The organism is Pseudohalocynthiibacter aestuariivivens (assembly GCF_018457175.1).
GTDB classification, from domain to species: domain Bacteria; phylum Pseudomonadota; class Alphaproteobacteria; order Rhodobacterales; family Rhodobacteraceae; genus Pseudohalocynthiibacter; species Pseudohalocynthiibacter aestuariivivens.
In genome coordinates this window covers 115041-169513 of the sequence record NZ_JAGFNU010000005.1, presented here as the reverse complement: position 1 = coordinate 169513, position 54473 = coordinate 115041, and the positions used below count along the sequence as shown (strand labels likewise).

61 protein-coding genes (2 of these 61 cut by a window edge) are annotated in these 54473 nt (G+C 52.9%); 30 read left to right on the top strand and 31 right to left on the bottom strand.

From position 1 onward, the window contains the following. On the bottom strand, window positions 1–739 hold the 5' portion of the coding sequence (locus tag J4E70_RS09650; RefSeq protein ID WP_213888896.1) for a ribose-phosphate pyrophosphokinase. 278 nt of this gene lie to the left of the window's left edge; only the first 739 of its 1017 coding nucleotides appear in the window; it begins with the start codon at window positions 737–739; the stop codon falls past the left edge of the window. Between the two features lie 107 nt (window positions 740–846). Here J4E70_RS09650 and J4E70_RS09645 point away from each other — a divergent pair, with 107 nt between their 5' ends. Further along, window positions 847–1446: a 2-hydroxychromene-2-carboxylate isomerase gene (locus J4E70_RS09645; RefSeq protein WP_213888895.1), complete on the top strand. Its 600-nt coding sequence runs from the start codon at window positions 847–849 to the stop codon at window positions 1444–1446. A 39-nt stretch (window positions 1447–1485) separates the two neighbouring features. Here J4E70_RS09645 and J4E70_RS09640 read toward each other — a convergent pair whose 3' ends face one another. The 6 genes from J4E70_RS09640 to J4E70_RS09615 form a co-directional block, all read right to left on the bottom strand. Then, the gene (locus J4E70_RS09640; RefSeq protein WP_213888894.1) at window positions 1486–2535 is read right to left on the bottom strand and encodes a threonine aldolase family protein; all 1050 of its coding nucleotides are present in this window, start codon (window positions 2533–2535) and stop codon (window positions 1486–1488) included. Next, window positions 2535–3005, bottom strand: a complete 471-nt coding sequence (locus J4E70_RS09635) for a YcgN family cysteine cluster protein (protein WP_213888893.1) — start codon at window positions 3003–3005, stop codon at window positions 2535–2537. Before J4E70_RS09635 ends, J4E70_RS09640 begins: the two co-directional genes overlap by 1 nt. A 4-nt stretch (window positions 3006–3009) precedes the next feature. Then, window positions 3010–3948, bottom strand: coding sequence for a bifunctional riboflavin kinase/FAD synthetase (locus J4E70_RS09630; protein WP_213888892.1), 939 nt, complete (start codon window positions 3946–3948; stop codon window positions 3010–3012). A 38-nt stretch (window positions 3949–3986) separates the two neighbouring features. Then, entirely contained in the window at window positions 3987–4430 is a 444-nt protein-coding gene (locus tag J4E70_RS09625; protein ID WP_213888891.1) for a MaoC family dehydratase, read from the bottom strand. 144 nt (window positions 4431–4574) lie between these two features. Continuing rightward, a complete protein-coding gene (locus J4E70_RS09620; RefSeq protein ID WP_213888890.1) occupies window positions 4575–5447 on the bottom strand; it encodes a TIGR01459 family HAD-type hydrolase in 873 nt (290 codons plus the stop codon). A gap of 116 nt (window positions 5448–5563) precedes the next feature. Beyond that, window positions 5564–6484, bottom strand: coding sequence for a manganese-dependent inorganic pyrophosphatase (locus tag J4E70_RS09615; protein WP_213888889.1), 921 nt, complete (start codon window positions 6482–6484; stop codon window positions 5564–5566). A gap of 156 nt (window positions 6485–6640) precedes the next feature. Between J4E70_RS09615 and J4E70_RS09610 the strand changes: the two genes are divergently transcribed. The 5 genes from J4E70_RS09610 (at window position 6641) to J4E70_RS09590 (ending at window position 10905) form a co-directional block, all read left to right on the top strand. Continuing rightward, window positions 6641–7315 (top strand): DUF2161 domain-containing phosphodiesterase, encoded by a 675-nt coding sequence (locus J4E70_RS09610; RefSeq protein ID WP_213888888.1) that lies wholly within the window; start codon window positions 6641–6643, stop codon window positions 7313–7315. Between the two features lie 164 nt (window positions 7316–7479). Continuing rightward, complete coding sequence (locus tag J4E70_RS09605) at window positions 7480–7767, top strand: co-chaperone GroES (protein WP_213888887.1); 288 nt, start codon at window positions 7480–7482, stop codon at window positions 7765–7767. 50 nt (window positions 7768–7817) lie between these two features. Further along, on the top strand, window positions 7818–9467 hold the full coding sequence (groL, locus tag J4E70_RS09600) for a chaperonin GroEL (protein WP_213888886.1): 1650 nt from the start codon (window positions 7818–7820) through the stop codon (window positions 9465–9467). A gap of 106 nt (window positions 9468–9573) precedes the next feature. Further along, window positions 9574–10011 carry a GNAT family N-acetyltransferase gene (locus tag J4E70_RS09595; protein WP_213888885.1) on the top strand — a complete coding sequence of 146 codons (438 nt, stop codon included), beginning with the start codon at window positions 9574–9576 and terminating at the stop codon, window positions 10009–10011. A 93-nt stretch (window positions 10012–10104) separates the two neighbouring features. After that, window positions 10105–10905, top strand: coding sequence for a DMT family transporter (locus tag J4E70_RS09590; protein ID WP_213889094.1), 801 nt, complete (start codon window positions 10105–10107; stop codon window positions 10903–10905). 33 nt (window positions 10906–10938) lie between these two features. Here the strand turns inward: J4E70_RS09590 and J4E70_RS09585 are convergent, their stop codons facing one another. Continuing rightward, window positions 10939–11403, bottom strand: a complete 465-nt coding sequence (locus J4E70_RS09585) for an NUDIX domain-containing protein (RefSeq protein WP_213888884.1) — start codon at window positions 11401–11403, stop codon at window positions 10939–10941. A 77-nt stretch (window positions 11404–11480) separates the two neighbouring features. Between J4E70_RS09585 and J4E70_RS09580 the strand changes: the two genes are divergently transcribed. Next, window positions 11481–12212, top strand: a complete 732-nt coding sequence (locus J4E70_RS09580) for an alpha/beta fold hydrolase (RefSeq protein WP_213888883.1) — start codon at window positions 11481–11483, stop codon at window positions 12210–12212. 88 nt (window positions 12213–12300) lie between these two features. Here the strand turns inward: J4E70_RS09580 and J4E70_RS09575 are convergent, their stop codons facing one another. Genes J4E70_RS09575 through J4E70_RS09565 form a run of 3 tightly spaced genes read right to left on the bottom strand, consistent with a single transcriptional unit; the run spans window position 12301 to window position 14120 of the window. Beyond that, a complete protein-coding gene (locus J4E70_RS09575) occupies window positions 12301–13374 on the bottom strand; it encodes a 5-(carboxyamino)imidazole ribonucleotide synthase (protein ID WP_213888882.1) in 1074 nt (357 codons plus the stop codon). Further along, window positions 13367–13855: a 5-(carboxyamino)imidazole ribonucleotide mutase gene (gene purE, locus J4E70_RS09570; RefSeq protein WP_213888881.1), complete on the bottom strand. Its 489-nt coding sequence runs from the start codon at window positions 13853–13855 to the stop codon at window positions 13367–13369. Before purE ends, J4E70_RS09575 begins: the two co-directional genes overlap by 8 nt. 46 nt (window positions 13856–13901) lie before the next feature. After that, window positions 13902–14120 (bottom strand): YdcH family protein, encoded by a 219-nt coding sequence (locus J4E70_RS09565; protein ID WP_213888880.1) that lies wholly within the window; start codon window positions 14118–14120, stop codon window positions 13902–13904. Window positions 14121–14311: 191 nt separating this feature from the next. On the opposite strand from J4E70_RS09565, the gene J4E70_RS09560 reads away from it, so the two are divergent. The 3 genes from J4E70_RS09560 to J4E70_RS09550 are packed head-to-tail and all read left to right on the top strand — an operon-like array spanning window position 14312 to window position 15857. Continuing rightward, window positions 14312–14725, top strand: coding sequence for an Hsp20 family protein (locus tag J4E70_RS09560; RefSeq protein ID WP_213888879.1), 414 nt, complete (start codon window positions 14312–14314; stop codon window positions 14723–14725). A 14-nt stretch (window positions 14726–14739) separates the two neighbouring features. Then, window positions 14740–14967: a DUF1150 family protein gene (locus J4E70_RS09555; RefSeq protein ID WP_213888878.1), complete on the top strand. Its 228-nt coding sequence runs from the start codon at window positions 14740–14742 to the stop codon at window positions 14965–14967. Further along, a complete protein-coding gene (locus tag J4E70_RS09550; RefSeq protein WP_213888877.1) occupies window positions 14967–15857 on the top strand; it encodes a PhzF family phenazine biosynthesis protein in 891 nt (296 codons plus the stop codon). The genes J4E70_RS09555 and J4E70_RS09550 overlap by 1 nt, the downstream gene beginning before the upstream one ends. Window positions 15858–15989: 132 nt before the next feature. On the opposite strand, the gene J4E70_RS09545 is transcribed toward J4E70_RS09550, so the two are convergent. Both J4E70_RS09545 and trxB read right to left on the bottom strand, forming a co-directional pair. Then, entirely contained in the window at window positions 15990–17693 is a 1704-nt protein-coding gene (locus J4E70_RS09545) for a bifunctional sulfate adenylyltransferase/adenylylsulfate kinase (protein ID WP_377608490.1), read from the bottom strand. A gap of 158 nt (window positions 17694–17851) precedes the next feature. Continuing rightward, complete coding sequence (gene trxB, locus J4E70_RS09540; RefSeq protein ID WP_213888875.1) at window positions 17852–18796, bottom strand: thioredoxin-disulfide reductase; 945 nt, start codon at window positions 18794–18796, stop codon at window positions 17852–17854. A 188-nt stretch (window positions 18797–18984) separates the two neighbouring features. On the opposite strand from trxB, the gene J4E70_RS09535 reads away from it, so the two are divergent. Continuing rightward, window positions 18985–19485, top strand: coding sequence for an Lrp/AsnC family transcriptional regulator (locus J4E70_RS09535; protein ID WP_213888874.1), 501 nt, complete (start codon window positions 18985–18987; stop codon window positions 19483–19485). Here J4E70_RS09535 and J4E70_RS09530 read toward each other — a convergent pair. The 5 genes from J4E70_RS09530 to lgt form a co-directional block, all read right to left on the bottom strand. Next, complete coding sequence (locus J4E70_RS09530; RefSeq protein WP_213888873.1) at window positions 19482–20276, bottom strand: Hint domain-containing protein; 795 nt, start codon at window positions 20274–20276, stop codon at window positions 19482–19484. The genes J4E70_RS09535 and J4E70_RS09530 overlap by 4 nt on opposite strands. A gap of 281 nt (window positions 20277–20557) precedes the next feature. Further along, a complete protein-coding gene (locus tag J4E70_RS09525) occupies window positions 20558–20707 on the bottom strand; it encodes a hypothetical protein (RefSeq protein WP_213888872.1) in 150 nt (49 codons plus the stop codon). Between the two features lie 305 nt (window positions 20708–21012). Continuing rightward, a complete protein-coding gene (gene pgeF / locus J4E70_RS09520; protein ID WP_213888871.1) occupies window positions 21013–21771 on the bottom strand; it encodes a peptidoglycan editing factor PgeF in 759 nt (252 codons plus the stop codon). Further along, window positions 21768–22832 (bottom strand): class I SAM-dependent methyltransferase, encoded by a 1065-nt coding sequence (locus J4E70_RS09515; RefSeq protein WP_213888870.1) that lies wholly within the window; start codon window positions 22830–22832, stop codon window positions 21768–21770. Before J4E70_RS09515 ends, pgeF begins: the two co-directional genes overlap by 4 nt. Further along, the gene (lgt, locus tag J4E70_RS09510) at window positions 22829–23713 is read right to left on the bottom strand and encodes a prolipoprotein diacylglyceryl transferase (RefSeq protein ID WP_213888869.1); all 885 of its coding nucleotides are present in this window, start codon (window positions 23711–23713) and stop codon (window positions 22829–22831) included. Before lgt ends, J4E70_RS09515 begins: the two co-directional genes overlap by 4 nt. Before the next feature lie 107 nt (window positions 23714–23820). On the opposite strand from lgt, the gene J4E70_RS09505 reads away from it, so the two are divergent. The 5 genes from J4E70_RS09505 (at window position 23821) to J4E70_RS09485 (ending at window position 27001) form a co-directional block, all read left to right on the top strand. Then, a complete protein-coding gene (locus tag J4E70_RS09505) occupies window positions 23821–24078 on the top strand; it encodes an accessory factor UbiK family protein (protein ID WP_213889092.1) in 258 nt (85 codons plus the stop codon). 272 nt (window positions 24079–24350) lie between these two features. Beyond that, window positions 24351–24854 carry a type III secretion system chaperone family protein gene (locus J4E70_RS09500; protein ID WP_213888868.1) on the top strand — a complete coding sequence of 168 codons (504 nt, stop codon included), beginning with the start codon at window positions 24351–24353 and terminating at the stop codon, window positions 24852–24854. 34 nt (window positions 24855–24888) lie between these two features. Beyond that, entirely contained in the window at window positions 24889–25710 is an 822-nt protein-coding gene (gene proC, locus J4E70_RS09495; RefSeq protein WP_213888867.1) for a pyrroline-5-carboxylate reductase, read from the top strand. Then, window positions 25707–26045 carry a tRNA-binding protein gene (locus J4E70_RS09490; RefSeq protein WP_213888866.1) on the top strand — a complete coding sequence of 113 codons (339 nt, stop codon included), beginning with the start codon at window positions 25707–25709 and terminating at the stop codon, window positions 26043–26045. The genes proC and J4E70_RS09490 overlap by 4 nt, the downstream gene beginning before the upstream one ends. After that, window positions 26042–27001: a 2-hydroxyacid dehydrogenase gene (locus J4E70_RS09485; RefSeq protein ID WP_213888865.1), complete on the top strand. Its 960-nt coding sequence runs from the start codon at window positions 26042–26044 to the stop codon at window positions 26999–27001. Before J4E70_RS09490 ends, J4E70_RS09485 begins: the two co-directional genes overlap by 4 nt. Window positions 27002–27136: 135 nt before the next feature. On the opposite strand, the gene J4E70_RS09480 is transcribed toward J4E70_RS09485, so the two are convergent. Next, on the bottom strand, window positions 27137–27469 hold the full coding sequence (locus J4E70_RS09480; RefSeq protein ID WP_213888864.1) for a GYD domain-containing protein: 333 nt from the start codon (window positions 27467–27469) through the stop codon (window positions 27137–27139). Window positions 27470–27597: 128 nt separating this feature from the next. Next, window positions 27598–28185 (bottom strand): thymidine kinase, encoded by a 588-nt coding sequence (locus J4E70_RS09475; RefSeq protein WP_213888863.1) that lies wholly within the window; start codon window positions 28183–28185, stop codon window positions 27598–27600. 367 nt (window positions 28186–28552) lie between these two features. Here J4E70_RS09475 and J4E70_RS09470 point away from each other — a divergent pair, with 367 nt between their 5' ends. Then, window positions 28553–29008: a phage regulatory CII family protein gene (locus J4E70_RS09470; protein WP_213888862.1), complete on the top strand. Its 456-nt coding sequence runs from the start codon at window positions 28553–28555 to the stop codon at window positions 29006–29008. Window positions 29009–29150: 142 nt separating this feature from the next. Here the strand turns inward: J4E70_RS09470 and carB are convergent, their stop codons facing one another. The 3 genes from carB to J4E70_RS09455 all read right to left on the bottom strand — a co-directional run bounded on the left by carB (window position 29151) and on the right by J4E70_RS09455 (window position 35235). After that, entirely contained in the window at window positions 29151–32444 is a 3294-nt protein-coding gene (gene carB, locus J4E70_RS09465) for a carbamoyl-phosphate synthase large subunit (RefSeq protein WP_213888861.1), read from the bottom strand. A gap of 152 nt (window positions 32445–32596) precedes the next feature. Continuing rightward, window positions 32597–34108: an L-piperidine-6-carboxylate dehydrogenase gene (gene amaB, locus J4E70_RS09460; RefSeq protein ID WP_213888860.1), complete on the bottom strand. Its 1512-nt coding sequence runs from the start codon at window positions 34106–34108 to the stop codon at window positions 32597–32599. Window positions 34109–34311: 203 nt separating this feature from the next. Continuing rightward, the gene (locus tag J4E70_RS09455; RefSeq protein ID WP_213888859.1) at window positions 34312–35235 is read right to left on the bottom strand and encodes a LysR substrate-binding domain-containing protein; all 924 of its coding nucleotides are present in this window, start codon (window positions 35233–35235) and stop codon (window positions 34312–34314) included. A gap of 107 nt (window positions 35236–35342) precedes the next feature. Here J4E70_RS09455 and J4E70_RS09450 point away from each other — a divergent pair, with 107 nt between their 5' ends. Beyond that, window positions 35343–36401 (top strand): saccharopine dehydrogenase C-terminal domain-containing protein, encoded by a 1059-nt coding sequence (locus J4E70_RS09450; protein ID WP_213888858.1) that lies wholly within the window; start codon window positions 35343–35345, stop codon window positions 36399–36401. 82 nt (window positions 36402–36483) lie between these two features. On the opposite strand, the gene J4E70_RS09445 is transcribed toward J4E70_RS09450, so the two are convergent. Continuing rightward, window positions 36484–37416: a LysR family transcriptional regulator gene (locus J4E70_RS09445; RefSeq protein ID WP_213888857.1), complete on the bottom strand. Its 933-nt coding sequence runs from the start codon at window positions 37414–37416 to the stop codon at window positions 36484–36486. Window positions 37417–37500: 84 nt separating this feature from the next. Between J4E70_RS09445 and J4E70_RS09440 the strand changes: the two genes are divergently transcribed. The 6 genes from J4E70_RS09440 to J4E70_RS09415 all read left to right on the top strand — a co-directional run bounded on the left by J4E70_RS09440 (window position 37501) and on the right by J4E70_RS09415 (window position 45036). Continuing rightward, on the top strand, window positions 37501–38718 hold the full coding sequence (locus J4E70_RS09440) for a pyridoxal phosphate-dependent aminotransferase (protein ID WP_213888856.1): 1218 nt from the start codon (window positions 37501–37503) through the stop codon (window positions 38716–38718). A gap of 12 nt (window positions 38719–38730) precedes the next feature. Continuing rightward, window positions 38731–39939, top strand: a complete 1209-nt coding sequence (locus J4E70_RS09435; protein WP_213888855.1) for an acyl-CoA dehydrogenase — start codon at window positions 38731–38733, stop codon at window positions 39937–39939. 54 nt (window positions 39940–39993) lie between these two features. Next, window positions 39994–42177, top strand: a complete 2184-nt coding sequence (locus J4E70_RS09430) for a thiamine pyrophosphate-dependent enzyme (protein WP_213888854.1) — start codon at window positions 39994–39996, stop codon at window positions 42175–42177. Further along, window positions 42174–43208, top strand: a complete 1035-nt coding sequence (locus tag J4E70_RS09425) for an ACP S-malonyltransferase (protein ID WP_213888853.1) — start codon at window positions 42174–42176, stop codon at window positions 43206–43208. Before J4E70_RS09430 ends, J4E70_RS09425 begins: the two co-directional genes overlap by 4 nt. A gap of 98 nt (window positions 43209–43306) precedes the next feature. After that, window positions 43307–44443, top strand: coding sequence for an aminodeoxychorismate synthase component I (locus tag J4E70_RS09420; RefSeq protein ID WP_213889090.1), 1137 nt, complete (start codon window positions 43307–43309; stop codon window positions 44441–44443). After that, the gene (locus tag J4E70_RS09415) at window positions 44398–45036 is read left to right on the top strand and encodes an aminotransferase class IV family protein (RefSeq protein WP_213888852.1); all 639 of its coding nucleotides are present in this window, start codon (window positions 44398–44400) and stop codon (window positions 45034–45036) included. Before J4E70_RS09420 ends, J4E70_RS09415 begins: the two co-directional genes overlap by 46 nt. Before the next feature lie 9 nt (window positions 45037–45045). Here the strand turns inward: J4E70_RS09415 and J4E70_RS09410 are convergent, their stop codons facing one another. Then, complete coding sequence (locus J4E70_RS09410; RefSeq protein ID WP_213888851.1) at window positions 45046–46266, bottom strand: SAM-dependent methyltransferase; 1221 nt, start codon at window positions 46264–46266, stop codon at window positions 45046–45048. A 245-nt stretch (window positions 46267–46511) separates the two neighbouring features. Here J4E70_RS09410 and aspS point away from each other — a divergent pair, with 245 nt between their 5' ends. Then, window positions 46512–48287 (top strand): aspartate--tRNA ligase, encoded by a 1776-nt coding sequence (gene aspS / locus J4E70_RS09405; protein WP_213888850.1) that lies wholly within the window; start codon window positions 46512–46514, stop codon window positions 48285–48287. A gap of 78 nt (window positions 48288–48365) precedes the next feature. Here the strand turns inward: aspS and J4E70_RS09400 are convergent, their stop codons facing one another. Further along, the gene (locus tag J4E70_RS09400) at window positions 48366–48557 is read right to left on the bottom strand and encodes a hypothetical protein (protein ID WP_213888849.1); all 192 of its coding nucleotides are present in this window, start codon (window positions 48555–48557) and stop codon (window positions 48366–48368) included. 261 nt (window positions 48558–48818) lie between these two features. Then, a complete protein-coding gene (locus J4E70_RS09395) occupies window positions 48819–49535 on the bottom strand; it encodes a response regulator (RefSeq protein WP_213888848.1) in 717 nt (238 codons plus the stop codon). 156 nt (window positions 49536–49691) lie between these two features. On the opposite strand from J4E70_RS09395, the gene mce reads away from it, so the two are divergent. Both mce and J4E70_RS09385 read left to right on the top strand, forming a co-directional pair. Further along, on the top strand, window positions 49692–50096 hold the full coding sequence (gene mce / locus J4E70_RS09390; RefSeq protein WP_213888847.1) for a methylmalonyl-CoA epimerase: 405 nt from the start codon (window positions 49692–49694) through the stop codon (window positions 50094–50096). After that, complete coding sequence (locus J4E70_RS09385; RefSeq protein ID WP_213888846.1) at window positions 50096–50392, top strand: DUF1467 family protein; 297 nt, start codon at window positions 50096–50098, stop codon at window positions 50390–50392. The genes mce and J4E70_RS09385 overlap by 1 nt, the downstream gene beginning before the upstream one ends. Here J4E70_RS09385 and J4E70_RS09380 read toward each other — a convergent pair. The 3 genes from J4E70_RS09380 to J4E70_RS09370 are packed head-to-tail and all read right to left on the bottom strand — an operon-like array spanning window position 50346 to window position 52782. After that, a complete protein-coding gene (locus J4E70_RS09380; RefSeq protein ID WP_213888845.1) occupies window positions 50346–51047 on the bottom strand; it encodes an EI24 domain-containing protein in 702 nt (233 codons plus the stop codon). The two genes, J4E70_RS09385 and J4E70_RS09380, sit on opposite strands and share 47 nt — an antisense overlap. Next, complete coding sequence (locus J4E70_RS09375; protein ID WP_213888844.1) at window positions 51044–51622, bottom strand: nitroreductase family protein; 579 nt, start codon at window positions 51620–51622, stop codon at window positions 51044–51046. Before J4E70_RS09375 ends, J4E70_RS09380 begins: the two co-directional genes overlap by 4 nt. A 56-nt stretch (window positions 51623–51678) precedes the next feature. After that, a complete protein-coding gene (locus tag J4E70_RS09370) occupies window positions 51679–52782 on the bottom strand; it encodes a class II histone deacetylase (protein WP_213888843.1) in 1104 nt (367 codons plus the stop codon). Window positions 52783–52849: 67 nt separating this feature from the next. Here J4E70_RS09370 and J4E70_RS09365 point away from each other — a divergent pair, with 67 nt between their 5' ends. Continuing rightward, window positions 52850–53107, top strand: coding sequence for a DUF167 domain-containing protein (locus tag J4E70_RS09365; protein WP_213888842.1), 258 nt, complete (start codon window positions 52850–52852; stop codon window positions 53105–53107). Between the two features lie 9 nt (window positions 53108–53116). Here the strand turns inward: J4E70_RS09365 and J4E70_RS09360 are convergent, their stop codons facing one another. Next, window positions 53117–53359, bottom strand: coding sequence for a hypothetical protein (locus tag J4E70_RS09360; protein ID WP_213888841.1), 243 nt, complete (start codon window positions 53357–53359; stop codon window positions 53117–53119). A gap of 92 nt (window positions 53360–53451) precedes the next feature. Between J4E70_RS09360 and J4E70_RS09355 the strand changes: the two genes are divergently transcribed. Together J4E70_RS09355 and J4E70_RS09350 are read left to right on the top strand one after the other, a co-directional pair. Continuing rightward, the gene (locus J4E70_RS09355; protein ID WP_246531684.1) at window positions 53452–54171 is read left to right on the top strand and encodes a M48 family metallopeptidase; all 720 of its coding nucleotides are present in this window, start codon (window positions 53452–53454) and stop codon (window positions 54169–54171) included. A 71-nt stretch (window positions 54172–54242) separates the two neighbouring features. Next, window positions 54243–54473, top strand: the 5' portion of a protein-coding gene (locus J4E70_RS09350; RefSeq protein ID WP_213888840.1) for a DUF6455 family protein. Its footprint extends 30 nt past the window's final position; the window shows 231 of its 261 coding nt (coding positions 1–231); it begins with the start codon at window positions 54243–54245; its stop codon lies off the right edge, out of view.

Genomic DNA, 54473 nt, shown 5'->3' with positions numbered 1-54473 from the left:
TCAACACTTCAGCCGCCTTGCAGAGCGTTCCAGCGGTATCGCAGATGTCATCAACGATTATACATGTCTTTCCAGTCACATCACCAATTACTGTCATTTCCGCGACTTCGCCTGCCTTCTCACGTCGTTTGTCAACGATCGAAAGTGGGCAGCCAATCCGCTGCGCCAGTTCGCGCGCGCGTGCAACCCCGCCTACGTCGGGAGAGACGATCATCACATCGTTGAGTTTGTCTTTAAACTGGTGCTGAATATCGAGTGCGAAGACAGGGGATGCATACAGGTTATCGACCGGGATATCAAAGAAACCCTGAATCTGCGCCGCGTGCAGATCCATCGTTAAAACCCGCTCAATACCTGTTCCGGTAATCATATTTGCGACAAGTTTCGCGGTAATGGGGGTGCGTGCCTTTGTGCGGCGATCTTGCCGGGCGTAACCAAAATAAGGAATCACTGCTGTGACACGTGCCGCTGAAGAGCGTTTCAGCGCATCCGCCATGATAAGCAGTTCCATCAGGTTGTCATTGGCAGGATTAGACGTTGGCTGGATTATGAACATATCCTCGCCGCGCACATTCTCGTAGACTTCAACAAAGATTTCCTGATCATTGAAGCGCTCTACGCGAGCATCTACCAGGTCAATGTTAACACCACGGTGCATCGACATTCTGCGGGCAATAGATTTTGCCAGACTTAGGTTGGCATTACCGGAAATGAGTTTCGGTTCAGTTACGGTCGGCATGTTTTTGGTCCCCAGGTGAAGTCGTCGAGATGACAGAATCGTGACGTTGACACCGCTTATCACCCAGCTAGGGTCTTGCAAAGAATGCAACACGCCAGGAGGGCCAAATGGCTCATATAGATTACTATTTCGCAACAATTTCACCCTTTGCGTATCTCGCGGGGACCCGGTTGGAAGAAATTGCTGCTAAGCACGGGGCAACCATTACCTACAAACCTTTGGATCTTATGGCGCTATTTTCGCGCACGGGTGGCGTTCCACCAAAAGATCGGCATCCTTCGCGAATTGAAATGCGCGCACAGGAAATAGAAAGACAGGCGAAAAAAACCGGGTTGCCGCTTAATCCGAAGCCCGCGTTCTTTCCAACGAATATGGCACCCAGTGCCTACGCTATCATTGCCGCACAAAATGCTGGTGGTGGCGATTTGGGGAAACTCGCACATGGTATTTTGGCAGCGTGTTGGGCCGAAGATAAAAATATAGCCGAAGATGAGGTGATCAAAGGCTGCCTGAAAACCGCCGGGTTCGACCCGTCATTGGCTGACAGTGGCTTGCTTGCCGGGGCGGAAACCTATGCGGCAAACTTGGAAGACGCAGTGAAGCGTGGTGCATTCGGATCACCCTTTTATGTCACGGATTCAGACCAAAGGTTTTGGGGACAGGACAGACTAGATGATCTGGATCTGCACCTCGCTGGAAAGATCTAGGTTTGCAGGGTTTTGGTAGCGGTTGAGAAGGGGGTACTGTTACCCCCGAACCAGATCAAGAAACCGGTCGATGTTTTCATCCGTCATTGACCAGTCGGTCACCAGCCGGGCTGTCAAAATCTCATCCGGGTCACTTCCGTCTAATGCACCTTCCCAGATGTAGTACTGAGCGCCAGCGTCGTGAAGACGTTGATGCCCTGCACGCGACCATCCCGCAAAGATCATATTGACAGCGGGTTCATGCACAAAGGTTGTCCCTTCGATTTGCTTTAGCCCATGCGCCAGCCGCGCTGTCGCGTCGTTTGCGGCTTTAGCCGATCGAAGCCACAGATCATCATCCAGATAGGCGGCCATCTGAGCCGAAAGGTACCGGTGCTTGGAAAAAAGATGCGCTCCGCGTTTGCGACGCAGCTCAAATTCCCATGCATGTTTCGGGTCGAAAAAGATGACTGCTTCGACGCCCATCAGGCCGTTTTTTGTACCTCCGAAACTGACAACGTCAACTCCTGCTTTCCAGGTCATTTCAGCAGCACTGCAACCCAGCGCAACAAGCGCATTTGTGAACCGCGCGCCGTCCATATGGACAGGCAAACCAAAGGCCTTGGCCGATTTGGCAATGGCACGAATTTCATCCAGACTGTATATCGTTCCACGCTCTGTCGCCTGGGTCATTGATACCGGTCCGCGCTGAGGGCCATGCACACCACGGGTTTCTTCTTTTTCGACGGCTTCACGCAACGCGTCTGCTGTAAACTTTGCGTCGTCGCCTTTGACTAGGGTCAGCTTGGCACCGCCCGTGTAAAACTCTGGTGCGTTACATTCGTCTTCGTGGATATGGGCGACCGTAGAACAGAATACTGTCTCCCAGGGATTACAGAGTGTGGCCAGTGCGAGGGAGTTCGCTGCTGTCCCTGTCGCTACCAGATAGACCGCAGCTTCTGGTGCCTCGAATATTTCACGGATGCGGGTGTGAACGTTGTCCATCAGGACATCTGCACCATAAGGCATCGCGTAGCTTTCGTTCGCGTGTGCTAGGGCTTCCATAACACTTGGATGCACCGGGCCAGAATTGTCGGAGGCAAAAAACATCAGCAGGGTTCCTCGATCACATAATCTTCCCAGTCTTCTTCTGAGATTTCGAATTCAGGTACCGTCCATCCACGTACTGATTGGCCCGCTTCATGTACCGACTCGGGTGTTCCGGAAATAAGCGGGTGCCAGTCGTAAAGCGGCTTGCCTTCGTGCAAAAGGCGATAGGCGCATGTGGCGGGCATAAAATACGCAACATCAGGCAATGTCTTAGGTGTCAGAACAACACATTCAGGCACAAACTGCTTGCGGATATCATATTGCCCACAGCGGCAGGTTTGGTCGTCAAGCAACCGGCAGGCCACACGAGTAAACACAACTTCACCGGATTCTTCGTCTTCCAGCTTGTTCAGACAGCATTTTCCGCAGCCGTCGCAAAGCGCTTCCCACTCTTTGGCGGTTAGGTTTTTTAACGCTACTTTTTCCCAGAATTTCGGTCGTAGCCCATCGCGGTTTATCGGATCTTTCATAGGATCACACGTCAGCGAGAAGTGCGCGCGCTTTGGCGCAATCTGCATCCATTTGTGCAATCAGGGCGTCAAGGCTGTCAAACTTCAGCTCTGGTCGCAGATACTCGATAAGCGCGACAGATAGGTTTGCTCCATAAAGATCGCCTTTGAAATCGAATAGATAAGTTTCAAGGTTTGGTTGATTGACGCCAAACATTGGCCTCACACCCATGCTGGCTGCACCGTCGTATTGGCCTGCGTGCGGTCCATCCAGAACTTCAACTTTGACGGCGTAGACCCCAAATTTTGGCGGGTGAAGCCCGTCGATTGACATGTTGGTCGTTGGATAGCCAAGCTCTCGTCCGCGCTGTTCGCCGTGGATCACTTCTCCTTCAATGCGGTGCCAGTGGCCCAGCATTCGCGCGGCATCCCCAGGTCGGCCATCGGTTAGGGCGTTGCGGATTGAGGTGGAAGAAAACTCACCCTTACCATCAGAAACGAGCGGAACAACCGTGACACCAAACCCTAGTTCTTCGCCAAAGGCCTTCAGGTCTTCCGCGTTTCCGGACCGTCCTTTGCCAAAGCAGAAATCCTCGCCAACCACAATATGACGTAATCCAAGACCTTCTACGATCACCTGTTCCGCGAACTCACGAGCGGAATGTGAAGATAAAACACTGTTGAAATTAAGTTCATAAAGCCGTTCCACCCCGAGTTTTTCAAGCCGGTGCGCGCGCGCATCGGCATTCATCAGTCGAAAGGGTGGGGCGTCGGGCGCAAAATACTGGCGCGGGTGTGGTTCAAACGTCATAACGCCAAGCGGGCAGCCCAGTCCTTCGGCCTGCTCACGGGCAATTTCGATGACAACCTGATGGCCGCGATGCACCCCATCAAAGTTGCCAATCGCGGCACTGGCGCCGCGATCTATTTCTTCCACAAACTGGGTGTCTCGAACAATACGCATAAGACCAACTACCGAGGCCTAAGCGCCCTTGCAAGTCGTCAGTCGAATTTCCGGCTTGGGGCAAGTACGATTGCCTCGCCTTTCAGCACAACTTTGCCATCAACAGCACAATGGCAGTCCATTTTTACCCGGCGACGGGAATAGTCGATCTCTATGACTTCGACTTCGGCATAGACAATATCGCCGGGGCGAACGGGGGCCATGAATTTCAATGTCTGACCAAGATAAACTGTGCCGTGCCCGGGAAGCTGCTCGCCAATAACTGCAGAGATCAGCCCGGCCGTCAGCATACCATGTGCAATACGCCCCTCGAATATCGTGTCTTGAGCATAGGCATCATCCAGATGCACCGGATTTCGGTCTGTCGACACTTCTGCAAACATTTCGATATCACGGTCAGTGACTTCTTTGCTCAGATGTCGGCTCATGCCGATTTCGATGTCTTCTATGCAGATTGTTCCACGCGGCATATTGTCGAGCATCCCGTCTCTCCAGAAGGATTATGTTGCACTGCAGCATAAAGGAGTGCTGCAGTGCAGGCAAGTCGTAAAGTAATAAAACGGCAAATTTCGTGTTTCTGGTGAAATATTATTGCGTGGCGGATTTTGTTGCTGTTTTGGCAACGATTAGCGCAAAAACCCAATGGAATAGCGCGGCGTGAGCTGTGCAGCCTCAAGATACGCGTCAAGCGCAGCTGGGTTAGGCTGCCGGACTGTCTTGGTTTCTGTTGCTGCTAAGCCACCAGATATAAACAGCGAATCAAGATCCTCACCTGTGGCACCCTGAATATCGGTTGCGATTCCATCACCGATGCACAGGATGCGATGGTCGGGATAATCGGAGCCGAGCGCCAACAACCTTCGGTGTGCGAGGTCGTAGATCGGAGGGTGCGGTTTGCCAAAATACAGGCTTTCACCGCCCATTTCCGTGTAAAGCGCCGCCAATGCACCTGCACACCATTCGCGCCGCTCCCCTCGGTCGACAACGATATCCGGGTTGGCGCAAAGCAGTTTTAGACCTTTTTGTTTCGCATACAAAAATTGCGGGCGATAAACCTCGGGCAGGGCAAGCGGGTCTTCCGGGCCAGTACAGACGATGCCTTCAGCGTCTTGCAGTGACACCAGCAAAATTTCTGCGGCATCTTCGATGATTTTTAGCTTGGTGAAAAAGCCTTCCTCATCCTTCTTGCCGATGTGAAAGACCTTTTCGCCAACGACACCCTGAAACATAGCTGCGCGCGCACTGTCGCCGGATGTGGTGATTGTATCCCAGCAGTCTTTTGGGACACCTATCTGTTCAAGCTGCACCTCAACGCTGGCACGGGGACGAGGGGAGTTGGTAAGCAGCACAACTTTTCCTCCGCCTGCTCGGAAACGCTGTAACGCGTTTACTGCATCCGGAAATGGTTCCAGACCGTTGTGCAGACATCCCCAGAGATCGACAAACAGCGCATCATAGCGTGCAGATACGTCGTCGAGTGCTTCGATAATTTGCGTCATTTGGGCCTCGGCAGGTAAATATGTTCTTCGCGCATCATATGCGCAAAATGATCTTATTGCAGATGCAGAAAAAAGGGGCGCTAAAAAGCGCCCCGTTGTTCTTACTTTGGTTCGGATCAGACCGCCAGATTAGGAATGATCTGTTTTTTGCGGCTCATCACGCCCGGCAGAACGACAGCGTCGCCTTCGACAGTCGCACCAAAGCTTTTTTCAGCCACGGTTTTTGTCAATTCATTCGGGACTAGCATGGTTGCTTCTTCGTTCAGAATATCGACGACGAACAACAAGACCTGATCAACAGCATCTTCGGCTGCGACGGTGGTCATGCTCTCCATCAGGCTGGCTTTACGGTCGAGGACGATTTTTGGTGCCGTGGTTTCCAGAACCGAGACACGGAATTTAGTGTCACCAACAGTGTATTCTTTTGAATCCATCCGCAGCAGTTCGGCGTCTGAGAAGGCAGAAACGTCAGACTTCGCTTCGAACATTTCAGAAGCATAATCAGTGATATTGATGCCCAGTTCGCCTGCGAGTTTTTCTGCCAGTGCACGATCTGCATCGGTTGTTGTTGGTGAGCGGAACGCGAGCGTATCAGACAAAATACAGGACAGCATTGCGCCTTTGATATTGTCGGGCATTTTCGCCGCGTTGTCACCCATCAGGTCATACATGATGGTTGCGGTGCAGGCGAGCGGGCGGATCGTAATGTCGATTGGGCCCCGTGTTTTCAAGCCTCCGACCAGGAGGTGGTGGTCAATGATCTGCACAACGTTCGCGTCGTTGATTGCTTCGGGCAGTTCAGCAGGATTGTTGGTATCAACAACAACGCAGGTGTCATCGGCGGTGACGCCCGAAATGATCTCGGGTGTTTCAAACCCCCAGCGGTTCACGACAAAGGCAGCTTCAGTGTTCGGCCTTCCAAGCAACACCGGTTTGGCCTGCGTTCCTTTGATTTCGTTCAGGTACCATGCCCAGATAATAGGCGAGCCGGTTGAATCAGTGTCGGGGGCCTTGTGGCCAAAAACTAAGGTTGTCATGTTGCGGTCCATTTCAGGGTAAATTTTGTCGTCCTTATAGGGGGGTGGTCCTAGGTTGTCACGCGGCCTGGCTGTGGCTTTTTGGCCCATAAAAAACATTCAACAAAACCGGGCAGTTTTTCCTGACACGCAGGTTTCTTGAAGTTAAAAGAAACTATGACCCGTTTGCGCGAAACTGAACTCTATCCTCCTATTAAAGCATATCTTCAGTCACAGGGTTATGTTGTCAAAAGTGAGGTTCTGGCTGCAGATGTTGTGGCTTGTCGTGACGAAGAAGAGCCTGTGATTGTAGAACTGAAAACCGGTTTTTCCCTTTCGCTGTTTCATCAGGGTGTCGCGCGTCAGTCGGTTACAGATATTGTGTATCTGGCGGTTCCCATGGGGAAGGGGCGTTTGTTCAGCAAAACACTAAAAGATAATATCAGCCTTTGTCGTCGATTGGGGTTAGGTCTGATTACGGTTCGTTTGCGTGATCAACTGGTCGAGGTGCATCTTGATCCGGGGTCCTTCAAGCCACGCAAATCTAAGACGAAGAAAACCCGTCTGCTTCGCGAATTCGCGCGTCGTGAGGGTGATCCGAACACTGGCGGTGCAACGCGAAAAGGGCTGGTTACAGCCTATCGACAGGATGCGCTGCGTTGCGCTGGGTATCTGGCTGAGAACGGGGCCACCAAAGGTGCAGAGGTTGCCCATACAACAGGCGTCGAGAATGCGACTCGAATTATGTCTGACGATCACTATGGTTGGTTTGAACGCGTTTCCACGGGGGTTTATACCGTTACGCCGACGGGCTTAAGTGGCCTGAAATCCTATGGGTTTGCGCCCAAGTAACGTGAAACGTTGGGTCGGATTTTCGCAAACCCAAATTGCAATAACAAAATTTCGCAGTCTTCTGGTTGACTCACCCGTCTGTCATCCTTATTTCCATGTCGTTAGCACTCGGCAGAGACGAGTGACAACAGTACATAAACTTCGAACCAAGGAGCGTTCTAGAGATGGCATTGAAACCGCTGCACGACCGTGTGCTCGTTCGTCGCGTTGAAGGCGATGAGAAAACAGCAGGCGGCCTGATCATTCCAGACACCGCAAAAGAAAAACCAGCTGAAGGCGAAGTTATCGCTTGTGGCGAAGGTGCGCGGAAAGATTCTGGCGAACTGATCGAAATGGCTGTGAAAAACGGCGACAAGATTCTGTTCGGCAAATGGTCCGGCACCGAAGTTACCGTCGACGGCGAAGAGCTGCTGATGATGAAGGAAAGCGACATCCTGGGCATCATTACCTGATCCGACCCCTGTCCCCTTCAAAATAGAAACAGACTTTAGGAGTTTGCAATATGGCTAAAGAAGTCAAATTCGATACCGATGCCCGCAATCGTATGTTGCGCGGCGTTAATATCCTCGCAGATGCTGTGAAAGTAACACTTGGTCCCAAAGGCCGTAACGTTGTTATCGACAAATCCTTTGGCGCACCACGCATCACCAAAGATGGTGTTACCGTTGCAAAAGAAATCGAGCTTGAAGACAAGTTCGAAAACATGGGCGCCCAGATGGTGAAAGAGGTTGCCTCTCGCACCAATGACGAAGCAGGCGACGGAACAACAACCGCGACTGTTCTGGCCCAAGCTATCGTTAAAGAAGGCCTGAAATCGGTTGCCGCTGGCATGAACCCAATGGACCTGAAGCGCGGTATCGACATCGCTGTTTCAAAAGTTGTTGAGTCGATTAAAGCTGCTTCGCGGGTTGTCAAAGACAGCGACGAAGTTGCTCAGGTTGGCACGATCTCTGCAAACGGCGAAGCTGAAATTGGCCGCCAAATCGCAGACGCTATGCAGCGCGTAGGCAACGAAGGTGTAATCACCGTCGAAGAAAACAAAGGTCTGGAAACAGAAACCGATGTTGTTGAAGGTATGCAGTTTGATCGTGGCTACCTGTCACCTTATTTTGTAACTAACCCTGACAAAATGATCGCAGATCTGGAAGACGTCGTCATCCTGCTGCACGAAAAGAAACTGTCTTCGCTTCAGCCAATGGTGCCGCTGCTCGAGGCTGTTATTCAGTCGCAAAAACCACTGCTTATCATTTCTGAAGATGTTGAAGGCGAAGCGCTTGCAACTCTCGTTGTTAACAAATTGCGTGGCGGATTGAAAATTGCAGCTGTTAAAGCACCTGGTTTCGGCGATCGCCGCAAAGCCATGTTGCAAGACATTGCTATCCTGACCGGTGGCCAGGTAATTTCTGATGATCTGGGCATGAAACTTGAATCTGTCACTATGGACATGCTGGGTTCTGCCAAAAAAGTCACCATCACCAAAGATGAAACAACAATCATCGACGGCGCTGGCGAAAAAGCAGAGATCGAAGCACGTGTTGCGCAGATCCGCGGTCAGATCGAAGAAACTTCTTCTGATTACGATCGTGAAAAACTGCAGGAACGTGTTGCGAAACTCGCAGGCGGTGTTGCAGTCATCCGTGTTGGCGGCATGACCGAAATCGAAGTGAAAGAGCGCAAAGACCGCGTAGACGATGCCCTGAACGCGACCCGTGCAGCCGTTCAAGAAGGTGTTATCGTTGGCGGTGGTGTTGCTCTGGTTCAGGCAGCAAAAACGCTCGAAGGGCTGACTGGCGATAACTCTGATCAAAACGCTGGTATTACGATCGTGCGTAAAGCACTCGAAGCACCGCTGCGTCAGATCGCAGAAAACGCTGGTGTTGACGGTGCTGTCGTAGCGGGCAAAGTCCGTGAAAGCACAGACCCGACCTTTGGCTTTAACGCTCAGACCGAAGAATATGGCGACATGTTCAAATTCGGCGTTATCGACCCTGCCAAAGTGGTTCGTACTGCACTCGAAGATGCGGCCTCTATCGCTGGCTTGCTGATCACAACCGAAGCTATGGTTGCTGACAAGCCTTCTAAAGAAGGTGCTGGCGCTGGTGGCGGTATGCCAGACATGGGTGGCATGGGCGGCATGGGCGGCATGATGTAAGTCACGCCAACCTGTTGGTTAACGGAAAGGGGTCTTTCGAGGCCCCTTTTCTTTTGCGCGTAGCAATCTTTATACATGGTAAGAATTTGAAGCCACTGAGAATACAATGAAGAACTGGCAGATAAGGCGGGCCCAGCCATCAGACGCAACTCAATTCAGAGAGTGTATTGCAGCCGCTTACGCAGCTTATCGCGACCGGATAGCTGATTTGCCTGCTGTGACCGAAGGAATTGAGGACGACATCGCAAACCACAATGTCTGGGTTGCTGAAAGTAACGGTGAAATTTGGGGTGGAATCGTCCTTGTTAACGAGGGTGCTGCCCTACGCCTCGCGAATATTGCGGTAGACCCCAAAGCAAAAGGGCAGGGACTAGGACGAGCCCTGATCTTGCTCGCGGAGCGCGAATGCATCGGGCTGGGATGTGCTGAAATGCGCCTTTCCACGCATGTTGGTATGCCGGAAAATGTTTCACTTTACATCCATCTTGGATGGCAAGAGGTTGAGCGAAGCGGAAACAAAGTCAAAATGTCGAAGACGTTCTAAGTCGCGGGCCTGCCCAAATTGGAAAGAAATGAAGTTAAAGTGAAAGCCTCGCACAACGGTCCTTTACGCCTGATCCTTCTTACAGTTCTGACGATGGTCGCCTTTGCGGCAAATTCTGTATTGAATCGCCTCGCTTTGGCAGATGGGGCAATCGGACCTTCTGGTTTTGCCTCGATCCGGTTGGTATCGGGGGCTTTAGCACTGGCCTTAATGGTCTGGGTGCGAAATGGGGCGAGTTCAAGCAGCCAGTTTGGGGGCATTACTGGGCCTCTTTCGCTTGTTTTATATATCATTGGGTTCTCGTTTGCCTATGTCACGCTAGAAGCTGGTGTTGGCGCGCTGATCCTATTTGGTGGTGTCCAGATCACAATGTTCGCGGGTGCAATACTTTCGTCTGAACGGCTTCCCCCAACGCGCTGGCTTGGGGCTGGGGTCGCGTTTGCCGGTCTGGTCTATCTGCTGTGGCCAGGGGGTGCCGCTGCTCCGGAAATCCTGGGTGCAATCCTTATGACAGCCGCAGCTCTGGGATGGGGTATCTATTCCCTTCATGGTCGAAAAGCAAAAGACCCGCTGGCGGCAACCGCTGTAAATTTTATACTCGCCGTGCCCTTGGGGCTGCTCCCATTGCTGGTTTTCCCAGATGTTTTGCCGATCACCTTTTGGGGCGTAGTCCTTGCTGTTCTTTCGGGTGTTGTAACATCAGGGCTTGGTTATGCTCTGTGGTACACGGTTCTTCCCCGGCTTGATGCGAGCATTGCTGCGGTCGCGCAGCTTACGGTGCCTATTATTGCATTGGCGGGCGGAATGGTTTTTCTGGGAGAGGCTCTTACCCTGAGGTTCCTGATCGCAGCGGTATTGGTTTTGGGTGGAATCGCGATTTCGATCCGGCGTTAGCATGTGCTTCACGCGTTCGACTACTTAAACATTTTATCGCACGATGAGCTCTATCGGGTCATAAGAAATCGCGTCGTCCTTGCTCCATGCAACATCTGCCAGACTGTCTGGCTTGAAACGAATATCCGACATGTCAGCCCGTGTGAAAAACTTACGACACGAAACAATACCTTCCGGGTCCTGCCACTTAATATCCAGAGAGCCAGATGTGATATGGCAACGAAAGTAAATGTCGACCTGATGAAAATCCCGCGATGGGTCGTGAAATTCATTGACGAGCGCAGGTGTGCCGACAGTGATTGAAAAGCCAGTTTCCTCGTAAACTTCCCGGATAAGGCTGTCGTGTAACGAGCTTCCGCGCTCAACTCCGCCACCCGGCGCGCACCATAGATCTGACAGGCCTGCAGGGTAAGCATTAACCAATAGCAACCTTTCTTCGTGCAATATGATCGCGCGCGCTGCCAGCCGTGGCGACTTTGAGCTGAGTAAATGGTCCATGGCCGCAGAATGCCTTTGAACCCCGGCGCGTACAAGTAGGTCTCGAAACCATCATTCAATTCACCTATATCACCTCAATGCGGTATCTCTTTACACTTCTGATCTTTGTTATGTGGCCGCTTCAGGCGGCTGCGGATTGCGTGATCCTTCTACATGGGTTGGCGCGTGGACCCGCATCACTGGCCGTGATGGAAGAGGCGCTGACACGGTCAGGGTATAAAACAGTTGTACCCGCTCATCGATCTACCAACGCGCCGATTGAAGAACTGGTTGCTGAAACGCTGCCCGAAGCAGTCGCAGCATGTGATGCGCAGCGAACACATTTTGTAACGCATTCCATGGGGGGAATACTTGTTCGGGCATGGCTTCAGAACAACCGACCTAAAACCATGGGTCGCGTCGTTATGCTTGCGCCTCCAAATCATGGCTCGGAACTGGTAGACGCTTTTGGCGATCTGGGTCCTTTTCGCTGGATAAATGGCCCAGCGGGGCTGGAACTTGGGACAGATTCAGAAAGCATGCCCAACCGTCTTGGCGCGGCCCGGTTCGAATTGGGTGTAATAGCGGGAAACCGATCGCTAAACCCGATTTACTCAGCCGTCATTACAGGACCTGATGATGGAAAGGTGGCGGTAGGTTCCACGCGGCTAGGCGGTATGGATGCCCATATTGTTCTGCCCGTGACACACACCTTCATGATGAACAACCCGCTGGTCGTGGCACAGACGATGCTGTTCCTGAGTGAGGGCCGGTTTGATAAAAATATGGGCTACAGCGAAGCGCTCTCTCGTCTTGCTGGCCAACCATAAATTTCTTTTTCCCATAAATATCCCCGCCGGAGGCAAAATCCTTAAAAAGGATTTTGCCTCCGGCGGGGATATTTATTGAAACTGGTGTTTAAGGTTTGCTTAACAGTCGGTTGACATGTCCCATCTTCCGGCCCGGTTTTACGTCGGCTTTTCCGTAAAGATGGATTGCGGCGTTTCGTTCCTTTGCGAGGGCTGGGACCATAGTTATATCTTCGCCAATCAAGTTCAGCATCTCGACATCGGAATGTCGTTGCCCATCACCTAAGGGCCAGCCAGAAACTGCGCGGATATGTTGTTCAAACTGGTCGATCACACAGCCGTTTTGCGTCCAGTGCCCCGAATTATGCACGCGAGGTGCAATTTCATTCACGATCAGGCCTGAATCAGTCACAAAAAGTTCGACGCCTAAAACACCAACATAATCGAGGGCGTTAAGGATGCGCCCTGCCAGTAAAACCGCGTCGGTTCTCAGAGCGTTGGAAATCTGCGCCGGAACGGTTGTTGTGTGTAAAATTCCGTCGTTATGGATGTTTTCGCCGGGATCGAAACAAGAGACGGCCCCATCGCTGTTACGCGCGCCAATAACTGAAATTTCGCGGCTGAAATCAACGAACCCTTCGAGTATTGATGGTGCATCAGCCATAGACGCATAGGCCGTTTCGGCTTCGCCCGGGGTCTTGATACGCACCTGGCCTTTCCCGTCATAGCCGAAACGACGGGTCTTTAAGATTGCAGGAGTGCCAATTCTGGCAATTGCGTTGTTGAGATTTGCAAGTGAGTCTACTGCCGCGAATGGCGCGGTGGCGAGGCCGAGACTTTGAAGGAATTCTTTTTCGACAAGCCTGTCTTGCGAGACTCGGAGCGCCTCGCGATTGGGGTGAATGGGGCGGTGGCTTTCCAGTATATCGAGTGCGGTTGTCGGGATGTTTTCAAATTCAAAGGTGATAAGATCTACCGCATCGGCGAAAGCCAACAACGCGGCCTTATCCTCGTAAGGAGCAGTCGTAACAGTGTCGCAGACCTGCCCTGCAGGTGGGTTCGCACCAGGCTCAAATATATGGGTTCTAAAGCCAAGTCGGGCCGCCGCAACCGAGAGCATCCGGCCAAGCTGACCGCCGCCTAAAATGCCAATGGTGGCGCCAGGCGCGAGTGAATCAGTCATCTTGGGGCATTTCCGGAATAGAGTTAGACAGGGCGTCACGCCAGGCGTCGAGACGGGATGCAATTTCCGTGTCATGAATTGCAAGAATACCCGCCGCCATCAGGCCAGCATTTGCAGCACCAGCTTCCCCGATTGCCATGGTGGCAACCGGGTAGCCTTTGGGCATTTGCAAGATGGAATAGAGACTATCCACACCGGACAGAGCTTTTGTCTGTACGGGGACACCAACGACAGGCACTCGGGTTTTGGACGCCATCATACCCGGCAGATGAGCGGCCCCTCCAGCACCTGCAATGATGACACTTAGTCCCCTTGAGACAGCGGTTTTGCCATATTCCCAGAGCCGGTCAGGCGTGCGGTGCGCAGAAACGATCTTTGTCTCATATGTGATGCCCAGTTCATCCAGAATGTCGGCTGCGGCTTTCATGGTCGCCCAGTCCGACTGGCTGCCCATGATAATGCCTACTTTGATCTTTGCCATCTCGTACCCCGTTTAAAGGAAGCGGCACTATAGCGATCCTCAGCGCTTAAGCAATGATGTCTGGTGTTAGCTCATTTTCGATTTTCTGGATTCGATCTTTCAGCGCCAGTTTTTGCTTTTTCAACCGGCGCAGTTGCAACTGGTCTGATGTTCCTCTTTCCACCAGGGCATGGATTGCATCATCCAGATCACGATGCTCCGAGCGCAATACTTCAAGTTTAACCCGCAGGACCTCTTCGTGGTTCATTTCCGATGAAGTATTCATCTGAGGGCACTACCTGTGTGATGACTGATTTTTTTTCTACTCTGCTTTTCATAGTATCCTTTTTGCAGGTGCGCGGAAAGAGTTTCGCTAGACCAAACACCTTGCAGATCATTAAAAGACGACCCATATCTAAAACGAAGGGTCGCCATAATGGGGCCTGCCCACACAGTCGCTGCAAACAGGACGTGTCTATGACAAAACTAACTTTGGGGTCGCACCCTTTTCTCTTGGGCTTTGACGAGCTCGAACGCCTTGTAGAGCGGACTGCCAAGTCCGGTAATGATGGCTATCCACCGTTCAACATCGAGCAGACCAGCGAAAACAGTTTTCGAATTACTTTAGCCGTCGCCGGATTTTCCGAGGATGATTTGTCAATCACGATTGAAGACAACCAATTGGTTGTGCGCGGACGGCAGAAAGACGACAGCGATGGGCGTGTTTACTTGCATCGTGGCATTGCTGCACGCCAGTTCCAGCGGGCTTTTGTTTTGGCCGATGGGGTAGAAGTTGGCGGCGCTAAAACGGAAAACGGTTTGCTGCATGTTGATCTGAACCGGTCCAAACCCGAGACCATTGTTCAGACCATCAAGATTAACAAAAACTAAGAAGGGGAATTGGAATGGATACGAAATTCGATTTTGGCCCCGAAAGGGAAGATCGCATCGTCTACGTACGTTCTGTGGACGTTGCCGATTTACCTGACGAGGTTCAGGCCCAGGCAAATGGGGCAAAAGAGCTGTTTGCCGTTTGTAATTCTGAAGGAGAGCAACTGGCGCTGGTTGCCGACAGAAAACTTGCGTTTGTACTTGCGCGCCAAAATGACTTTGCGCCGGTTTCTGTACATTGATGCGTTACCAGTTTGACTGGGTGGATGCCTTCACCAGCCAGCCTTTTGGCGGCAACGGCTGTGTCGTTGTGCATGGGGCAGATGCGTTAGAAATCGCGGATCGGCTGGCTCTGGTTCGTGAAACCTCTTTGTCGGAATGTGCGTATCTGGTTGCTTCGGACGTTGCTGATTTTGGGGCGCGGTATTACTTGGCGGACAAGGAAATCCTGATGGCGGGGCATCCGACCGTGGCGACCGTGGCTTCATTGTTAGACCGAGGGATGGTGACACTGACCAATGGGCGTGCTGAATTCAGCTTGGAGGTGGGTGCGGGAGTATTGCCCATCGAGGTCGAGGATCGCCCCGAAGGCCCCCTGATTACCATGACACAGATGGCTCCAAAATTTGGTGCAACGCATGATCCTGGCAAGATTGCAAAGTTAATGTCCCTCAGGGAAACAGATGTTTTGGGTAGTCCACAGACTGTTTCAACAGGTACACCGTTTTGCGTCACGCTGTTGAAGGATAAAGATGCGCTGCGAAGGGCTACACTGATGCCGGAAGCGTGGCAGGAAATGAACCCCCCGGGTACTCCACGCGCTGATCTGATAGAGCCATTTTTAGTCACCATGGGTGGTGAAACGGAAGCAGGTGATACATTTTCGCGGCTTTTGCTGCCCAAGCCGATGCCCCCAGAAGATCCTTTTACCGGGTCTGCTACCGGATGCATGGCTGCTTACCTCTGGCACCACGGTATTATTGAAAAGCCAAGGTTTACAGCAGAGCAGGGCCATTGGATGGGGCGCCCCGGCCAGGCTGAGGTTGACGTAATGGGACCACGCGATGCGATTGCCGGGGTCAAAGTATCAGGTCAAGGCAGGGTCGTGATGCGCGGCGAACTTCTGATTTAAATGTTCGTGGTTGTTTTCAGGGTAAGCAAGGTAGGACCGCACGTAAGAGGTGTTTCAAAAAGGAAAAAGCCCCGGAAGGACCGGAGCTTTTAACGTTGTAGATTGCTTAATACCTTAGGCGGATACCGTGATCTAACCCGCAATCAACCCCATGCTTTCGAGTTTCAAAATCACTTGATGCGCACAGTTATCCACATCAATATTTATAGTATCAACAGCAAGTTCCGGGTTTTCCGGTACGTCGTAAGGGTCTGAAATACCTGTGAATTCCTTGATCTTGCCTTCGCGGGCCAATTTGTAAAGTCCCTTGCGATCACGTTTTTCACATTCTTCAATGCTGGTCGCGACATGTACTTCGACAAAGGCACCAAAGGCTTCAACATCTTCGCGAACAGCGCGGCGGGTTGTTGCATAAGGCGCAATTGGCGCACAAATGGCGATACCACCGTTCTTGGTGATTTCGGATGCTACATAACCAATGCGTCGAATGTTCAGATCTCGGTGTTCTTTGGAGAAGCCGAGTTCGGAGCTGAGGTTCTTACGAACGATGTCACCATCAAGCAATGTCACAGGACGTCCACCCATTTCCATCAGCTTGACCATCAGTGCGTTCGCGATCGTTGATTTGCCTGAGCCGGAAAAACCGGTGAAGAAAACAGTAAATCCTTGCTGTGCCCGTGGTGGCCGGGTTTTGCGAAGCTCGGTAACGACTTCGGGAAAGGAAAACCATTCGGGAATTTCAAGGCCTTCGGAAAGACGGCGGCGCAGTTCTGTCCCTGAAATGTTAAGAACGGTTACGCCCTCTTCGATTTCATCAGCCGGCTCATACTGGGCGCGTTCCTGAACATAAACCATATGTTTGAAATCAACCATTTCAACGCCGATTTCGTCCTGACACTTGCGGAACAACTCCTGAGCGTCGTAAGGGCCGTAAAAATCTTCACCGCCAGAGTTTTTGCCTGGGCCAGCATGGTCGCGGCCAACGATGAAATGGGTGCATCCGTGGTTGGCGCGGATCAGGCCGTGCCAGACAGCCTCGCGCGGGCCACCCATACGCATAGCAAGGTTCAGCAGGCTCATGGAAGTCGTTGACGACGGGTATTTGTCAAGCACCGCCTCGTAGCAACGCACACGCGTGAAATGGTCTACATCGCCGGGCTTTGTCATACCGACAACCGGGTGGATCAGCAGGTTGGCCTGTGCTTCTTTTGCGGCACGGAAGGTCAGTTCCTGATGGGCGCGATGCAGTGGGTTGCGGGTTTGAAAGGCAACGACACGGCGCCAGCCAACTTTGCGGAAAAATGTGCGAAGCTCGTTTGGTGTGTCGCGGCGACCGCGGAAATCATAGTGGACAGGTTGCTGGATGCCGGTGATTGGTCCGCCAATGTAAATTTTACCAGCCTGATTGTGCAAATAATTTACAGCCGGATGTGCGATGTCATCTGCGCCATAAACCTTCTCAGCCTCAAGGGACTTGTTCGGCTCCCAGTTGTCTGTGACGGACATGATGGCGAGAATAACACCTTCCTGATCACGCAGCGCAATGTCCTGTCCAACCTCTATCTTGCTGGCAAAGTCTTCGCTTACATCAAGCGTGACTGGCATTGGCCACAGTGCGCCATTGGCAAGCCGCATATTTTCTACAACGCTGGTGTAGTCTTCTTCGCTAAGGAACCCTTTGAGCGGGTTAAATCCGCCATTCATCAGAAGCTCCAGATCGCAAATCTGGCGCGGCGTAAGATCCCATGACGTGAGTTCTGCCGCCTCAAGTTTTAGTTTCTGCGCGGACTCATACGAAACATACAGCTCCGGAACAGGGGCAAGATTGGACATCATCATCGGTTACTCACAGTTTTTAATTTGGACAAATTGACCGCGAAAAGAACGCGTGTTAGGTGCGGACTAGCCCGTGTTTAAGGTGAAATTCAAGCTAAGCTACAGTAGTTTTTAAAAATTGAGGCTAAAAGGTCTCCAAAACCCGGGAAACTGGGACATTATCCCTCATCCTCTGACAAAAAACGCTCAGCTTCCAGCGCGGCCATGCATCCCATTCCTGCAGATGTGACTGCCTGGCGGTATTTATAGTCGGTCAGATCACCCGCTGCGAAGATTCCGGGAATAGAAGTTGCCGTCGAGTCGGGTTTGGTAACCACGTAGCCACCCATATGAGTTTCAAGTGTATCTTTGACCAGTTCATTTGCAGGCGCGTGCCCAATCGCAATGAAGACACCCTTGCAAGGGATTTCCGTGATTTCGCCTGTTTTGACGTTTTTCGTCCGCACACCTGTTACGCCCAAAGGCGTATCATCTCCGACAACTTCAACGAGTTCGTTGAACCAAAGCGGATGGATTTTTTCGTTCTTAAAAAGCCTGTCCTGCAGAATCTTTTCAGAGCGCAGCTCGTCGCGGCGGTGGATCAAGGTAACCTTTGAGGCAAAATTCGTTAGAAAAAGCGCTTCTTCAACAGCTGTATTGCCGCCGCCAACGACGACAATTTCCTCTCCACGATAGAAAAATCCGTCACAGGTGGCGCAGGCCGAAACGCCAAACCCTTTGAACTTTTCTTCAGTCTCCAGCCCCAGCCATTTGGCGCGTGCACCGGTTGCGAGGATTACTGCATCCGCCAAGTACACTGTTCCGCTGTCGCTTTGTGCCGTAAAGGGGCGCTTGGACATATCGAGACTTGTGATGATGTCGCTGATGATCTCTGTTCCCACTGCGCGCGCATGGGCTTCCATGTTCGTCATCAGATCGGGACCCTGAATTTCGGTATTGCCAGGCCAGTTTTCAACTTCGGTCGTGGTGGTAAGCTGCCCACCGGGTTCAATACCCTGCACCAAAATCGGATTAAGCATTGCACGGCTTGCGTATACCGCAGCGGTATACCCAGCAGGGCCGGAGCCGATGATCAAAACTTTGGTGTGACGTGTCTCAGCCATATTGGGCCTCATTGCTATCTGTTTCTTGCTGGATATAGACGCCCTGCGAGGGCGATAAAACCCCTTGCAAACCTGCTATGTCTAATTCGCTTGAAAATTGGCGTTGGAATAATTTAATTGCGCAGTCTTGAAATATAATTGCGTGAGGGATACGTCTCGCATACAATTTGGAAAACCAGAGGGAAATCATGGCTGGCTCAAAACTTGATCCGATTGATCGAAAGATTCTTGCCGAGTTGCAAGCGGATGGACGCATGACAAATGTTGAGCTTGCCAAGCGTGTCGGCATTTCTGCACCCCCGTGCCTGCGCCGGGTCAGAACGCTTGAGGAATCAGGGTTCATTCGTGGATACCACGCAGATGTTGATTCTCGCGAACTGGGCTTTGAAGTTCAGGTTTTTGCGATGGTTGGGCTGGTCAGCCAGGCAGAAGCGGATCTTTCAGCCTTCGAAAAACTTTGCCGGGCATGGCCGCTTGTGCGGGAATGCCATATGTTGAACGGAGAGGTGGATTTCGTGCTCAAATGCGTTGCTCCGGACCTGTCCACCTTCCAGAGTTTTTTGACCGAACAACTTACAGCAGCAGACAACGTTGCAAGCGTTAAAACGTCTCTGGTGATCCGCTGTGCCAAGGACTTGCCGGGCGTGCCTTTCGAAATTCTAGAGGCACGCCTGACCCAAACAGCCTAGGCCGCGTGAAACTGTTCCATATCTTCCCGAGACAGCCTTGGGTAAGAGACAGGTCCAAAATCATCCAAAGAATTCACCTGCGGGAACAAGCTCAGGAACAGGCGCAGCATGTCGCCCGAGAGCCGCATTTCTGCCGTGAGACCCGGATGGTAGCTTTCACATTCAAGACCGTTCACCCGGATGATCTGGTGGTTTTTGAACGCCAGGTGAAAGACCTGAACGGGTGTTGCAGGGCAGACTGAAATCACCGACTCACCGTCTGTGAACCCCGAGGCGGGCAGAACAGCTTTGTCTGATCCACAAGCTTCGGGCAGACGAGAGTTTTTCTGAAAGAGATTCGCCGCGGGCCCAAGCAAAAGATCAGGTGATGGGCGACCAAATCCAAGACTGTCGGCCGAAAAACGCGTCAGCCGGGTCATTCGCTTTGATTGCCCCTTGGCGTTCGGAATCAACGACATTGAGCCCACCCAAAGCAATGTCTGCATGCCGTTATCAACGGTTTGAATGCGATCACCCGGCATCAGATCTTCAACAGCAGTTGATCCGAATTCGGTAGTCACAAGGGTGCCGCGTGCAAAAGCGCAGAACGCATCTTCGAATAATGGAAGCGCAGGCGCAACTTGTTCTAGCGTCTCAATATCACCAGTCTCTGTCAGATATGTTGCGTGGTAGCGGCGCATCATTAAGGTACTTCTACGTTGAGGCGCTTCTTTGCGTTTGCCAATTTGCGATATCGCATGCGGGATGCGTGGCTCCGCCATTCTTCCGGCGGTTGGGTGGGGCATAGGCATGTGGCCTTCCTTTCGGCAGTCTCACATCTGTATCGGCCCCCACCGAAATACACAGAATAGGCGTAAACGATGATGGCAGAACAGAATGAATGTCAATGAAAGGTGAATCTTTGATCCGGAAGTGCAGCTAATGCGGTTTTTTCTTCATGGACTGTTTCCCCATCCCTGAACAATCCGCCACATTCCCGCCACATTTGCCCGGGCAAAAATGGTTAACAATTCACGAATCAGAAAGGCCACCGGAGTGCGGCGGCCTGTTCAAAACTCGATTAGGTGTTTGCTTAAGCGCGGGCGGATTTTGTTTGCTCAGACAGTGCGCGTCTGCGGGCGATCATTTCGCCACGGCGTGCACCACGTGCCCAGGGCATCTTCACCTCGGTGACAGTTGCTTCTTTCAAAACCGACTTTAACCAACGTTTCTCAGTCTGCATCATTTTCTCCCGCTCGTAGCTCGCCATCAAACGCGCCACATATCAATTGCCCCGCAGGGTTTGTTTTCTTGCTGACTCTTATAATAGCGCTCAATGCGGCGCGGGTTTGGCAAAATCAGCAATTCTTTGAAAGAGTTTAAAGAAAATGAAGCGTCACCAAGCACAGGCAGCATCATATTGTTTTTCTTGCGTTTTGTCGCTTCATTCGCAACAATTATAGATGAGAAAGGTGGATTGTTCTCGTTAATGGGGCCAAAATATGGCGCTGATCCACTCTACCACCGCCAATTCGGCCCGGTCGAATATCACAGGCGGATTGAAGAAATCAGGCGACCATAATCTGCTTGGTTCGCGTGAACTGAACGACGATATGAAAAAAATCTCGAGGAATCAGCGTATGTGCAATGGCCGGTCCATTCGGCTGTTCCGACGCCTGCATCTCGCAACCGATGCAAACCGAAAGACGGTAAATCAAACTGCATCCGGTCACCGTTTCCTCCTGCAAAGAACCGGCTATGCTCGGGATCTTCTGACATAAACATTTCAAAAAATTCAGGGCCAACTTCGTAGGAACGCTGACTTATTGTCGGGCCGATGACCGCGTTTATATTGTTTCTCGATGCGCCAAGTTCTTCCATTGCGTCAATCGTGGCCTCGAGCACGCCATTTAACGCACCTTTCCACCCCGCATGCGCCGCTCCAATAACTTGCGCGTCATGATCGGCAAACAAGACGGGCTGGCAGTCAGCGGTCAACACAGAAAGTGCTATACCCGGAGTCGCCGTGACAGCGGCATCTGCTTTTGGTGGCGTGCCACTCCGCGGGCCGTTGACCTTGATCACGTCCGAAGAATGTACCTGATGAAAGTTGATCAACAGGTCAGGCTCGACATCCATCGCGCTTGCGACGCGATGCCGGTTGATCGTAACGCAATTAGACTGATCTGATGAACCATATCCGCAGTTCAATCCGTCGAACACACCAGATGATGTTCCACCTCTTCGTGTAAAGAAGCCATGGCGAAGTGGGGTCAGTGTGTCACTGGTCAGGATTTCAAGAGTCATAAGTCAAATCCGGGTGGTGGTTTGCAACCTTTTGGATAAATCGATATTGCCTTGAAAAGGGTTCCCATTTCTTGTGGGTGCGTCAAGCGCCTATGTGCAGCAATATGGCTTTTAAGCGAGTCACCCGTTAAATTTTTAGCGATTGTCTGTGCGCGTACTGTAATACCAAGCCTTTCAAGAAGAACACCCTGCGTTGTTATCTTTGTAACACAAGCGCCTTGCGCAGCATTCGCCAGGGTCTCAAAATCCACATGGGCGGTGAGGTCTGCTTCCCCCGGGTTTGCGAGCACCGGATCAACTGCGTGGTTCTTCAGTGCCTGTAACGTATCGCCAAGCGAGTGCCAATCGCCATAGTCAACAATCAGTGCCGCCCCACCGTTTCCGGCGATGCGGCTTGCGATCTCTGATGTGATTGCTGCGGCAGCCGCGCAATGCTCCACAAGATCGCCTTCCTTTGTATCAGAAAGTCGGTGGTTTAAGCCCGGAACTGGAACTGCTTCGCCCGCACCAAGCACCAATTGCCCCTTCTCAATTCCAACCCGGCGTTCACGCCAGCCATTTCCCGAACGAATAAACTGCCGGATTGGCAGCGCGTCGAAAAACTCATTTGCGAGCAGAAAGAGCGGAGCATCAGGTAGCGTAGATATCGTGTCGTGCCAATCGACCCTGTGTTCAGACAAGGTTTCTCGTTGGCGTTCACGTAATGTGGACGACGCCTCGATCAGGTGAATTTCTGCGGCGGCATGAAACCCTGAAACAGAGCGAGTTACACGCAGAATATCAGCCATTAGGGTTCCACGTCCGGGGCCTATTTCAGCAAGCAGAAAGGGTGTCGGGGCCCCCTGGTCCAGCCAGCTTTGCGCCAGGCAAAGCCCAAGCAACTCACCAAACATCTGACTGATTTCAGGGGCAGTCGTGAAATCGCCGCGTGCCCCAAAGGGGTCGCGGGTTGCATAGTAGCCGTGCTCGGGATGCAAAAGGCAATCCGCCATAAACTCCGCTATCGTTAGCGGACCGTTTCGGCTGATCCGTTCAATGAGAAGGGATATCAGCGGCGTCATGAACGCGTTCTGGCAAACCTGATCATGGCCAGCCCAAACAGGATCATCGGAAATGAAAGAAGTTGGCCCATGGACATTCCACCGGATCCGATTTGCAGGATGTATCCCATAGGGTTGTCTGGCGTTATGAATTGCGCATCAGCCTGACGGAAGAATTCAACGATGAAACGCGAAACTCCGTAGACGACGAAAAACATGCCCGTAATCTGACCGGGGGTCCGGAGCCACTCACGACCCCACGCAAGGTAAAGCAGCAATCCGCCGAGCAACAATCCTTCAAGCCCGGCTTCATAAAGCTGCGAGGGGTGCCGCGCGCAAAGGGCCATGACATCCGGGCAATTCTGCGCTGCGTCGCCTGGGAATGCGACCCCCCAGGGCAGGTCAGTTGGACGCCCCCAAAGTTCAGCATTGATGAAATTTGCAATGCGACCCAGAAATAATCCCGGTGCCGTGGCAAGGGCCATCGTGTCCGCAACACTCAGTTTTGGCAGCATATTTCGCCGGCAAAATAAGAACCCGGCCAACGCAACACCCAGCATGCCGCCGTGAAATGACATACCGCCCTGCCAGACCATCAAAATCTCTACTGGGTTGCTCAGGTAGTAGCCGGGTTGATAGAAAAGAACAAAACCCAGACGCCCCCCAAGCACGATCCCCAGAACGACCCAAGTCAGCAATTCTTCGATTTGTTCCGCCGTCATGGGCGGTACTGATGCGGGCCACAAACGAGGCGTACGTATTGCCCTGAGCGCGATGCGCCAGCCGATAACGATGCCGACAATATAGGCCATCGCATACCAGCGTAGCGAAAAGGCATAGTCACCCAGATTTATTGTAAAAATGTCGGGCCCGATGTCGGGAAAGGGTATAATCGCATTCATAGTCACTTCCTGCCTGTCGTGGTGCGGCGAAGTCAACCTTGCGATTTCACCTTTATCGCCCCATATAGGTTTCGAATGAGGCCATGAAAACCAGACCCGAGGACGTTATGCAAAGCCGCAACAAAGTATTCGACGATATTTCGCAACTTATGACCAATGCGATGGGCGTAGCTCAGGGCGCCAAGGACGAAGCTGAAACAGCGATGAAAAGCTTGGTTGATCGTTGGATGGCTGATCGTGACTTTGTGAGCCGCGATGAATTTGATGCCGTTCGCGCCATGGCCCAAAAGGCCCGCGAGGAAAATGATGCCCTAGAAGCGCGTATTGTTGCGCTGGAAGCCAAATTTGACGATCAGGGCAAATAGCACGGTCATTGTAATATTATTTGTTATAGGCACCTGTCTGGGTGCGCTTTTTCTGGTTAACACATTGTTAACGGGAGAAATTGCGTGTTGTGGATAACTCGCTTTTTACAAGTTCTCTGGGGATAACCCAAAAAAACACCTTTACAGGATTCCGCTCTCGGTACACCATATCTGGTAAGGATGACGGTAACATCTGCTCATCCTTGTGTAGACACCCAGTTTCTTGTGGGCTGCCACCCACATGAGGCAAAAAGAGCAAGAGAGGCCGGGCAATGTCACTTACAGAGCAGTATTATGAGACCGAAGACCTACACCCGATCGACATCGTTGAAAACCTAGCAGAACACCACGAGTGGGATTTTGACCGTGTCGCGGATGATCAGATCGCGATGGCGGTTGAAGGTCAGTGGCGCACCTATTCCATTACGCTGGCCTGGTCAGGCTATGATGAAACACTACGCCTGATTTGCACGTTCGAGATGGAACCGCCAGAACACCGTCTGCCAGAACTGTTTGAAATACTGAACATCATCAATGACAGGTGTTGGGCTGGCGCTTTCACGTATTGGCACGACCAGCGTCTGATGGTTTACCGGTATGGTCTGGTTCTTTCCGGGGGGCAATCCGCTGGTCACGAACAGATCACCAATATGATCAACAGTGCCGTATCGTCGGCTGAACGTTTCTATCCCGCGTTCCAATTGGTTGGATGGGGAGACCGGACACCTGCAGAAGCCATGCAAGTCGCCATTGCAGAGGCCTACGGCCGAGCCTAATCTGATCCCAGCTTTTGGGGTTTGAGAGGGTGAAATGAAATCAAGCGATATTGCGCGCCGGGGTCTGGTATTGCTCGGCTGCGGGAAAATGGGCTCTGCAATGCTTCAGGGCTGGCTGAGCGAAGGCTTGCCTGCCAATTCCGTTTGGGTGAACGACCCGTATCCGTCAAACTGGTTGAAGGAATTGGCTGGAACGGGCCTTCATCTGAACGAAATTTTACCGTTAGACCCAGCAATCGTTCTCGTCGCTGTAAAACCGCAAATGATGGCAGAGGCATTGCCAACCCTCTTAGCATTGGGCAACGGCACCACGATTTTTCTGTCAGTTGCTGCTGGTACACCAATTTCCTTTTACGAAGAAACGCTTGGTTCAGAGACACCCGTTATTCGAGCGATGCCCAATACGCCTGCGGCAATTGGGCGTGGAATTACAGCACTTATCGGAAATGACAAAACGGACGAAGCAGATATCGTTTTGGCCGAAACTCTGTTGTCTGCGGTAGGCCAGACTCTGCGCCTCGAAAACGAAACGCAGATGGATGCTGTTACTGCTGTTTCCGGATCCGGCCCGGCTTATGTTTTTCACCTGATTGAAACGCTTGCTGCCGCAGGAGAGGCTGAAGGATTACCAACTGACCTTGCGATGGCACTGGCGAAAGCAACGGTTGGTGGGGCAGGGCAGTTGGCAGAAGACGCACCCGAAGACCCCGCCCAATTGCGGGTAAATGTAACCAGCCCTGCCGGGACAACCGCCGCTGCGCTTGAAGTATTGATGAATCCCGATACAGGGTTTCCTGCGTTGCTAAGAAAGGCAGTGAAAGCCGCTGCCGACCGTTCAAGGGAACTGGGTGCATGAGTGAATTAAGTTTTGACGATTTCCTGAAAGTCGATATCCGGGTTGGCCGCGTTACGCGCGCTGAGCCTTATCCGGAGGCGCGAAAGCCAGCGATCAAGCTATGGGTCGATTTTGGTGAGCAGATAGGCGTAAAGAAAAGTTCCGCGCAAATTACGGCGCATTACACTCCCGAGGAATTGATTGGAAAACAGGTGATGGCAGTTGTGAACTTTCCGCCCCGTCAGATCGGACGTTTCATGTCCGAAGTTCTGGTGCTTGGCCTGCCGGACGAAGCGGGCGAGATCGTTCTGCTAACACCTGACCAAACTGTGCCTGAGGGAGGGCGAATGCATTGAGTGAAAAGATTCTGATTACGCGACGGCTACCAGATACGGTGCTTGCTGCTGCCGAGGCCCGGTTTGATGTCGTTCTGCGCGACAATACCCAGCCAATGACCGAGGACGAACTGAAGGTAGCGCTTGCCGCCTATGACGGCATCTTACCAACGCTGGGCGACCCATTCACCGCCGAGGTTTTCGCCGCCGTTCCCGAACCGCGCTGTCATGTGCTCGCGAATTTCGGAGTTGGCTACAACCACATCAATGTCAGTGCTGCGACCGCGGCGGGTATTCTGGTCAGCAACACACCGGGTGCGGTGACTGATGCAACAGCTGACATCGCGCTTACGCTTATGCTGATGAGCGCACGCCGTGCAAGCGAAGGTGAACGGATGCTGCGTGCGAGGAACTGGCACGGCTGGCACCCGACCCAGATGCTGGGTTTGCACATGTCAGGCAAAGTCGTCGGCATTGTTGGAATGGGACGTATTGGCAAGGCGATTGCGCATCGCGCCCACCATGGTTTCGGAATGGAGGTCGTGTTTTTGAACCGCTCTCCAGTTGAAGATGCAGGCGTACCTGCAAGACAACTGAACAGCCTGTCAGAGGTTATGTCGACAGCGGATATCGTTGTGATCGCTGTACCAGGCAGCCCAGCAACCCGTTACTTAATCAACGCAGAAGCACTGTCTGCGATGCGTGAAACGTCCCATCTTATAAACATTGCACGCGGTGACATTGTTGAGGAAGCCGCGCTGATTGATGCGTTGCAATCCGGGCAAATCGCTGGGGCCGGGCTGGATGTTTACGAGAATGAGCCAGAGGTGCCAGAGGCCCTGAGGACCCTCGAAAACGTAACGCTGTTGCCGCATCTTGGTACCGCGGCACTAGAGGTCAGAACCGCCATGGGGATGATGGCGGTTGAAAATCTTTTTGCGTTTTTTGATGGTAAGGCTTTGCCGAACAAGCTTTAGTCGCTGACGGTTTCCGGATGGAATTTCCAAATCCAATCATAGGGCGTCACGCAAAAACGCGGCAACTTTTGGCCGCCGCGTTTTTGAAGTAAGGATACCAAGAGCAATCCCATGCAAGAAGGTAACGGCGAGTCTCTAACCCGTTGCGGGCTTGTAACTTTTTGACGCCGTCTGGGCCCCTGCCATTGCCTTCATTGCTTCTTGTGCTGTCATCAGTTTTGTCGTTGATCCGCCTGAAAAGGCACCGGAAGCACCAACCGCCAAAGCACCAGCAGCCATTGCCGTGTCATCCGGGGCCTCGATAAGAGCCACGACATCGTCAGCGCCGAAGCAGAAAAACAGGTGGTGAAGCTTACCCCCAACAGCCTCGATCATCGGGCGTGCGGCAGCTTCTCGGTCCTGTGGGTTATCAACCATCGCCTTGAGCGCGGCAGCGGTATAACGGGCTTGAAACATGTAAAATGGCATTGAAGTCCTCCCAGTCAAAATAATTTGTCTTAGTGGAAACATCGCATCAGCAGCGGGATGCGATTTCTTCAATCTACATGAAAAGCTGTATTGAGTCTAAAAAACGACCGCACGGGACCGTTGCGGCCCTAGACCGAGCCCTTTTCCATCGCGGAACGCCAGTGCCCGCGGCAAAGCGAAACATAGCTTTCATTGCCGCCAATATGAACCTGAGCGCCTTCTTTTAATATGGTGCCGCTTTTGTCCATTCGAGCAACCATTGTGGCCTTCTTCCCGCAATGGCAAATTGTGCGTACCTCACGCATTTCATCAGCAAGCGCTAACAGCGTTGCAGAGCCGGGAAACAAATGACCCTGGAAATCAACACGAAGGCCGTAGCACATAACCGGAACTTTCAGGTCGTCCACCGCGCGCGCAAGCTGCCAGACCTGTTCAGCGTCCAGAAACTGTGCTTCGTCAATGAACACACAAGCGCATGGCCCTGCTGCAAGTCGTGCTTCTATTTTTGCAAATAGGTCTTCGCCATGCGCGAATGTATCAGCGCCTTCGCCAATACCGATACGCGAGGTAATCCGCGCTTCCCCTTCGCGGTTATCAAGCAGAGCTGTCAGCAGATAGGTCTGCATCCCGCGTTCATGATAGTTGTAAGACGCCTGCAGCAAATTCGTCGATTTGCCAGCATTCATTGTCGAGTAGTGAAAATAGAGTTTTGCCATGCCGCCTGTTACGTCACGGTGCGCACCAAATGCAAGGCACCTGTGTCGAATCGGGGGTAGCGAGCCCGCCAGCAGGAAAAAATATGAGACCCAAAACTGGCAAGCGCCTGGGGATAGATCGGGTCTCATTACTCTTTACAAACAGTCGGGCCCGCTACACGGCTGCCGGTTACCCGGCTCTGCCGCCCCCATGTGACAGAAGCACAGCGGACCCCGACCCAAAACCAACGCTAGGGGACGCCGGTTACTCGTACAATCCCAAGAACACAGGATCGGTTTATAAATGACAAATCCTTGCAACCCCATTAATGGGAAAAGGCAAACGCATTTCCCCCCGATTGTTTGGTGGAGTGCCCAAGGGATAGGAATGAGTGGGATGAGCAGTTATCTTAAGAAGCACACCGAGGCTTTGGTTAAAGACGTTGGTATCGAAGCAGCCTGTAAACTGACCGGCAAATCGAAAGCCACTTTGGGGCGCTATTATTCGGATGCTGATGAACATTCTGACAGGTTCATGCCGATCGACGCGGTCGCGGCCCTGGAAGATGCTTCACGTTACCCGCATGTCACCAGCGCATTGGCAGAGCTGCGCGGCATCACGCTTTCCTACAGCGAGGACAGACGCAACAACCCGTCACATGGTGTGAACTCCGACGTGGTGGCGCTGAGCCAGCGCTTCGCTATGCTGATGGCGGAATACAACCAGTCAATCGAGGATGGCGTGATTTCCATAAACGAGGCAAAACGCCTGCTGCGTGAAACGCTGGAAATTCAGAAAGTGCTGCTGGATATGAAACTGCACCTTGAGGCGGAGTCGCCTTGAAGGGAAGAGTGCTGCTCTTTCAAAGAACCAAAGCTCTCCAATATCTGATAAAACCCGCCCACGCGCTAACGGGGTCTAACTTTCAAAGTTATTGCTTTGGGTTGTTCGGTTCATGTATTTTTGCTTCGAACCGTTCGGAAAGCTAGCCCTGCAACGCCCTCACACCCAACTCACCTTCCTTCGCCTCTTTCATCGCCAATGCAGCCGCGTAGGATGCGGCGGCGGTGGTGAAATAGGGGACCTTAGCGTATAGCGTGACTGCGCGGATGTCGCGGCTGTCTTCGACCGCCTGCGTGCCTTCGGTCGTGTTCATCACCAGCGCGATCTGTTCGTCTTTCAGCATATCAACGATGTTCGGGCGGCCCTCGTAGACCTTGTTCACGACTTCATTTTCGACGCCGTTTTCAGTCAGCCACGCACCGGTTCCGCGGGTTGTGATGATGGACAGGCCAAGATCTATCAGCAATCTGGCGGCGCTCACCATTTCGGGCGTTTTGTCCATGTCCTTGATCGAAATGAAAACACGGCCTTCGCTGGGCAATGTGACACCTGCTCCAAGCTGGGCTTTCAGGAAAGCCCGGGCAAAGTTACGGTCCCACCCCATGACTTCACCGGTAGAGCGCATTTCCGGCCCGAGGATCGTATCCACACCCGGGAAGCGGGCAAAGGGCAGCACGGCCTCTTTTACCGAATACCAGGGCGTTTTCGGATCGGCGAGCGTGAACGGGTCACCCAGTGGCAGCACGGCCATCGGGTTCGGGTTCGGCGCATATGGTTCGCGGATCGGGAAGTTGCTGAGTGGTTCTCCTGCCATGATACGCGCCGCAATGGCGGCAATCGCGCTGTCGGTTGCTTTCGCCACAAAGGGCACGGTGCGTGAGGCGCGCGGATTGACCTCGATCAGGTAAATCTCGCCGTCTTTGACCGCATATTGAACGTTCATCAATCCAACGACGTTCAGTGCAATAGCGAGCGCGTGGGTCTGACGATGCAGTTCTTCGATAATATCGTCTGGCAGCGAATAGGGGGGCAGGGAACAGGCGCTGTCGCCGGAATGCACCCCGGCCTCTTCGATGTGCTGCATGATGCCCGCAACATGCACATCTTTCCCATCGCACAGCGCATCCACGTCAATTTCAACCGCGCCAGACAGATAACTGTCAAGCAATACAGGGCTGTCACCGGAAACGACCACGGCCTCGTTGATGTAGCGCTCAAGCTGGGGCATGTCGCGCACGATTTCCATCGCGCGGCCACCGAGCACATAGGAGGGCCGGATCACAAGCGGGAAGCCAACCTCTTCGGCTATTTTCATCGCCTGCGTGCCCGAAGATGCGATACCGTTTTTGGGCTGTTTCAGGTTCAGTTTTTCTAGCAGATTCTGGAACCTTTCACGGTCTTCGGCAAGGTCGATCGCGTCTGGTGTTGTTCCAAGTATCGGGATGCCTTCGTTCTGAAGCGCATTGGCGAGCTTTAGTGGGGTCTGCCCGCCAAACTGCACGATGACACCGTGAAGCGTTCCATTGTCCTGCTCAACGCGCAGAATTTCCATGACATGCTCAAACGTGACCGGCTCAAAATAGAGCCGGTCAGACGTATCATAATCTGTCGAAACCGTTTCCGGGTTGCAGTTGATCATGATCGTCTCGTACCCCTGATCGGTCAGGGCATAGCAGGCGTGACAACAGCAATAGTCAAATTCGATACCCTGACCAATGCGGTTTGGGCCACCACCAAGGATCACGACCTTTTTCTTGTCCGACGGACGTGCTTCGCATTCGACCTCTCCCATAACCGGGGATTCGTAGGTCGAGTACATATAGGGAGTTTGCGCTTCAAACTCAGCGGCGCAGGTGTCGATGCGTTTAAACACTGCAATAACGCCAAGTTTCAGTCGTGCGTGGCGTACTTCAGTTTCGCTCGTCCCGGTCAGGGTGGCAAGGCGGGCATCCGTAAAACCCATCATCTTAAGTTTGCGCATGCCCGCTTCTGTTGCAGGCAGGCCTTGCGCACGCACGTCGGCTTCTACATCAACAATCTCGCGGATGCGGGACAGGAACCAAGGATCATACATCGTGGCGTGATGAATTTCGTCATCTGCCAGCCCTTCTCGCATGGCTTGCGCTATGACGCGAATACGGTCTGGAGTTTGCTTGCTAAGCGCTTTTACAACAGCTGATTTTTCCGGGGCGCCTTCAATATCAATCTCGTCAAAACCAGTGAGGTCGTTTTCCATCGAAGCCAGCGCTTTTTGCAACGACTCGTGGATGGTGCGGCCTATGGCCATCGCCTCGCCAACAGATTTCATCGCTGTGGTCAGGTAGGGTTCGGCACCGGCGAATTTTTCAAAGGCAAAACGTGGAATTTTGGTGACAACATAGTCAATGGTAGGCTCGAACGAGGCCGGTGTGACTTTGGTGATGTCATTATCAAGCTCATCCAGCGTGTATCCCACGGCAAGCTTTGCAGCGATCTTGGCAATTGGAAAGCCAGTTGCCTTGGATGCGAGTGCAGAAGAGCGCGAAACGCGTGGGTTCATTTCGATCACCACCATGCGCCCGTCTTTGGGATTTACGGCCCACTGTACATTAGAGCCACCCGTCTCAACACCAATTTCCCGCAGCACGGCGATAGATGCACTGCGCATCATCTGGTATTCTTTGTCGGTCAGCGTCAGGGCAGGGGCTACCGTGATTGAATCGCCCGTATGAACCCCCATCGGGTCAACGTTTTCGATGGCACAAACGATAATGGCGTTGTCGGCTTTGTCACGCACGACTTCCATCTCAAATTCTTTCCAGCCAAGCAGGCTCTCATCAATCAGGATCTGGTTGACGGGGCTGGCGTCCAGTCCGGTGCGGCAGAAATGTTCGTAATCATCCCGGTTGTAGGCCACACCGCCGCCAGTACCGCCAAGTGTGAAGGCCGGGCGAATAATTGCCGGAAGCCCGACATATTCGATTGCATCCATACATTCTTCGATGGTGTTTGCGATTGTAGCCTTCGGGTTTTCAAGACCAATACGGTCCATCGCTTCACGAAACAATTTGCGGTCTTCGGCCATCTCAATGGCACGGCGGTTGGCACCGATCAGTTCCACACCGAATTTTTCAAGAACACCCATATCGGCCAGTGCGAGCGATGTATTCAGACCAGTCTGCCCACCCATCGTTGGCAGCAACGCATCAGGACGTTCTTTCTCGATTATTTTGGCGACGATTTCGGGGGTTATGGGCTCTATATATGTTGCGTCTGCTAGGCCCGGGTCGGTCATGATTGTTGCGGGATTGGAGTTTACCAGAATGACCCGGTAACCTTCTTCACGCAGCGCTTTGCAGGCCTGCGCACCGGAATAGTCAAACTCGCATGCCTGGCCAATTATGATTGGTCCCGCGCCGATGATCATGATGGATGAGATATCGGTTCTTTTTGGCATGACTAAGGTCCCCGGATGCGCAAATTGTCGTGTGTTATAGGCATGAGGCGGGTAGGTGCAACCCTTGATCAGGGTCTTGTAGTGGAAAGATCGTCGCAATTGGCTAAAACGGCGGACTCAGTTGCATGAGTCCGCCGTATTGGAAGTTTAATTTACGCGATATCGAATGAAACGCCCTGAGCCAGCGGTAACTCGCGTGAATAGTTGATCGTGTTGGTCGCCCTGCGCATATAGGCTTTCCACGCGTCAGAGCCGCTTTCGCGTCCGCCGCCCGTTTCTTTCTCGCCACCAAAGGCACCGCCAATTTCTGCACCGGAGGTGCCGATATTCACATTGGCGATTCCACAGTCTGACCCGGCAACGGACAGGAACTGTTCGGCTTCGCGCATATCTAACGTGAAGATGGTTGAGGACAGTCCGGCACCGACAGCGTTTTGCTTTTCGATTGCGTCGTCAAGGTCAATATAGCGCATCACATAAAGCACGGGTGCGAAGGTTTCTTCGCAGACGATTCCTTCGTGAACGGGCATCTCGACAATTGCCGGGCGGCGGTAATGCGCATTCGGATAGCCCGCGTCGATTTTTTCACCGCCAGTGATCGTGCCGCCAAGTACCTTTGCCTGCTCAAGCGCCCTTTCCATTGCGTCTGATGCGCGTGTATCAATGAGAGGTCCAACCAGAGCGTCTGTGGTTAAGGGGCTACCCACGGTGACGGATTTATAGGCGGCCTTCAGACGCGGAACAAACTGGTCATAGATACTGTCATGCACAAAGGTACGGCGCTGGCTTGTGCAGCGTTGACCGGCGGTTCCCATAGCGCCGAAGGCAATTGCTGCCAGCGCCATATCCTGATCGGCCGACGGACAGACGATACCAGCGTTGTTGCCGCCAAGCTCCAGAATGGAACGGCCAAAGCGTGCAGCAACGCGCGGGCCAACTTCGCGTCCCATACGGGTTGAGCCAGTGGCGGAAATTACCGGAACTTTCGCGTGATCCACCAAAACCTCTCCGACAGCGCGGTCGCCAATCAGAAGTGTTAGCAAACCGTCAGGTGCATCCCCAAAGCGCGCGGCAGCCTTTTCAAATACAGCAGCGCAAGCGAGCGATATGAGCGGTGTCTTTTCGGAAGGCTTCCAAACGACCGTATCACCACAAACAAGAGCGAGTGCTGCATTCCAGCTCCAGACCGCGGCGGGGAAGTTGAACGCAGAGATCACGCCGACAACGCCAACCGGATGCCATTGTTCCATCATCCGGTGACCGGGGCGTTCGGTTGCGATTGTTAAGCCATAAAGCTGGCGGGAAAGGCCGGTCGCAAAATCGCAGATATCAATCATCTCCTGAATTTCGCCCAAACCTTCAGAGGTGATTTTACCAACCTCAATAGAGATGATGCGCCCGAGATCCTCTTTGGCGGCGCGCAGTTCTTCGCCAAGCAATCTGACCAACTCTCCGCGGCGTGGCGCGGGAACATTGCGCCAGACCTTGAAAGCTTCATGTGCTTTGTCGATGGCAGCAGAGGTGTCAGCGGCAGAAACATCTGCAACGCTTGCAATTTCTTCGCCAGTTACAGGGCTGATGATTTTTGTGCTGCCGCTTGTGTAGGAGGCAGAATTAACACCCAGGCGGGTCAGGATGTCGGCAATTTCGGCTTTGACACTCATGACGTGTCCTTTCTCGCAAATTCAGGTTTGAGGAACTGCGTCAACAATACGTCTGTTCTGCCTTCGCGAATATGGTGAATTGATGGTCTATTGGTTCATAAACCTCATGAAGAATTTATTCGCCGTATCGAATCTATGTGCCGCAAAAAAGGATTTCATGCCTCCGGCGGGGATATTTATGGAAACTGGTTGGAAGAAATAAGCTATTGTTTATTAAGTGGAGTTTTGCGGCGAGAAACCTGTGTCTTAACCCAGCGCGTAAAGTTTTGTGCCACGGGGCTCACCGCGCCAGCTGGTGTGACCAGATAATAGGCATTGTTGGTAAGGAGAGGTTTTTCAGACAAGGGCACGAGGTTGCCTTGGGATAATTCGTCTTCGATCAGATAGCGGGGACACAGCGCGGCGCCAAGCCCGGCTGATGCGGCTGCGATGATCATGGAAAACTGATCATAGATCTTACCGCGCGGTGCATGTGGTGTGTCCTGCCCAAGCAGACGTAACCAATCAGACCAATATGTTGGGCGGGTTTCCAAGTGCAGAAGCGGTGCATTCGCAATTTTGTTAACGTCTTTCAATCCGTGGCGATCACGAAATTCCGGGGCAGATACGGCTATTATTTCTTCTTCGCAGAGTTTTGTCATCTGTGTGTCGGGCCAGTCCTGAACACCATAGTGGATGGCAAGATCAAATCGTTCTTCGTCAAAGCTGAACGGTTTGATACGCGCCGACAGGCTGATCTCGACCTCTGGATTTTGCGCTTCAAAGTCCGGCAGGCGCGGGATGAGCCAGCGACAGGCAAAGGTGGAAAGAGTGGCAATTCGCAATGCACTGCGGGCGTTTCCGGCAGCAACGGCGCGGGTTACTGTCTGTTTCAACCGCTCAAGATCAATCGCCAGTTCCGAAGCAAAATCAGCCCCGGCATCGCTGAGCGCTACGCGGCGGCCGTTGCGGCGGAACAGGGTGAAGCCCAGCATTGCCTCAAGGTCTTTGACCTGACGGCTGACGGCGCTTTGCGTCAGATGCAATTCTTCGGCAGCAAGCGTAAAACTTCCGTGCCGCGCGGCGCATTCGAATGCGCGTAGGCTGGCAAAAGAAGGGACAGGTAGGTTCTGGCGGGTCTTGCTCATGTCTCTCATTCATAATTCTCATGAATACACGCTTATTTAGTGATGTTTGCGCAGGCTTACAATTGCTATCCTGCCCGCAAATCAGATCGCGGTTAAGGAGTCTTTGCGTGAAAAAGATATTTGTACTGGGCTTGGGGAAAGTTGGCTCTCTGGCGGCGCAACTACTGCATGACTCAGGTTTCGAGGTTACTGGTTACGATCTTGTTGTGGATGCTTCGCGTTTTCCCTTTGCGGTGAAATCTGCGGATGTTGGATCTGCCGATGTGATGGCTGAAGAATTCAAGGCGGCTGATGCGGTGCTGTCCTGTTTGCCCTATCACCTTAATATTGGCATCGCGACTGTGGCGAATGCTGCGGGGCTGCACTACTTTGATCTGACAGAGGATGTGCCAACAACGCAGGCAATTATCGGTCTCAGCGAAATCTCAAAAGGGTTGATGGCCCCCCAATGTGGGTTGGCGCCGGGTTTCGTTGGCATTGTCGGTGCGCACCTGATTTCACAGTTTGAACATTGCCGGTCGTGCCGGATGCGCGTGGGGGCATTACCACAGAACCCGACCGGTCTGATGGGATACGCGTTTAACTGGTCACCGGAGGGTGTGGTCAACGAATATCTGAACGACTGCGAAGTGATTGAAGCTGGTACCCGCAAGTTGGTTTCACCGATGGAATGGCACGAAACGCTGTACATTGATGGTGTAAAGCTCGAGGCGTTCACTACCTCGGGTGGTCTTGGGACGATGTGTGACACGTATCTCGGAAAAGTGGATAATATAGATTATAAAACAATGCGTTATCCTGGACATATGGAGCTTATGAATTTCTTCTTTCATGAATTGCTGATGCGGGACCGGCGCGCGGAAGCAGGTGAAATACTGACCCATGCGAAACCACCTGTTGAGGAAGATGTGGTTTATGTTCACGTTGCCGCAGAAGGCACAATTGATGGCAAGCTGGCGCGCAAGGAATTTGTGCGCGCGTATCGTCCTATCGAAGTCGCGGGCAAGATGCGCACGGCTATTTCCTGGACCACATCAGCCTCTGTCGTCGCTGTGATCGAGATGGTGCGTGACGGCGTGTTGCCTCAGAAAGGTTTCCTCAAACAAGAAGATATTCCGCTGGAAACGTTTCTAAAGACTCGAACGGGGTCGTTTTACGCCGGGTAGAACTTGGAAGACAGTTCTTTAAAAGAACCGTTGTGGGGATATCTTGGGGTAGAAGAAGAATAGAGTCTGATTTCTTTATTCTTCAAGTATCCCCGCCGGAGGCATTTTGTTTTTCTGTTTCCTGCGCCAGCCATTCGCGTAGTGCTGTAAGGGGGGGATGATCGTCTGCCTCTTTCGGCCAGACAAGGTAATAGGCGCCGATGCTGGTGACCGGCGCGCCTGTTGCGATAGCGAGCCGCCCCTCGGCCAGATCGCTTTCGACAAGATAGTCAGGCAAGAGCGCTGCACCAAGCCCATGCGCCGCTGCACGTGCCATCGTTGCGAATTGGTCAAAAAACATTCCTTCTGTAAGTGTTCGGTCGATCCCGTGCTCCGCCATCCACCGGGCCCATGCGCGTGGGCGGGTCTCTAGCCGAAGCAGCGGGATTCGTAACAAGTCTTCAGGGGTGCTAACATTCTGCTCTCTCAGCAATTCTGGCGCTGCAACCGGAACGACCCGTTCATCCATCAGTTTTATCGAATGCGTCCCTGACCAGTCATCAGTGCCAAAATGGATCGCGGCATGAAACCGTTCTTGTTTGAAATCAAAAGGCACCACACGTGTTGACAGGTTTATTGTCACACCGGGGTTTTCTGAAAGAAAGCGTGGCAGGCGCGGGGCCAGCCAATGCGTGCCAAACGCGGGCAAAATCGCGAGCTCAAGTGTTCCGCCTTCGGGGTTAGAACGCAGTTTGATTGTGGCATTTGCCAGCTTGCGCAGCGTTTCACGCACCTCGCGTGCGTAATCGGTGCCTGCCGGGGTCAGGCGCAATCTTTTCTTTTCTCTTAAGAACAACGCAACTCCAACCTGGGATTCAAGCGTTTGGAGTTGCCGGCTGACGGCGCCTTGCGTCAGTGAAAGCTCTTCGGCTGCTTGAGAGACAGAACCAAGTCGCGCGACCGCTTCAAAAGCGACAAGCCAACTGGTAGAAGGAAGATAACGACGTGGGGCTAGCATAACATTCCATTTCTGCATGAACTTATGCCCGAATATCGATTTATTGGAAAGGGAATTTGGTATAATGGAAGTGTCAGGCCTGATGAAACTTTCGGAATTGTCATGATAAACCGTATCAACCACCCCTTTAAACGCTCTGATCGCGCTGCGAATGTGCAGCTTTCTGAAATTGTTCAGATATCAGAGGCGGCCGCGCGGTTGCGTGCTGAGGGTGTTGATGTTTTGACATTTGGCACCGGAGAGCCGGATTTCCCGACGCCTGACCATGTTATTGATGCGGCCCATCTTGCCGCCAAGAATGGTCAAACAGGCTATCCGCCGACACAAGGCACACCTGTCTTGCGTGCAGCGATTGCAGCAGATGCCACCCGCTTTTCCGGATATACGCCTGAGGCGAGTGAAATCATCGTGTCAACAGGCGCCAAGCAGGTGTTGTCAAATGCGTTTCAAGCGACCGTAAATCCGGGTGACGAGGTGATCCTGCCTGCGCCCTATTGGACGAGCTATGCTGATATGGTTGCTTTTTGCGAGGCAACGGTTGTCCCATTAGAATGTGGGGCGGTCACTGGGTTCCGTCTGACACCCGATCAGCTTTCAGACGCGATCACAGCCGATACCAAATGGTTGATGCTTAACACGCCGGGCAACCCTTCTGGCGCGATGTACTCTCGCGCTGATCTTGAAGCATTAGCAGATGTTTTGCGTGCACATCCGCATGTCTGGATCGTTGCGGATGAGATTTACCAACATATCACCTATGAACCTTTCACTTCCTTCCGCGCAGCTGCGCCTGATCTGGCTGACCGGACGCTTATCGTGAATGGTGTGTCCAAGGCCTATGCCATGACAGGCTGGCGGCTTGGTTGGGGTATCGGCCCCATCGACCTGATCAAAGCAATGGTCGCGGTACAGGGGCAGTCGACCTCTGGTGCCTCTTCCATTTCGCAAGCAGCAGCACTTGCAGCACTTGAGGGGTCGCAGAATCTGTTGGCCGAACGCGCAGAAGAATTCCGTGAAAGACGCGATCTTGTTGTTGGCGCCCTGAACGCTATGCCAGGCCTGAATTGTGAAGTGCCCGGTGGTGCCTTTTACGCATTTCCTGATTGCAGCGGTGTTTTTGGCAAGACCACGCCACAAGGCGAGGTTCTGGAAACCGATGCTGACGTGTGTCGCTACATTCTTGATGATGCGCATGTCGCGCTGGTTCCCGGGCGCGCTTTTGGCCTTCCCGGCTATTTTCGCCTGTCCTACGCTTACGCAACTGCTGATTTGAAAGAGGGCTGTCGCCGCATTGCGCAAGCCCTGACCGAACTGACTTAAGAGGTAAAAAGAATGGCCCTGGCTCCGCAAAGCAAACCGAACCTTGAATCCTTTGACTGGGAAGATGCGTTTCGGTTCGACCTTCAGTTGACCGAAGACGAGCGTATGATCCGCGATTCAGCACGATCATACGCACAGGAAAAGCTGCAGCCGCGTGTGCTGGAGGCGTTTCAGGAAGAGAAAACAGACCCGGAAATCTTTCGCGAAATGGGTGAAATGGGCTTGTTGGGTATCACCGTTCCCGAAGAATACGGCGGTATCGGTGCAGGTTATGTGAGCTACGGTCTGGTCGCGCGCGAGGTAGAGCGTGTCGATAGCGGATATCGTTCCATGATGTCTGTCCAAAGCTCGTTGGTTATGTATCCGATATATGCCTATGGCACTGAGGAGCAACGTAAAAAATACCTGCCAAAACTTTCTACCGGTGAATTTATTGGCTGTTTTGGTCTGACAGAACCTGATGCCGGTTCTGACCCCGCAAGCATGAAAACCGTCGCGAAAAAGGTTGACGGAGGCTATGTGCTGAACGGCTCTAAAATGTGGATATCAAACGCGCCAATCGCTGATGTTTTTGTTGTCTGGGCAAAATCCGACGCACACGGCGGAAAGATAAAAGGGTTCGTGCTTGAAAAAGGCATGAAAGGTCTCTCGGCACCGAAGATCGCGAATAAGCTCTCACTGCGGGCTTCGGTGACCGGTGAGATTGTGATGAAAGACGTAGAAGTTGGCGAAGACGCCTTGTTGCCCAATGTCGAAGGTCTGAAAGGTCCGTTTGGCTGCCTGAACCGGGCGCGTTATGGCATCAGTTGGGGCGTATTGGGCGCGGCCGAGTTCTGCTGGCACGCTTCGCGGCAATACGGCCTAGACCGAAAGCAGTTCAATAAACCAATTGCGGGCACGCAGCTTTACCAGAAAAAACTGGCGGATATGCAGACAGAGATCACGCTTGGCCTGCAAGGGTCTTTGCGTGTTGGCCGGCTGATGGACGAAGCGAATGCTGCACCGGAAATGATTTCGATGATGAAACGCAACAACTGCGGCAAGGCGCTGGATATCGCGCGGATGGCACGTGACATGCATGGTGGCAACGGCATCAGCCTGGAATTTCAGGTGATCCGTCATATGGTAAACCTTGAAACGGTAAACACATATGAAGGTACACATGATGTACATGCCCTTATCCTGGGGCGTGCGCAAACCGGGCTACAGGCGTTTTTCTAGGGCCTTTCCTGTAAGGCTGAAGTTTTGGGCTGCATTGAAGAATAAGGTTGATCTATGGATCGTGCTGATATCGTCCACGAGGCATTTCAGACCCGCGTAAAACGTGGAGATTTTCCAAAAGGGGCTGCACCAAACGGCCCCCTTTTACCGACCGAGGCGGTCGCGATCTTTCGCGCGCAATGTTTAAGTCGGAACCTCGACCGAACGTCGCGCAAAATGCAGGCGGCAGGGCAGGGGTACTATACAATTGGCTCTTCCGGGCATGAAGGTATGGCAGCGGTCGCTTCCGCCCTTAACCCTGATGACATGGCGTTCCTGCACTATCGGGACGGTGCATTTCAAACCCGGCGCAGCGCACAGGTGCCGGGTACAACACCCGCTTGGGATATGCTGCTAAGCTTTGCCACCTCAACCGAAGACCCGATTTCCGGCGGGCGGCACAAGGTGCTGGGGTCACATAGCCTGATGATACCGCCGCAAACCTCGACTATTGCCAGCCATCTGCCAAAAGCCGTGGGTGCCGCCTATTCGATTGGCCTTGCCAGACGGCACGCGCCGGAGCATAAAACACTCAAAGACAATAGTATTGTCATCTGCTCGTTTGGCGATGCTTCTTCCAATCATTCTACCGCTCAGGGGGCTATCAATACGGCTTGCTGGACTTCGTTTCAATCCGTACCACTTCCGCTTCTTTTTATATGTGAAGACAATGGGATAGGCATCTCAACCCGCACCCCGCGTGGCTGGGTTTCTGCGAATTTTGAGCATCGCCCGGGGTTGAAATACTTTTACGCAAACGGGCTTGATTTGTACGATACTTTCTGCGCAGCGAAAGCTGCAGTAGAATATGTTCGCACCCGCAGAAAACCGGCGTTTCTGCACCTTAGCCTTGTTCGGCTTTATGGCCATGCTGGCTCTGATATGCAGCAAACTTACCTTGCGAAAGAAACCTTCGAGACGTGGGAATCGGACGATCCGTTACTGCATTCTGCAAGGCTGCTGATTGATGCGGGTGTTCTGAGCACAGATGAGGTGCTTTCAATTTATGACGACGCAGAGGCGCAATGCACGCGCGTCGCTGCCGAAGCAATTACTCGACCACGCCTAAAAACCGCGTCAGAAGTTATGGGCAGCATTGTGCCGCCAAAACGCCGTTGCACACCGACAAATGGCCCATCGGATGAAGCCCGCGAAGCCGCATTCGGCTCTGATATGCGTGCCATGTCCGAGCCACAGCACATGTCACGCCTGATAAACTGGGCATTGACCGATCTGATGTTGGAACATGATGAAATCGCGCTAATGGGCGAAGATGTCGGCCAAAAGGGCGGCGTTTATGGCGTTACGCAAAAACTGAGTGACAGGTTCGGTGTCGACCGGGTGATTGATACCCTGCTTGATGAACAATCCATCTTAGGCTTGGCTATCGGTATGGCACACAACGGTTTTATTCCGATGCCGGAGATTCAGTTCCTTGCCTACCTGCACAACGCTGAAGATCAGCTTCGTGGCGAGGCTGCGACGCTCTCGTTCTTTTCCAACGGACAGTTCACCAACCCGATGGTTTTGCGCATCGCAGGCCTTGGGTATCAGAAAGGGTTTGGTGGTCATTTCCATAACGATAATTCATTGGGAGTTCTGCGCGATATTCCAGGCGTGATCGTTGCTGTGCCAAGCCACGGGGCGGATGCCGCAAAAATGCTGCGCGAATGTGTGCGCCTTGCGCGGGAAGAGCAACGTGTTGTGGTGTTTGTCGAACCTATCGCGCTTTACCCGATGCGCGATTTGCACGACGCAAAAGATAGTGGATGGATGCAGATCTACCCCGCACCGGACGAACGGATCGCGCTTGGCGAGGTTGGCGTAACAGGTGAGGGGCCTCTGGCAATTGTGACCTATGGAAACGGCCATTATCTAAGCCAACAGGCGGCTAAAATATTGAAAGAGAAGGGTATTCAAACACGAATAATTGATATGCGCTGGTTGTCGCCGCTGCCTGAAGAGGCGATTATTAATGCTATAAAAGGTGCCAAAAAGGTTTTGGTTGTCGATGAATGCCGCCAAAGTGGAAATGTTTCCGAGGCGGTTATGACACTTCTTTCAGAACAATCTAACTTACCGAATGCGCGCCTTGCTGCAGAAGACAGCTTTATTGCTACAGGTCCAGCTTATGCAGTCACGATGCCGTCCTGTGAAAGCATTGTTCAGGCTGCTGAAAAGCTTTGGGGGGCGAAATGAAACAAACTGCTGTCGTCGTCGCCCCTGGGCGCGGCACCTATAACAAAACCGAGCTTGGTTATCTCAAGCGGCACCACGCGAATAGATCCGCGATTATTGGCGAGTTTGATGGCTATCGCACTGCGCTTGGACAAGAAGCGGTAAGCAAGTTGGACAATGCAGCCCGGTTCTCGGGACCGCACCATACACGGGGCGACAATGCTTCGCCATTGATCTATGCCTGCGCCTACGCGGACTTCCTTTCAATCAGCGCAGAAAAGTTTGACATCATTGGTGTCACCGGAAATTCGATGGGTTGGTATATAGCGCTTGCCTGTGCCGGGGCTTTGTCGCCCATGGCGGGTCTGGATGTTGTGAACACCATGGGAACGCTGATGCATGAACGGGGCGTTGGCGGTCAGTTGATATATCCGGTTACGGATGAAGACTGGCGTGACCCGGGTGGCAAACGTGCAGAAGTCCTTGCAATCATGTCTGAAATCGACAATCGCGCGAACCATAGACTGGCCCTTTCTATCGACCTTGGTGGTATGCTGGTGCTTGCCGGGGACGAAACCGGGTTGGAGGCCTTCGAAAAGCAAGCGCCCCGCGTTCAGGACCGTTTCCCGATGCGGTTGCAAAATCATGCGGCGTTCCACACGGAATTGATGGCGCCTATTGCCGCAGAAGGCCAAAGGCGTCTGCCGCAAACGCTGTTTCAGCAGCCTAAGTTGCCTTTGGTAGACGGTCGCGGTGGGCTTTGGCACCCGAAGTCAAGCGATCTGGGTGCGCTATGGTCCTATACGCTTCAGCATCAGGTCGTCGAACCCTATGATTTCTCTGCAGCAATTCGAACAGCCGCGCGCGAGTTGATGCCGGATGTTTTTATCGTGCTTGGACCCGGCACAACATTAGGCGGTGCTGTTGCACAATCTTTTGTATCGGCGAACTGGCGCGGAATGTCGGACAAAGCTGAGTTTCAGGCAGAACAAAGTAAAACGCCGCGCCTGATTTCCATGGGTATGGAAAACCAGCGAGACACTGCAACCTAGGTATTTTGCCGCTCTCACTTCGCAGATGTCGGATTTTAGGGGCGCAGAGCAGCGAAAAGCAGACTAGAAGCACCCTGTGACGTAGCATCAGGCGATTCATTTTGGCACAGCCGCAGATATTTTTTGACCACGGACCAGATGGAACCGGCACACTTTTTCGTGCGCCGGAACAGTTGATTGTGGCAAAAACTGCTGAAGAAGTGCCTGCAGCGCTGGACGCGCTTTCAAGGGCACAAGCCGATGGACGCTGGATTGCAGGCTATTGTTCTTACGAACTTGGCTATGTTTTGATGCCAAAGCTTGCTCATCTCTTGCCAGAAGACCGCGACACACCATTGCTGCTTTTTGGCGTGTTTGATACGCCAGATTCAGCGAATATTGGCGTGGGAGAGGCCGTCTTGTCTTCGTTGACGCCACTTTGGTCAGCAAATGACTATCACCGGGCGTTTGACAAGCTTCGCGCGTTGATCGGGGCGGGTGATATTTATCAGGCCAATCTGACGTTTCCAATTTTGGCGAACCGCGCAGGCTCTGCCGAGGCACTTTTCGGTCTTTTGGCGGCGCGTCAGCCTGTGCTTTACGGCGCGCATGTTGATCTTGGGGTTGGGCCGGAAATCCTGTCGCGTTCACCTGAGCTTTTCTTTCGTACAACAGCGGACGGCGAAATTGAAACATTGCCCATGAAAGGCACGGTCCCGCGCGGCATAACAGCAGGTGAAGACGATGAACGTTACAACTGGCTGCTGAAGGACCCCAAAAACCGCGCTGAAAACCTGATGATCGTTGATCTTTTACGCAATGATATCAGCCAGGTATCCAAGGTTGGCTCGGTCAAAGTGCCTGAATTGTTTCGTGTCGATAGCTACGCAACAGTTCATCAGATGGTATCGCGCGTAACGGCGCACCTTAAAGAAAGCACATCCCTGCCCGATATCCTGCGCGCACTTTTTCCCTGCGGTTCAGTCACAGGCGCGCCCAAAAACCGTGCAATGCAGGTAATCCGGGATCTGGAACCAACGCCACGCGGAATATACTGCGGTACAATTGGCTGGATGGCGCCAGACGGGTCATCATGTTTCAACGTTGCAATCCGCACACTTTCGCTCTTTGAAGGTGGCGCTGTGCGACTTAATGTTGGCGGCGGTGTTGTCTGGGACAGCACAGCCGATGGCGAATATGAGGAAGCCCTGTGGAAAGTGCGCTACGCAGAAATCTCCCCCCCGATCTCAAGCTGATTGAAACGTTTGGGTTTGATCCGGCTCTGGGATTTCAAAATCTTGATCTCCATCTTTCGCGAATGGAAAAGAGCGCGCAGGGTTTTGGGATTGATTTTGACAGAAATGCTGCGCAGCATTTGTTATCGTCTGTTTCGGGAACTGACACGCGGCGATGTCGTATGTCATTGAAGTTAAACGGTAAATTTGAGCTGCAGGTATTTCCAATATCATCGACTGTTAGCGCGTGGCGCGTTATGGTTGCAAAAGACAGGCTCCGCTCAGATGACCGCTGGTTGCAAGTGAAAACCACAGAGCGTCAGCTTTACGACAATGCCCGTGCAAACCTTCCGAACGGTGTGGACGAGTTGATTTTTCTGAATGAACGCGGCGAAATTTGCGAAGGAACAATAACGAATGTTTTTGCGGATTTTGGGCAGGGTTTGATTACTCCACCACTTACGTGTGGCCTGCTTCCCGGTGTGTTGCGGCAGAAAATGCTGGACGCAGGAGAGGCCGCAGAGGCAATACTAACAGAGCGCGATATTAAAAAGGCACAGCGATTGTTTGTGGGGAATTCGCTGCGTGGTCTGATAAGGGCGCATCTGGTTTAGCCCGGAAATCTATTCCGCTGCCCGCCAGTGCTGTTTTTCATCGCCTTGGTAAATGTAATCGCGGGTCAGGGGAACGACACCTTGTTTGCGGGTGAGTTGAAATTGAAAAACAACCTGTCGGTGTAGTCTAAATGTGAGCTCCGCTGAAATCAGATAGAACCGCCACATCCTGCAGAATCGGTCATCGTAAATCTGCCGGGCCTTATCGATATTTGCCATAAAACGCGTGTACCAATGTTTTAGCGTTTCAGCATAATGCAGCTGCCAAACTTCAACATCTGTGGTCCAGAGACCTTCCTTCTCGATCGCTTTGCTTACCTCGGAAAGCGAAGGGACATAACCGCCTGGGAAAATATACTTCAGTACCCAGGGGCTTGTGCGTCCCGGTGGCGATTCGCGCCCAATGGTGTGTATCAATGCGATTCCGTTGTCCGTTAGCCTGTCGCTTACGTGACTGAAATACTCCCGGTAATGCGGCACGCCCACGTGCTCAAACATTCCGACAGAAACTACTCTGTCAAATTTACCATCCAGCGCGCGGTAGTCTGTTAAGCGTATATCGATCTGCTCGTTCAGGCCCGCAGCATCAACGCGTGCGCGTGCGACTTTATGTTGTTCTTCTGACAATGTGACACCAACAACATGCACGCCATAGTCTTTGGCCAATGTTATGGCCATACCGCCCCAGCCGCATCCGATATCAAGAACCCGCATTCCTGGCTCAAGACATAGTTTCTGTGCGATATGGGCTTTCTTTTGTATCTGAGCTTGTTCAAGCGTGTCATCAGGATGACGAAAATAGGCACAGGAATATTGCTTGTCCTCATCCAGAAAAAGGTCATACAGCGCACCAGACAAATCATAATGATGCGCGACATTGCTGCGCGCGCGCCCCATTGGGTTGTATTGGCTGACATATCGCAAGAATGGGCCAAAAAACCGTTCCAGCCCATGACCACGCCCGACAGACATGTTCCGAATGCCAAGCGCGATAAAGCTGTGCAAGTCGTCGTTGTCGATGTTCAGGGTGCCTTCCATATAGGCCTCCCCAATCGTAAGTTCCGGGTTGATCATGAAGCGGCGCGGCAGACCAGGGTCAGTGATCTGGGCAATTACGACAGATCCGTCCCCATCTCCGAACCGTTCCTTGCGGCCACTTGGAAGTTGCAAATCCAGCGTACCGTGCCGAATTAGCTGCTTTAGCATTCGTACAAAGAGAGCTTCCCACATAACATCCCCCTAAAAAATATCTGGTACTAAAATTCGCGCTCTGCCCCAGATTCAGCGTCCTTCCATGCAAAATATTAGTGAAAACATGGCCTTCCTGTCTAGTTCGATGTTTTTTTGGCCCGAATTCCGAGGTTACGTTGATTTGAACACCCAAAAATACAGGCAATTCTCACTGTGACCTTGACTTCCGGGCGTACGCAATGTGTATCGGCGCGAAGCTTTCACTACCCTCGAGGGAATACCCGATGCACGCCTTTCGTAGCCAGACCTGCGCTGAACTGACCAAAGCAAATGTTGGAGAGACCGTTCGTCTTTCCGGCTGGGTACACCGCGTGCGCGATCATGGTGGTATTTTGTTTATCGATCTGCGTGACCATTACGGTGTTACGCAAGTACTGTGTGATCCCGACAGCCCGGTCTTTGCCGAGGTTGAAAACCTGCGCAGCGAGTGGTGTATTCGCATTGATGGCGAGGTTAAGGCACGCGACGAAAGCCTGATAAACCCAAAGCTGCCAACCGGTGAAATCGAGGTTTTCATCCGTGATATGGAAGTGTTGGGCGCTGCTGATGAACTGCCCCTGATCGTTTTTGGGGATCAGGAATATCCCGAAGAAACCCGGTTAAAATACCGCTACCTCGACCTGCGCCGCGAAAAACTGCAACACAACATGATTTTGCGTTCTGATGTTGTAGCGTCAATGCGGCAGCGCATGTGGGATACGGGTTTCAAAGAATTCCAGACGCCTATTATCACAGCCTCAAGCCCCGAAGGTGCGCGCGACTTTTTGGTCCCGTCACGCCAGCACCCCGGCAGGTTCTACGCACTTCCGCAGGCTCCGCAGCAGTTCAAACAGCTGATCATGGTGTCGGGATTTGACAAATATTTCCAGATCGCGCCGTGTTTTAGGGATGAAGATCCGCGTGCAGACCGATCACCAACCGATTTTTACCAACTTGATCTTGAGATGAGCTTTGTGACCCAGCAGGACGTTTTTGACACGATCCAGCCGGTCATCAGCGGAATCTTTGAGGAATTTGGCGGCGGTCGCAAAGTTGACGAGACATGGGAGCAAATCTCGTTCCGCGATTCAGCTCTCTGGTACGGCACCGACAAGCCTGACCTGCGTAACCCGATCAAGATGCAGATTGTGAGCGAACATTTTGCAGGCTCCGGTTTTGCAATTTTCGCAAAATTGCTGGAGCAGGAAGGTACCGAAATTCGCGCCATCCCGGCACCCAGTGGCGGCAGCCGTAAATTCTGTGACCGGATGAATGCCTTTGCGCAGGCGCAAGGTTTGCCCGGAATGGGCTATATTTTCTGGCGTGATGGTGAAAACGGTATGGAAGCCGCTGGTCCCTTGGCCAAAAACATCGGCCCCGAGCGGACAGAGGCGATCCGTCAGCAACTTGATCTTGGGGTTGGTGATGCGGCGTTCTTCCTTGGCGGAAAACCTTCTGCTTTTGAGGCTGTCGCTGGCCGGGCCCGCACAGAGATTGGCGAGACGCTGGGTCTTATCGATCAAGACCGCTTCGCTTTTGCCTGGATCGTCGACTTTCCAATGTACGAGGCAGATGAAGAAACCGGTAAGATCGACTTTTCCCATAACCCGTTTTCCATGCCACAAGGCGGAATGGACGCACTTGATGGAGATCCGCTTTCCGTCCTTGGCTACCAATATGACCTTGCCTGCAACGGTTATGAACTGGTGTCGGGCGCGATTCGGAACCACAAACCAGAAATCATGTTCAAGGCTTTTGAACTTGCCGGTTACGGTGCGGAAGAGGTGGAAAGCCGCTTTGGCGGAATGGTGAATGCCTTTAAATACGGCGCACCGCCGCACGGTGGTTGTGCCGCTGGGATTGACCGGATCGTGATGTTGCTGGCGGATGAAGCCAATATCCGCGAGGTCATCATGTTCCCGATGAACCAGCGCGCCGAAGACCTGATGATGTCGGCCCCAAGTGAGCCGTCAAACGAGCAACTTCGCGAACTTGGCTTGCGGGTCATACCACAGGATTAATTTGCACGATTGGACAAAAAGAACCGCTCGGCAAATCTGCTGGGCGGTTTTTAGGTGCGTTGCGAAACTCGTTTCAGATCAGCTTTGTGATCCGTTCGAAACAACATTGGTTTGAGGGCCTGATGTCTCTGAAGCCAAGACGGTGTTTTCTTTGCCAAGGGTTGACATGACTGCGAAGGACAATGCCATAACGCCGGTAATCAACACGAGCCAGTCGACTGCTGTGCTGCCGTTTTCGTCGCTCACGAATAGATCAAAAATCGTTTCCATGTCAGATTGCCTTGCTTTTCGCTCATCAGTTTTGGCTTTTCACTACAAGGAGTTTGAATTGTGAATGTGGCAAGATTTGGGAAAAGCTGTAGCAAAACCCGACCCCCGCATGGAAAGCTCTTAGGCAGGAACGTTGGTTTTAGCGCTCTATGTGCTGCGAAAAGTGAAAAATAACTTTAAAACAATATCTTAATTCATTTTTGAAAACGGCGAGAATGCCCGTTGGTGTAGTCAGCCGCCGTTTTCAAAATTTGCTGTTTTTCAAATACACGCAGTTCTTTCCAGTCGCTCCTGAACAATTCCGGCCAATCGCGCAATGTCAGAACACCGAGGGTTGCCTTTGGCACAGTCTCTGGCAAGTGCTCCTGCGGCTGTTTCAAGGGCTCTGTCGTGGGCGCTTCGTGCAACTCCGGAAAGGAATTGCGCAACATAGTCTAGGGTGCTCTTGTCGGCTTTGTCGCTCAGTTTGCGAGTGATGCTAATCAAATCGTCTCGGAAAGCGATTGGATCAGGCCTGATTTCCGCATCGGGTAAAAGGCGTGGCCCGGTCGGGCGCATACCGCCGGGCAGGTTTGCCAGGACAATAGACTGAAAGACAGCCAGGCTTTCTATTGGTTTTGCTATAAACCCATCGGCACCTGCGGCCAGTGCCGCATCTTCAAGACCATCATCGCCGCTTGTGGCTAAAATCACGTCAACGCGTGCTGCACCTGTGTGCAGCTCTTGTATCAGATCTGCGCCAGACCCGTCCGGCAAACCAAGATCAACAATAACCACTGAGGGCCGATAAACCCCAAGGTGGCGGCGCGCTGATTTAAGGCAATCAGCACGTCGGATGCGGGCCCCGCTGCGCAAACACAACAGGCGCATCGCCTCGCTCGCAAATCGGCTGTCTTCAACAACAAGTACCGTAAGCCCCATCAGCGGACGTTCGGCTGTTGGTACACGAGTCATCATAAAGGTATCATAGCTATCCATCTTTTTTCCCCAGTTTCAGCTTTCTGAGTCGGATTAGAACGGGTTTTGCGTGAACAGCCCGTTAATGCAGGCTACGGCACTGCGTCCAACCGCCGCTTGCACGCAGTGTTTGCAGCGGCCATAACCCCCGCATCCGCTTTCTAAGGAGTGCTCAAAATGATTGGACGTCTTAACCATGTTGCCATCGCGGTCCCAGATCTGGAGGCAGCCTGCGCGCAGTATCGGGGTGCGCTTGGCGCCAATGTCGGCGCACCTCAGGATGAACCGGACCATGGCGTAACCGTCGTATTCATAGAGCTTCCCAACACCAAGATAGAACTGCTCTATCCACTGGGCGACAACAGCCCGATTGCTGGGTTTCTGGAGAAAAATCCCTCAGGCGGTATTCACCACATCTGCTATGAGGTCGAAGATATCCTTGCCGCCCGGGACCACCTGCAATCCGAGGGTGCGCGCGTCTTGGGCACCGGAGAGCCAAAAATCGGCGCGCATGGAAAACCGGTGATTTTCCTGCATCCAAAAGATTTCAACGGCTGTTTGGTTGAACTGGAACAGGTCTGATGTCCATCACCTCAGCGATCGTTCTGTTTGCCGTCCTTTGGTTTCTGGTGATGCTCTGCGTTTTGCCGATCCGTCTTAAAACACAGGATGACGTGGGTGAAATTGTGCCCGGAACACACGCGGGTGCCCCTCATAACCCGCAGATCGGGAAAAAGGCAAAGATAACAACGGCTATCGCCAGTGTGCTTTGGGTTGTTATTGCCGGTATCCTCTTCAGTGGTAAGATCACAGTGCGCGATATCGACTGGTTTAACCGGATGGGGCCTGCGCCTGTAATCGGTGAAACAAATGGGTGAAAGTCGCGGCACCTAGCACAGGTATGAGAAAATTCACAAACGGAACGGACAGTGGCACCGCCATCAGTGCGCCTGCGAGCCAGATTTGCCCGATGTGACGTCGGCGCAATTTTTTTGCATCAGCACGTCCAATCCTGCGCATGGCAACCAATTGAAAATACTCTCGCCCAAGTAAAAACCCGTTCAGGGCCCAAAAAATCAGGGGCGCGAAGATATTAAAAGCTGCATAGACGAATAGCGCTAAGATGTTCGCAACGACAAGCAATGCGAGGAAATTTAGGCTGTCCTGCACGCTCTCACTAAACGGGATGCGGGGAGCAGGCTGCAGGTACGGAAAGTGCTTGTCCTCTACCGCCTGCGCCACATCTTCAAGGAAAAACCCGGTAAATGCCGAAGCGACCGGCACCATCAAAAAGACTGAAAACCCGATCATCAGAAAGACAGAGGCCCAGGACAGCAGATCATCAACCCAGGTGATTTCGCCAATCCACGGAAGCGTGAGTTCATCTGGTGTCAGCCAATTTAAGCCACCCAGAAAAACAGCGTAGACACCAAACAGAAGGGCAATTGTCAGGCCAATCCCCATCCAAAGTACACGGCGGAACCGCTTGTCACTAAGCTGAGTAAGGGCTTTTAAAAAATCAGAAAAAATCACGCGCCGACCCATTCTGTAATAGCGCCGACATCAGGGCGGGGTCGTTCAGGCGGGGCATTGGTTTCTGTTCCGATGTGAATGAAACCTGCAATGCTTTCTGTTTCTGACAGGCCAAGCCCATCGCGCAGAAAAACGCAGTCATGCGCCGCCCAGCCCGTTAGCCAGTTCGCCCCCCAGCCAGAGGCCAGCGCGGCATTCAGCATCGAAAGACATACCGCCCCGGCAGATAAAACCTGTTCAATCTCCGGCACCTTGTCTGACGGCTTTGGCGCGGATATCACCGCAACCGCCAGATCGGCATCAGCAAACTGCCGGTACATTTTGTCGATCTTGTCTGTTTCAAGCGCAAGCACCACCCCGCGGGCTTCAACAAGCGCGGCGAGACGCGTAAGTGCTGTGCCCTCCAAAACGATAAATCGCCATGGTTCCAGCTTTCCGTGGTCAGGTGTACGGGCGCCCGCTGACAAGATTGGCATCAGTGCCTCGTGGTCTGGTGCGGGCCCGGTAAGTGTTTTCGCTGGGCGCGAACGGCGGGTCAGCAGAAATTCCATTGCTGCGGCATTTGGGGCTGGCATGTTCTCTCCGTCTTTTCGCAATGACCTATGCGTTCTTTGGGGGTGATCAACAAGGCTCAGGAAAAGAATTCCTGCATCTCCGCCAGGAGCTCGCTGTAAAATGCATTCAGTCGTTCTGAGGGTTGTTGTCCGTTCACGCGCGAAAGCAGGGGGTCAGGGGCCTCAATCTTGCTCCCCGACATCTCTGACAGGACAGCGTGGCCACAGAAAGGTACGTAAAGCTCGCTGTAACCGCCTTCATGCGCCATCATCAATCGCCCATTACATAGATCGTTTGCAGCCTGTTTCACCCGTGTCGTCATCTGCGCAAAGGTATTGGCGGTCGCCAGCATCCTGCTCAGCATATCAAGCGCGCTTGCGTCATATCCATTGGCGATGACGATGACATCGGGTTTGAACTGGTAAAGTGCTGGCATAACAATGCGATCCATCGCTTCCAGATACATCACGTGCCCGCCTCCCGGTGGCAGCGGTATGTTTATGTTACAGCCCTTGCCTGCACCTTCCCCACGATCCGCAACAAACCCCGTGTCCTGCGGATAGTTGCGTTCCTGATGAAGCGAGATTGCCAGAACATTGTCTCGTTCATAGTAAATCGCCTCGGTTCCGTTGCCGTGGTGCACGTCCCAGTCAATGACGGCAACGCGCCCGCATAGCTTTTCGGCAAAAGCGGCCTCAATCGCAATCGCGAGATTTGCCATCAGGCAAAACCCGTTCGGAAAATCCGGCAAACAATGGTGCCCGGGCGGGCGGGAAAGCGCGTAAGAGTTTTCAACCTCTCCCTTAAGCACTGAACACAAAGCTGCTTTTGATAACCCCGCAGAAAGTGCCGCCATTTCATAGCCACCGGGGCCAAAGGGTGTACGCAACCCCAGTTCGCCACCGCCAGCGTCAGAGAGTTTCTTGAATTCGGTCAGATAGTGTTCGGGGTGGACACGCAGCAAATCTTCATGCGTTGCCTCTGGTGCACCTTGGGTGTGCAGTTCTTCCCACAGTCCAGAGGCACGCAACAGGTTGACAAGACGCCGCTTTGTTTCCGGGTTTTCCGGCAGGCCACCCGCCCCCATAGGCTGAACCAGCCCGCCAACCGGGGCCATTGACGCATAGTTGCCCCCTCCATGCCAGAACGTGCGCTCATCCCAAAAGAAACCCGTGGTCATCTGCTGCCCTTTCCCGTTATCTGGGGCAGATTAGACCAGCGTTGCACAGGTTTACCAGAGGCAGAATATGGCGGACCCAGACCTGACACATCTTGCACGTCCCGGTACGGAAATTTCCGTGCGGGTCACACCCAATGCCTCGCGCAACCGCGTGGTGGAAGAGGGCGGTGCATTGCGGGTTTACGTAACGACCGTGCCGGAAGGTGGTAAAGCAACCGCAATGGTGCAGAAACTGCTTTCCAAGGCGCTGGGCGTGCCGAAAACACGTTTGATCCTGATCCGTGGCGCGACCGCGCGCGACAAGGTGTTTCAGATCAGCGACTAAGCGGTGTTTTCAAGAATCCTCTGCGCGGTGCAACCGATACACGCCTTCTGGCAAATCAAGCGCGGCTGCAAGATCATGCAACATCGACTGGGACAGGGTTATTTTCTGCACCTTGTCTGTCCTTGTATCAAGTTGTTCGATTGTCACGCAGTCCTCAAATGCCTGAATTGTAACATCTTCCTGCAAATGGCTGCCCGGCTCATCAACAAGCGTGATCACCGTGGCATCAAATTCGTGCTCTATTGTAAACATGTGATCAGCCTAGACTTTACCGGCACTTTTGCAAGCGGACGTATCCGTAATTTGGGCTTTAATTGATCGCATCCTTTGATAAGGTTGCACGTATGATGAGTGTCAATTTACGAATGTTCGCCCTGATCCCGCTAACCGCCTTGGCGTTGGCCGGATGTGAAGTCACAACAAGCTCGACCCCAAGAACCCAAGCACCGCCTCAACAGCAACCCAAGGTCGCGCGGCTGGACAGCGCGACAGCCGCCCGTAATTTCACGGCTGTTGTGCGCCGGGTTGAACCTGTCGCCGAGCAAATTTGCCGCCAAAGAACGCAAGGCGTGAACTGTGATTTCAAGATCGTGGTCGACAACAGGCCAAACCAGCCACCAAATGCTTTTCAGACGCTTGATCGTAGCGGCCGGCCCGTTGTCGCGTTCACCGTCGCGCTGATTGCAGAGGCGCAAAATCAGGACGAACTGGCCTTTGTCATGGGTCATGAAACCGCACACCACATCGCGGGTCACATTCCGCGCACGCAGCAATCCGCGCTGGGCGGCATGATCATTGGCGGAATAGCGGCTGCGGTTCTGGGGGCTGACGTGAAGTCCGGGCAGGACCTTGGCGCTACTGTTGGCGCACGCCGTTACTCAAAAGATTTTGAGCTTGAGGCCGACAGCCTTGGCACCCGCATTACGGCGCGCGCGGGGTATAATCCGTTGCGCGGTGCACAGTATTTCAACCGCATTCCGGACCCCGGCAACCGCTTCCTCGGCTCGCATCCGCCAAATGCGCAGCGCATGGAAGTTGTCCGCCGCACGGCTGCGGGGCTCTGAACCGCACTTGATCTTGATCAAGGCGCGTCTTGCGCCGCTCTGTTTCTGTTTTCCTGGAAGGGAACGGATACATGAGTATTTTTTCAAAATACGACCGTCACGCAGGGCTTGCGGGCCGTATGGCCGACACGCTTGGCGTTGATATCGACGAAAAACTGCAACGCGGAGAGCTGCGCCCGGAAGATTTGCGCAACACCGTGCAGCGCTGCATGGCCTGCGATGATCCGGCAGACTGTGAACAATGGCTAGAGGCGCATAAGGACGGGGCCGACGAGACCCCAAGCTATTGCCGCAACAAGGCG

Coding starts and splice junctions, on each gene's coding strand:
- proC (WP_213888867.1), top strand. CDS start 24,889: ATGAAATCAAGCGATATTGCGCGCCGGGGTCTGGTATTGCTCGGCTGC.
- J4E70_RS09515 (WP_213888870.1), bottom strand. CDS start 22,832: ATGACGCCGCTGATATCCCTTCTCATTGAACGGATCAGCCGAAACGGT.
- J4E70_RS09535 (WP_213888874.1), top strand. CDS start 18,985: ATGGCTGGCTCAAAACTTGATCCGATTGATCGAAAGATTCTTGCCGAG.
- J4E70_RS09455 (WP_213888859.1), bottom strand. CDS start 35,235: ATGAGCAAGACCCGCCAGAACCTACCTGTCCCTTCTTTTGCCAGCCTA.
- J4E70_RS09370 (WP_213888843.1), bottom strand. CDS start 52,782: ATGACCACGGGTTTCTTTTGGGATGAGCGCACGTTCTGGCATGGAGGG.
- J4E70_RS09365 (WP_213888842.1), top strand. CDS start 52,850: ATGGCGGACCCAGACCTGACACATCTTGCACGTCCCGGTACGGAAATT.
- groL (WP_213888886.1), top strand. CDS start 7,818: ATGGCTAAAGAAGTCAAATTCGATACCGATGCCCGCAATCGTATGTTG.
- J4E70_RS09590 (WP_213889094.1), top strand. CDS start 10,105: ATGGTCGCCTTTGCGGCAAATTCTGTATTGAATCGCCTCGCTTTGGCA.
- J4E70_RS09500 (WP_213888868.1), top strand. CDS start 24,351: ATGTCACTTACAGAGCAGTATTATGAGACCGAAGACCTACACCCGATC.
- J4E70_RS09555 (WP_213888878.1), top strand. CDS start 14,740: ATGGATACGAAATTCGATTTTGGCCCCGAAAGGGAAGATCGCATCGTC.
- J4E70_RS09610 (WP_213888888.1), top strand. CDS start 6,641: ATGACCCGTTTGCGCGAAACTGAACTCTATCCTCCTATTAAAGCATAT.
- J4E70_RS09410 (WP_213888851.1), bottom strand. CDS start 46,266: ATGTGGGAAGCTCTCTTTGTACGAATGCTAAAGCAGCTAATTCGGCAC.
- J4E70_RS09395 (WP_213888848.1), bottom strand. CDS start 49,535: ATGGATAGCTATGATACCTTTATGATGACTCGTGTACCAACAGCCGAA.
- carB (WP_213888861.1), bottom strand. CDS start 32,444: ATGCCAAAAAGAACCGATATCTCATCCATCATGATCATCGGCGCGGGA.
- J4E70_RS09440 (WP_213888856.1), top strand. CDS start 37,501: ATGATAAACCGTATCAACCACCCCTTTAAACGCTCTGATCGCGCTGCG.
- J4E70_RS09355 (WP_246531684.1), top strand. CDS start 53,452: ATGATGAGTGTCAATTTACGAATGTTCGCCCTGATCCCGCTAACCGCC.
- J4E70_RS09575 (WP_213888882.1), bottom strand. CDS start 13,374: ATGACTGATTCACTCGCGCCTGGCGCCACCATTGGCATTTTAGGCGGC.
- J4E70_RS09525 (WP_213888872.1), bottom strand. CDS start 20,707: ATGCAGACTGAGAAACGTTGGTTAAAGTCGGTTTTGAAAGAAGCAACT.
- J4E70_RS09505 (WP_213889092.1), top strand. CDS start 23,821: ATGCAAAGCCGCAACAAAGTATTCGACGATATTTCGCAACTTATGACC.
- J4E70_RS09425 (WP_213888853.1), top strand. CDS start 42,174: ATGAAACAAACTGCTGTCGTCGTCGCCCCTGGGCGCGGCACCTATAAC.
- J4E70_RS09615 (WP_213888889.1), bottom strand. CDS start 6,484: ATGACAACCTTAGTTTTTGGCCACAAGGCCCCCGACACTGATTCAACC.
- trxB (WP_213888875.1), bottom strand. CDS start 18,796: ATGGCTGAGACACGTCACACCAAAGTTTTGATCATCGGCTCCGGCCCT.
- J4E70_RS09595 (WP_213888885.1), top strand. CDS start 9,574: ATGAAGAACTGGCAGATAAGGCGGGCCCAGCCATCAGACGCAACTCAA.
- J4E70_RS09470 (WP_213888862.1), top strand. CDS start 28,553: ATGAGTGGGATGAGCAGTTATCTTAAGAAGCACACCGAGGCTTTGGTT.
- J4E70_RS09545 (WP_377608490.1), bottom strand. CDS start 17,693: ATGATGTCCAATCTTGCCCCTGTTCCGGAGCTGTATGTTTCGTATGAG.
- J4E70_RS09560 (WP_213888879.1), top strand. CDS start 14,312: ATGACAAAACTAACTTTGGGGTCGCACCCTTTTCTCTTGGGCTTTGAC.
- J4E70_RS09445 (WP_213888857.1), bottom strand. CDS start 37,416: ATGCAGAAATGGAATGTTATGCTAGCCCCACGTCGTTATCTTCCTTCT.
- J4E70_RS09385 (WP_213888846.1), top strand. CDS start 50,096: ATGTCCATCACCTCAGCGATCGTTCTGTTTGCCGTCCTTTGGTTTCTG.
- J4E70_RS09360 (WP_213888841.1), bottom strand. CDS start 53,359: ATGTTTACAATAGAGCACGAATTTGATGCCACGGTGATCACGCTTGTT.
- J4E70_RS09475 (WP_213888863.1), bottom strand. CDS start 28,185: ATGGCAAAACTCTATTTTCACTACTCGACAATGAATGCTGGCAAATCG.
- J4E70_RS09375 (WP_213888844.1), bottom strand. CDS start 51,622: ATGCCAGCCCCAAATGCCGCAGCAATGGAATTTCTGCTGACCCGCCGT.
- J4E70_RS09645 (WP_213888895.1), top strand. CDS start 847: ATGGCTCATATAGATTACTATTTCGCAACAATTTCACCCTTTGCGTAT.
- J4E70_RS09585 (WP_213888884.1), bottom strand. CDS start 11,403: ATGGACCATTTACTCAGCTCAAAGTCGCCACGGCTGGCAGCGCGCGCG.
- J4E70_RS09580 (WP_213888883.1), top strand. CDS start 11,481: ATGCGGTATCTCTTTACACTTCTGATCTTTGTTATGTGGCCGCTTCAG.
- J4E70_RS09620 (WP_213888890.1), bottom strand. CDS start 5,447: ATGACGCAAATTATCGAAGCACTCGACGACGTATCTGCACGCTATGAT.
- mce (WP_213888847.1), top strand. CDS start 49,692: ATGATTGGACGTCTTAACCATGTTGCCATCGCGGTCCCAGATCTGGAG.
- aspS (WP_213888850.1), top strand. CDS start 46,512: ATGCACGCCTTTCGTAGCCAGACCTGCGCTGAACTGACCAAAGCAAAT.
- purE (WP_213888881.1), bottom strand. CDS start 13,855: ATGGCAAAGATCAAAGTAGGCATTATCATGGGCAGCCAGTCGGACTGG.
- J4E70_RS09630 (WP_213888892.1), bottom strand. CDS start 3,948: ATGCGTATTGTTCGAGACACCCAGTTTGTGGAAGAAATAGATCGCGGC.
- J4E70_RS09625 (WP_213888891.1), bottom strand. CDS start 4,430: ATGCTCGACAATATGCCGCGTGGAACAATCTGCATAGAAGACATCGAA.
- J4E70_RS09400 (WP_213888849.1), bottom strand. CDS start 48,557: ATGGAAACGATTTTTGATCTATTCGTGAGCGACGAAAACGGCAGCACA.
- J4E70_RS09430 (WP_213888854.1), top strand. CDS start 39,994: ATGGATCGTGCTGATATCGTCCACGAGGCATTTCAGACCCGCGTAAAA.
- lgt (WP_213888869.1), bottom strand. CDS start 23,713: ATGAATGCGATTATACCCTTTCCCGACATCGGGCCCGACATTTTTACA.
- J4E70_RS09635 (WP_213888893.1), bottom strand. CDS start 3,005: ATGAAAGATCCGATAAACCGCGATGGGCTACGACCGAAATTCTGGGAA.
- J4E70_RS09565 (WP_213888880.1), bottom strand. CDS start 14,120: ATGAATACTTCATCGGAAATGAACCACGAAGAGGTCCTGCGGGTTAAA.
- J4E70_RS09530 (WP_213888873.1), bottom strand. CDS start 20,276: ATGCCTATGCCCCACCCAACCGCCGGAAGAATGGCGGAGCCACGCATC.
- J4E70_RS09480 (WP_213888864.1), bottom strand. CDS start 27,469: ATGCCATTTTACATGTTTCAAGCCCGTTATACCGCTGCCGCGCTCAAG.
- J4E70_RS09490 (WP_213888866.1), top strand. CDS start 25,707: ATGAGTGAATTAAGTTTTGACGATTTCCTGAAAGTCGATATCCGGGTT.
- J4E70_RS09435 (WP_213888855.1), top strand. CDS start 38,731: ATGGCCCTGGCTCCGCAAAGCAAACCGAACCTTGAATCCTTTGACTGG.
- J4E70_RS09550 (WP_213888877.1), top strand. CDS start 14,967: ATGCGTTACCAGTTTGACTGGGTGGATGCCTTCACCAGCCAGCCTTTT.
- J4E70_RS09640 (WP_213888894.1), bottom strand. CDS start 2,535: ATGTTTTTTGCCTCCGACAATTCTGGCCCGGTGCATCCAAGTGTTATG.
- amaB (WP_213888860.1), bottom strand. CDS start 34,108: ATGAGTGTCAAAGCCGAAATTGCCGACATCCTGACCCGCCTGGGTGTT.
- J4E70_RS09605 (WP_213888887.1), top strand. CDS start 7,480: ATGGCATTGAAACCGCTGCACGACCGTGTGCTCGTTCGTCGCGTTGAA.
- pgeF (WP_213888871.1), bottom strand. CDS start 21,771: ATGACTCTTGAAATCCTGACCAGTGACACACTGACCCCACTTCGCCAT.